We start from the raw sequence: 57,671 nt of genomic DNA, 5'->3' as shown, positions 1-57,671 counted from the left end.
TTGAGGAGTTTGTTACAATGGGCTAACTCAATATATGGATCGTACTTTTTTTCAATCTCAGCTTTTAGTTTATTGATATCTACCTGAGTTGATTTATCCTCAGGTCTGGGGGCTGGAATGCTACTTTTTACGGATTTGATGCTAGGGGAAGCTGTTGTTTGATTGTTATGTATTTCGATTTTTATATTCTTACCAATAATTACATGAGCAATCTTGGTAACTATGCTTGAAGATTTATCAACGCTGAATAATTTTCCTAAGGTGTGTTCTGATGTCATGACTTTCTTAAGTTCTTTATACAAAGAACCGTTCTTGCTGTGACCCTCTAGTAATTGTTTGATTAAGTTTGTTATTTTTTTTAGTGTGTCAGGTGTTTCTTGTATAATAACAGTGTCTTTTTCATGCATAGATTCTATCTTAATATATTGGCCTATATCTTCTTTTTTTGTGTAGCCATTCAGATAGTTTTTATGCTTACTTGAGGAATCCATATAATTTTGTAGCCAATTGGCAATATCCTCCTTTACACCTAGGATAACGCCAGGAGAGAGTTGCTTATCGATATCTTGCGTTGTTTTAATTGCAGTTTCCGCTAATTTAGATTTAGCTAATGGGTGCAAAAATGAGAGCATTCTTTGCTTAACTTTTTTGATAGGTACTGAGGATTTATTCTGTGTTGTATCTACGGGCATTATTAGCTGGGAATTAGATTTTACGGATGATGAGATGCAAATCGGCATAATAATTCTCTCCTTATCATTAGTTATTAAAATACTCTACTGAGTTATAGGCGGTGATACTTTCAAAAAAAGCATGTCTTACATTAGTTTTTAGTAAGTATTGCCGTTGGATCACCGACCAGCCAGCAGGCGCGAAGAATGGTATCAACCGGATAATGCAAGCGTTGAGCTGTTTTTCGAATTAGACTTATGATTGACTTTTGTACCAGGTTATAGCCCAGTTGGTAGCCCATCGTAAAACCGCGGGGGCACCAAAAGTACCCTTAATAACGGAGTGGAGCAGTGAGATTTCCCTATCAACGTCTGGCCTATATGTTCGATGCGCTGCAATCGGAAACGCTGCCTCAGAATGAGTTGGCGAAACGCTTTGCGGTTTCTACTCGTACAGTGCGGGCTGATATCACGGCGTTGAATGATATTCTTGAGCATTATGGTGCGCACTTCGTCCATAGCCGGGGTTTTGGTTATCGTTTAATGATCGATGATGCGGAGCGTTTTCGTGGTTTACAACAGCAAAATCGTAAAACGCACCTGACTCCCCGTACCGCCAATGAGCGGGTACACTATTTGTTAATCCGTTTTCTAACCTCTGCTTTTTCGTTGAAGCTGGAAGATTTAGCCGATGAATGGTTTGTTAGCCGTGGCACATTGCAAAATGATATGGCTGAGGTGAGAGAAAGGCTTAATCGATACCATCTGACCATCGAAACCAAACCGCGCTATGGGATGAAACTGTTTGGTAGCGAGCTGGCAATTCGCACCTGCCTGACGGATTTGTTGTTCCAATTACAGTTACAAGATGCCGATAATCCGTTATTGAAAAATGAGCTACTCAGTATGCAAACCATTCCGGAATTGAGTGGATTGCTGCATGATCTATTGGCTCAATACACCGTGCGTTTAACCGATGAGGGCGAGCAATACCTCATTTTCTACTGTGCGGTAGCCATCAAGCGTATCACCGACGGTTATCCTTTATCTGATTTCGACGCAGAAGATGTAGATGAGGCAGTCAAACTGGCGTCAGGGCGTTTGGCAAGCGAGCTTAGGTTATTGTCAGGTAAAGATATTTCGCCAGCAGAAGAGGCGTACTTACGGGTTAATATCGCTGCCCGTCGAGTGCAGGCCAGTCAGCCCGCCGATGCCAGTCGCCCCAGTGAAATCAATGCCGATGATGAAGAGACGCTGGTGGACTACATCCTTTCGTATATTAACGCCCACTATAACTATAATTTGCAGGGTGATAAGCAGTTACGAATTGATTTACTTACCCATATTAAAACCATGATAACACGGGTTAAGTATCAAATAACCATCCCTAACCCACTGTTATCTAATATTAAACAGCATTATCCGATGGCCTATGACGTGACATTGGCGGCGGTATCCAGTTGGGGTAAATATAGCCCTTATAGCTTGAGTGAAAATGAGATCGGCTATTTGGTGCTGCATATCGGGGTTGGGCTGGAACGCCATTACAATATTGGTTATGAGCGCCATCCACAGGTGATGTTGGTGTGTGATACCGGTAATTCCACCACCCGGATGATTCAGGCGCAGATTTCACGTAAGTATCCGCAAATTGTGATGACTCAGACTATTTCCCTACGCGATTACGAAAATCTCGACCATATCGACGAAGATTTCATTATTTCGAATTCGCGGTTGGTCGAAAAAAATAAGCCAGTGGTGGTGATGTCACCGTTTCCGACTGAATATCAGTTAGAGCAACTTGGTAAGCTGGTCTTGGTTGATCGTACCCGGCCCTATATGCTGGAAAAGTTTTTTGATAGTAACCACTTTATGATAATCGACCAGCCGATGACGCAAGCGCAGTTATTCAAAAAAGTGTGTAGCCAACTGGAAGAGGAAGGGTTTGTCGATGCAGACTTCTACCCCTCCGTGGTCGAACGCGAAGCGATTGTTTCCACCATGCTGGGGGAGGGGATTGCGCTGCCACACTCACTGGGCTTGTTAGCCAAGAAGACGGTCGTCGTCACTTTGCTGGCACCCAATGGCATCGTCTGGGGGGAGGGAGAGGTGGCCTATGTCATCTTCCTGTTGGCCATTAGTAAAACCGATTATGAAGAAGCAATGGCAATTTACGATTTGTTCGTCACCTTCGTGCGCGAGCGTTCGATGAGCCGTTTATTGAGCAGCCAGCATTTTGATAGTTTTAAGGCAATCGCGATTGATTGTTTGAGTCGAATTTAATTTTTTGTTATTGATTTAGTGGATTAATTCGGTTGATGTTCGTTTAGTTATCGGTTCGGTTGATATGAGATTGGTTCTCAATTCCCCTCCGATACCTCAACCGCCAAAGGGGTTACAAGCGCGTAACCCCCTTGGAACCCCTGCGCTTACGCACGTATCGCTTGTCCACTTCGTGGATACCCTCTTTCATCGTTTCGGTTGACAGACCTCCGTGATTCGCTCCTGCTCAAGCACGGCTCGCTCGGCTTCCCTGCCTCGCGTCCTACCTACTCTCCTCATTCGGCAGCTCAAATGTGCTTTTAACATCAAAACCTAAAAACAGGGTTTTGAATTAGCTTTTGATGTTGAGCGCAATCAGGAATATTGCCGACAAGGAGGGAGGGTAGAGTGAGCCGCCATGGACGGCGGCGAAAAGCGCGCTTGAGCATGAATGCGAATCGCGCTGGCTCGTCAGCCCGAAAGATGCAGGCGGTTTACCCGCAGGGCAATATTTCGCGCAAGCCGCAGGTGAAGGAGGGCCGGCTTGCCCTCCTTCTCGGTTGAGGCGATAGAGATCAGATGAGCACTAAACGAATATCAACCGAAGCCTGATCCGATCAACCGAGCCGATAACCAAATCAAATCACTGCCACCCATATCTCCGTACAAACCATCCTTTCACTAACTGCGTCGTCACCATATAGCCGGTCAGAATCACAATCAGCCACGGGAAGTAAGCGAGTGGCAGCGCCTGCAATTGCAAGAACCCGGCCAGTGGCGAGAAGGTCAGCCCGATACCGACCACAACGACTGCCAGCGTCATTAGACACAGTGGCCATGACGCACGGCTCTGAACGAACGGGATTTTGCGTGTGCGAATCATATGTACAATCAATGTCTGTGACAGCAGCCCTTCAATAAACCAGCCGGACTGGAACAGCGTCTGCATCTCCGGTGTATTGGCTTTAAATACCCACCACATCAGGCTGAATGTCAAAACGTCAAAAATTGAACTTATCGGCCCAAAGAACACCATAAATCTCCCCAGATCGCCGGCGTTCCAGCGTTGTGGCTTGGTGAGTTGTTCTTCGTCTACGTTATCGAACGGAATGGCTATTTGCGAAATGTCGTACATTAAGTTCTGGATCAACAGATGCAATGGCAACATCGGCAGGAAGGGTAAGAATGCACTGGCAATCAGTACGCTGAAGACATTACCAAAGTTAGAGCTGGCCGTCATTTTGATGTATTTCAGCATGTTAGCGAAGGTTCGGCGGCCTTCAATCACGCCCTGCTCCAGTACCATCAAGCTTTTTTCCAGCAGAATGATATCGGCGGCTTCTTTGGCGATATCTACCGCTGAATCCACCGAGATACCGATATCGGCCGCGCGCATGGCTGGTGCGTCATTGATACCATCTCCCATAAAACCAACCACATGGCCAGCATTACGCAGATTCTGCACGATGCGCTCTTTATGCATCGGGGTGAGTTTGGCGAACACCGTGGTGGTACGGGTGGCTTCCGTTAGCTCTGCATCGGTCATCGGTTCGATATCGCTGCCACGCAGAACGTGTTCAACCGATAATCCGACCTCTTTACACACTTTACGGGCGACTAACTCATTGTCACCAGTAAGAATTTTTACCGTTACGCCATTTTTCTTCAATGCCCGCAGTGCGGGCGCGGAGCTTTCTTTGGGCGGGTCAAGGAAGGCAATATACCCCTCCAAAATCAAGTCATACTCATCTGCAACGGCATAATCGCGCTGATAATCCGGCATGATGCGAGTCGCCACCGCCACCACTCGCAGCCCTTGTTGATTTTGTTCATCGGTGATGCGGCGGATGCGGGTCAGCAGCGTGTCGGTCAAAGGGATGACGTCATCGCCCTGGCGGACATGGCGGCAGATGGAGAGCATCTCCTCCAGCGCCCCTTTGCAGATAAGCTCGTGATAGCCAGATTTACCGCTGACTACCACTGACATGCGGCGACGTTCAAAATCGAATGGGATCTCATCTATCTTGTGATAACCCGCCAGCGTAGCAGCAGCTTGAGGCTCCACCTCTGTTGACTCAGCCATTGAAGATAATACAGCCACATCCAGCAGGTTTTTTAAGCCAGTTTGGTAGTAACTGTTAAGCCAGGCGTAGTGCAGTACTCGCTCACAATTAGCACCAAATACGTCGGTGTGGCTCTCCAGCACGATTTTATCTTGAGTCAGCGTGCCGGTTTTATCGGTACACAGAATATCCATCGCCCCAAAGTTTTGGATGGCATCCAATCGTTTGACGATCACTTTTTGTTTCGACAGTTTTACCGCCCCTTTCGCCAACGTCGAGGTGACGATCATTGGCAGCATTTCCGGGGTTAAGCCGACGGCAACCGATAAGGCAAATAGTGACGCTTCCCACCAGTCACCTTTAGTAAACCCGTTGATTAATAACACAATCGGGGTCATGACTAGCATAAAGCGAATCAGCAACCAGCTGACTTTACTGATACCGCTTTGGAAGGCGTTAGGTTGCTCATCCTGATGTGTCACACGTTCCGCCAACAGGCCGAAATAGGTCTGGTTACCGGTGCCGATGACGATAGCCAGTGCCGAACCGCTGACAACATTGGTGCCCATAAAGCACAACGTGTCCCGCTCTAGCGGGTTTTGTTCTTCACATTCACGGCATTGCGCCACTTTTTCAACCGGTAGCGATTCACCGGTCAGAGCGGCCTGGCTGATAAACAGGTCTTTCGCCACCAGAATGCGCAGATCTGCCGGGATCATATCACCCGCAGACAACTTGATAATATCGCCAGGTACCAACTGAGATATGGGTAACTCACGATGACCGCTTTTACCGGTATGGGCATCACTGCGCACCACTGTGGCGGTATTGCTGACCATCGCTTTTAGCGCATCTGCCGCACGGTTGGAACGGGCTTCTTGAATGAAATGCATCAGAGTGGAAATCAGCACCATTGCACCAATCACCAGTGCGGCGGTGAGGTCTTCGGTAGCATAGGAAATCAGGGCCAGCAGGGTCAGTAGCAAGTTAAACGGATTGCGATAGCAATGCCACAGGTGAACCCACCAGCGGGTTGCCTGCTGATTCTCAATCAGATTACTGCCACTTTGCAGGCGGATAGCCTCGGCTTCTGGTTCGGTTAGCCCCTCAGGGTGACTCTGAAAGCGCTGGTAAAGCTGCTGTGGCGCTTCATTAGCGCATTGCAAACGTTGTTGAGTCAGCGCGATAGGCAGATCTTTAGCCGCACTTCCTTGCGGCAGACCTTCTAACATGGTTTCCCGGCGAATCAGGCGGCGGGGCAGGTTACGGCTCAATACATTGAGCAACTGCCGGGTGAAATTTTTAACTTGCATGGTTCAAACCTTACTGTCATGCCATGAACTATCTTCATGTTGCGCCCACGGCAAACCTGCCGTAGAGATGGCAAAAAAATGTAATCAGCAGAGATCACCGCGGGGAACGTGTGCGCTATGACCGCCTACCAGATTGCTCTTCATCCGGTAAGGTTGCCACTTCAGAGGGGAATGGCCTTACCGGGTACACCAAAAGGTGCGGGATGAGGGAACGGGGTCCATTGGGTAATCCACCTCCGGTAAATTAAAAGACAGGGTAGGCGCTATGCGACATCCACCCAGAGACTAACCAGTATCGCTGTTCTTGCCGCGCCAAAAAACCACCCTGACGGTGAGATAACCTGGTCAGGGTAGCCGTATGCCGCGTGCTATGGGATATCATGCGTTGAGTCTGATTCTTTGCATGATAAACTCCCCACAACTGCGTTAAATATAAATAATCTCTTTATTATATGTTTCCAAACCTAAACATTAGGTAAACCATGCAAAACCGTTTGACCATTAAGGATATTGCCCGCATGAGTGGAGTTGGAAAATCCACGGTTTCACGGGTATTAAACAATGAAGGCAGTGTCAGCCCACAGACTCGGGAGCGAGTTGAGGCAGTGATCCGCCAGCAAGGATTTACCCCATCAAAATCAGCCCGCGCCATGCGGGGGCAGAGCGATAAAGTGGTCGGTATCATTGTTTCACGTCTCGACTCTCCCTCGGAGAATCAGGCTGTTCGCACCATGTTGCCCCTGTTCTATCAGCAAGGTTATGACCCTATTTTGATGGAGAGCCAGTTTGATCCTGAATTGGTCAGTGAGCATTTGCATGTTCTGCAACAGCGTCATGTCGATGGTGTGATCCTGTTTGGTTTCTCCGGGTTAAGCGTTGAAATGCTTTCGCCGTGGCAGGACAAAATGGTGGTACTGGCGCGTGAATATGAGGGTTTTTCTTCTGTCTGCTACGACGATGAGGGGGCGGTACGCCTGCTGATGGATAATCTGCGCCATGCCGGACATCGCCATATCAGTTACATCGGTGTACAGCCTTCCGATGCCACAACCGGGATGCGCCGTCACCAATCTTATCTCGATTATAGCCAACAGCATGGCCTGACTGCGACGGTCGCGCTGGGGGAGCTGAGTTATCAGAGTGGCTTCTTGTTAGCGCCTCAGGTAATAAAACCCGATACCTCGGCGCTGGTATGTGCCTCTGACACCATCGCGATGGGTGTGAGTAAGTATTTACAACAGCAAAGCCAGCAGCATATTCAGGTATGCGGTATCGGTAATACGCCGCTGCTGCATTTCCTGTTTCCCAATACCCTGTCCGTTGAACTGGGCTATGGCTGCGCAGGTATGAAAGCTGCGCAGCAACTGCTTGAACAGCTTAATAATAGTAATCAAATTCAACAAATTATAATTCCAGGGAAGCTTGCCTGAACCTCTGGTAGCATTATTTTTCGTCACGGCCATCCTGTTGCCTGAGGTGGGGTTATACCGTTGCTAGTTGCTGTGTAACACACCATTCCACGATGAGTTGACCACAAAAAGCAGTACCAAGCGCTGCCAAATTGTGATCGTCAACGCAAGTTGGGAACGTTCCCATTCCATTATAATTAATATCTGGATAATCTTTAATAGGAAACTATTTAATCAGCTACTAGTTTGACTTTGTCGTTAATAACGACCTTAGCGCTTTGATTAAGCACACCTTACAACTCGCACGCTATCCCACCTTTACGAAAGGTAAGATTAAATGAGCAAAGTAAAACAACAAGATATTGATCAATTGATCGTACTGGTGGGCGGCAGAGAGAATATTGCCACCGTCAGCCACTGCATTACCCGGTTGCGTTTTGTGTTAAATGATCCGTCGAAGGCCGCGCCAAAAGAGATCGAAAACCTATCGATGGTCAAGGGCTGTTTTACTAATGCCGGTCAATTTCAAGTGGTTATCGGGCCAGAAGTGGATGATTACTATCGGGCGCTAATCGCTAAGATTGGCCGGAATGAGGTAGATAAAGAACAAACCAAGCTGGCGGCACGGCAGAACATGACTTGGTTTGAGCGCGGTATTTCTCACTTTGCCGAGATTTTCTTCCCGCTGTTACCGGCGCTGATCAGCGGAGGCTTGATCCTTGGCTTCCGTAACGTGATTGGCGATATTCCGATGTCCGACGGCAAAACGCTGGCGCAGATGTATCCGGCGTGGAAAACCATTTACGACTTCCTGTGGTTACTGGGTGAAGCCATCTTCTTCTACCTACCGGTGGCTATCTGCTGGTCGACCGTGAAGAAAATGGGCGGCACCCCGGTATTGGGGATTGTACTGGGTATTACTTTGGTATCACCGCAACTGATGAACTCCTACCTGCTGGGGCAACAGGTTCCAGAGGTCTGGAACTTCGGTTGGTTCACTATTGAGAAAGTGGGTTATCAGGCGCAGGTTATTCCTTCAATTTTGGCGGGGTTGGCTCTGGGGTGGATTGAAACTAATCTGAAGAAAATTATCCCCGCATACCTCTATTTGGTGGTGGTGCCAGTGGTTTCGCTGCTGCTGGCGGTGTTCCTTGCCCATACTTTGATCGGGCCGTTTGGGCGCATGATTGGTGATGGTGTGGCATGGGGCGTGAAAGCGGTGATGACCGGCAGCTTCGCTCCGATTGGTGCGGCATTGTTTGGCTTCCTGTATGCGCCGTTGGTGATTACCGGGGTGCATCAGACTACGTTAGCCATTGATATGCAGATGATTCAGAGCATGGGCGGCACACCGGTCTGGCCGCTGATTGCGCTGTCTAACATCGCACAAGCCTCTGCGGTACTGGGCATTATTATCATCAGTCGTAAGGTCAATGAGCGCGAGATTTCAGTCCCCGCAGCGATTTCGGCTTATTTGGGGGTTACCGAGCCGGCAATGTACGGTATTAATCTTAAGTATCGCTTCCCGATGCTGTGCGCAATGGTCGGTTCTGCGTTGGCGGGCCTTATCTGTGGGCTGACCGGGGTGATGGCGAACGGTATTGGTGTTGGCGGCCTGCCGGGTATTTTGTCGATCAAACCGCAGTTTTGGGGAATTTATGCTCTTGCGATATTAGTGGCGATTGTGGTGCCGTTAGTCCTGACCATTTTGGTTTATAAACGTAAAGACCGCCGCGGCGAATTACCGGTCTGAATCACGTTCCTCCGCCAGCAGCTATTTTTTGGCGGAGCCTTTTCTCCATTTTCTATTTTTTCTATGAATAAGAGTCTGCGATGAATAATCCTATCCCTTGGTGGCAAAACGGCGTCATTTACCAGATTTACCCGAAGAGTTTTCAGGACAGCACCGGTAATGGTTATGGTGATCTGGCGGGAGTGACGCAACGGCTGGATTATCTGCAAAAGCTCGGTGTCGATGCTATTTGGCTGACGCCGGTTTATGTCTCACCGCAAATAGATAACGGCTATGACGTTGCGGATTACTGCGCCATTGACCCCGCTTATGGCACCCTCGATGACTTCAAAACGCTGGTTGCTGCCGCCCATCACCGTGGTATTCGTATCGTGATGGATATGGTATTCAATCATACGTCCACTGAACACGCCTGGTTTAAGGCCGCACAACAACGCAATAGCCCATACCGTCAGTTTTATCTCTGGCGTGACGGTGAGGGCGAGAATGCACCGAATAACTGGCGCTCAAAATTTGGTGGCAATGCCTGGCAATGGCATGCAGCAAGCGGCCAATATTATCTGCATTTATTTGCCACCGAGCAGGCTGATCTCAACTGGGAGCACCCACCGGTACGCGATGAATTGAAAAAAGTGTGCGAATTTTGGGCTGATATTGGTGTGGACGGCTTGCGTCTGGATGTGATTAATCTGGTGTCCAAGCAGCAAGATTTCCCCAGTGATTTAGAAGGAGATGGCCGCCGTTTCTATACCGATGGCCCACGTATCCACGAATTTTTGCAAGAAATGAGCCGCGATGTGTTTCAGCCGCGTGGCTTGATGACGGTGGGCGAGATGTCCTCTACTCGCCTTGAACATTGCCAGCGTTATGCCGCATTGGGAGGAGATGAGCTGTCGATGACCTTCAATTTCCATCATTTGAAAGTGGATTATCTTAATGGTGAGAAATGGTCGCTGATGCCGCCGGATCGCATTGAACTTAAAAAGATTTTTAATCAGTGGCAACAAGGGATGCACAACCGTGCGTGGAATGCATTGTTCTGGTGTAACCACGACCAGCCGCGTATTGTGTCGCGCTTTGGCGATGAGGGCGCATTGCGTCTGCCAGCGGCCAAGATGCTGGCAATGGTGCTGCATGGAATGCAGGGCACGCCGTATATCTATCAAGGTGAAGAGCTTGGCATGACCAATCCCAACTTCACCTCAATTGATCAATACCGTGATGTTGAAAGCCTGAATATGTTTGCTGAGTTGAGCGCGCAAGGGCGCGAACCGGACGAGTTATTGGCGATTTTAGCGGCTAAATCCCGTGATAATAGCCGCACTCCGATGCAATGGAATAGTCGCCACAATGCCGGATTCAGCCAAGGAACACCGTGGATTGACCCGTGCAGCAACTATGCTGAGATTAATGTTGATAGCGCACTGGCTGATGCCGATTCGGTATTTTATGCTTATCAATATCTGATAGCCCTGCGCAAGCGACATGATGTGTTCACCTTTGGCGACTATCAGGATCTCTGCCCACAACACCCTGATTTGTGGTGTTATTTACGCCACTGGCAGGGTAAGCAATTGCTGGTGGTGGCTAACTTGAGCGGCGAATCGCAACAATGGCAGCCGGAGGGGATAGAGCGGGATGGTCATTGGCAATTGCTGATGAGCAGCTATGGTGAAAGCGCCTTCCAACCACAGGCGATGGTTTTGCGGGCGTATGAGGGGATTTATTGGATTCGGGATTGATAGTGGCAAAAACGGCTGACAATAGTCAGCCGTAGACGGTTTACATCGGAATTAACGACGTACCGCGATAGCTTCGATTTCGATTTTCACATCTTTTGGCAGACGTGCAACTTCAACACATGAACGGGCAGGGAACGGCGCGTTATGTTCGTTAAAGAAGGCTTCATAGGTGGCATTAACTGTACTGAAATCATTCAGATCTTTCACGAATACTGTGGTTTTCACAATATCGGCAACATTTAAACCTGCCGCTTCGACGATGGCTTTCACGTTTTCCAGTGATTGACGAGCTTGAGCGGAAACGTCATCGGCCACCAGACCGGTTTTTGGATCAACCGGGATCTGACCTGACGTGATGATCATACTGCCCAGATCAACACCCTGAACATATGGGCCGATGGCGGCAGGGGCTAGCTCAGTGCTGATAATGCGTGACATATTGACTCCTGGTTACGTAATGCGAAAGGAACCTGTCATCTTTCACATTGCAGGAGTGTTGGCTGCGCGCTACTTGGCTCATCCTTGGGCCTTGCCTCTACGAGGCCGCTGTAATCCGTTTTCCTGCACCGTGAAATCGACTGGATTTAATTAGTTCTATTATAAAGATGGGTTGGATTACAGCAACCCAGGCACGTTAAGTTTGCGATGTTCCACGATGGAAAATATTGCCACTATTGTAAATATTACGTGCGGCAATATTCGCTTGGGCAGGGCATTACCCTTTTACAGCATTTAATCTGCCTGTAAAACCACCTGATGGTCGAACTCCTTCTCGCAATATTTGCATTTAAGGTGGATTTCACCTTTTTGTGCTTTCACTTTAAAGCTGGAATCAACCGGTTCGTTGTGGCTGATGCAGTTACTGTTGGGGCAGGTAAGTACGGCGTCAATATGCTCTGGCAGGCTGAGGGTCAGCTTCTTTACCACTTCGTAGTTATCAATGCGGTTAACAGTTGCATCGGGGGCATACATGGCCAGTTGGTTAGCTTGCTGCTCAGTCAGGAAGGTATTTTCTATTTTAATCAGATCCTTACGGCCAGAGCGTTTTGACGGCAAATTCAATCCAATAGTGATGCGTTGGTCCGTTGCCGTGAGTTTGAACAGCGATAACAATTTAAAGCCGATTTGCGCCGGAATATGGTCAATCACGGTACCGCATTTAATCGCTTCAACCTGTAGTTTGTAATCCTGAGTCATGTTCAATCCCCTTAAAGAGCCAAATCTGCGTTTAATACCAGCGCCAGCAGCGCCTGACGTGCAAAAATACCGTTACCTGCCTGTTGGAAATAGTAGGCGTAGGGGGTTTTATCAACATCGGTGGTGATCTCATCAATACGTGGTAGCGGGTGCAGCACTTTAAGGTTGTCCCGTGCGTTATTCAAATCTGCCGCACGTAAGATGAACTGCGCTTTGACGTTAGCATATTCAGAGGGGTCAAGGCGCTCTTTCTGCACGCGGGTCATATAGAGAATATCTAACTCCGGCACCACTTCTTCTATGCTTTGATGCAAGCTGTATTTAATCCCCTTTTCTTCCAGCATTTGCAAGATATAAGTAGGCATTGCCAGTGCGTCTGGGGCGATAAAGAAGAAGCGGTTACCATCGAATTTGGCCAGCGCTTGCGTTAGTGAATGTACGGTTCGGCCATATTTTAGGTCGCCAACCATCGCGATATTGATGTTATCCAGCCGCCCTTGGGTTTCCTGAATAGTAAACAAATCGAGCAGAGTTTGCGTTGGATGCTGGTTGGCACCGTCGCCCGCGTTGACCACCGGCACATTGCCTGAGAATTGGGCAGCCAGCCGTGCAGCGCCTTCCTGCGGGTGGCGCATCACAATGGCATCCACATAGGTGCTGATGACCGACATAGTATCGGCTAGTGTTTCGCCTTTCTTACCCAGCGACGTATGGCTGCTATCGGAGAAGCCAACCACTGATGCGCCCAAGCGGTGAATCGAGGTTTCAAATGACAAGCGGGTACGGGTCGAGGCTTCGAAAAAGCAACTGGCGATCACTTTGTGTTTTAACAACTCGGGTTGCGGGTGGCTTTTCAAACTGGCGGCTGTGCGCAATACCAGTTCCAGTTCCTCGCGACATAAGTCGTTAATTGAGATGATATGCTTGTGATACAACGGGTTGGCCATTTTCGCTCTCCTGTGTGACCCGTCATACTTCAAGCTGCATGTGTGTTGGCGGCTTTCGCTCACCCCAGCCGCTGACTTGTGTAAGCTCCTGGGGATTTGCTCAGTTGCCGCCTTCCTGCAACTCGAATTATTTAGGGTATATATTTTAATTAGTGATAATGCTTAATTTGGCTCCGATCAGCAGACAAAAAAAAAGCCCCTCAATGAGGGGCCTTACGAGATCGGTTTAGCAACGGGAGAATGAATGGCAATTGGCTGCCTGCTAGTAGTCTATTTTGTCGACCATCGATCGGGTCATTTTCAACAAAACGACGATGTTTAGCAAAATTCAAGCGGCTTTTCATCATTTCTCCCAGCAAATTGTGGCGAATTATACTCGCGTGGGATTTCTCTGCAAGAGGGAAAAGCCGTATTTTTTATGATTAGCAAACGATTACTAATGGGAGTTAGTTCGAATTTGCTTTCAGTGAATCATGAACTGAAACCTCAGTCCTCATCAAACCCGGAATTAAACAACTCAATCACTGCCGCCAGCGCCTGAATCTCGTCAGGGCCGGTGGCTTCAACTTCAATCTGACGACCTTTAGCAGAATCTAGCATCAGCAGTGCAATCACACTGCTGGCTTCAGCCTCTGTACCACTGTCATTGCGTAACATCACTTCTGCATCAAAACTCTGAACCAGCTCGAACAGTTTCATCGCTGGCCGGGCGTGCATCCCCAGCTTGTTTTTGATCTCAACGGTTTGTTTGACGGTCATTGTTTACGCTTTTCCAGAGTTCGGTGGCGCGATTGAACATTTTTACCGCGAGCGCGGAAATAATCTGCCAATTGCTCAGCAACATAGACCGAACGGTGCTTACCGCCGGTACAACCAATGGCAACCGTCAGATAACTGCGGTTATTGGTCTCCAGCATCGGCAGCCACTGTTCCAGATAGCTGCGGGTCTGATAAACAAAGTTATGCACTTCAGTATGGCGATCGAGGAAGGAGATTACCGGTTTATCCAAGCCTGTCATCGGACGTAATTTGGGGTCCCAGTGTGGGTTTGGCAGGAAACGAACATCGAAGACATAATCGGCATCAATAGGAATACCGTGTTTAAAGCCAAAGGACTCAAACACCATCGTTAGCTCGCGCTCACGTTTACCCAACAGGCGGGTACGCAGCATTTCGGCCAGCTCATGTACTGACATTTCCGAGGTATCAATAACCAGATCAGCCCGTGAGCGCAGAGGCTCCAGCAGGATACTTTCTTCATCGATAGCACTTTCTAATGACAGATTCTTAGCCGACAACGGATGCAAACGACGAGTATCACTGTAGCGGCGAATCAGGGTATTACGGTCAGCATCCAAAAATAGCAACTGTGGTGAGAAGCTGTCCGGCAGTTGAGTCATCGCGAGTTCAAATACCTCAGGAGATTCCGGCATATTGCGCACGTCTATGCTCACCGCAGCCGAGATATTCCTCCCGGCAAGTGTATTCGCCAATTGTGGCAGCAGAACTACGGGCAAGTTATCGACACAATAAAAGCCCATATCTTCCAAGGCACGCAAAGCAACAGACTTCCCTGAACCGGAACGGCCGCTGACAATCATCAGCACCATGTGAGTGACTCCCCTTGGTATCTCATTGGCGTTTATCGCCACAATTAGGAACCTGCATTCCGGCTATAAGAGCCGGACATAGCGAACAAAACAGACGCTATTTGCCAAGTTACGCTGTTTCTGACGGCACTTCTGTCATTATCTGATAAAGCTCTTCATCACTTTGCGCTGCACGTAAACGCCGACACACTGTTTTATCAGCTAATCTCTTGGCCACTAAAGACAAAGTGTGTAAATGAGTTTTACATTGATCTGCCGGAACCAACAAGGCAAATAATAGATCAACCGGTTGGTTATCAATAGCATCGAAGGCTATTGGTTGTTCCAGACGGATAAATACACCCACTGCACGCAGTGTATCTTCTTCCAACTTGCCGTGAGGTATCGCGATACCGTTACCAATACCGGTACTGCCCATGCGTTCGCGTGTTAGTACCGCATCGAAAACGACCTGTGATGGCAGGTTTAGCTGCCTGGCCGCTAACTCGCTGATAATTTCCAAAGCCCGTTTTTTACTGGTGCAATGTACGGCGCTTTTGGTGCACTCGATATTTAATACCGAGCTTAATTGCAATGCTGGATCGTTGATCATCTCATCTTTCACTTAAACGCTGTTTTACACCTGAAACCGGTGGTGGAGATATTTCCTACTACCGGTTCAGGCTAAGTAGCGAGTGTAAACCTTGGTTGGTGAATAATAGCCGCAAAGATTCTTAATGCTGTTTCAATTTATCTTTATGTTTGTTCAACTGGCGGGCCAGTTTATCAACCAAAATATCAATTGCGGCATACATATCTTCTTGGTCCGAGCTAGCGTGCAACTCGCCTCCATTCACATGCACCGTTGCTTCTGCAATTTGTTTTACTTTTTCGACACTTAAAACCACATACACCTGGTTAATGCGATCAAAATATTGCTCAAGTTTGGCAAATTTTGTGGTAACAAACTCGCGTAACGCTTCGGTTATTTCTACATGATGACCGGTAATGTTGAGCTGCATAGTGTCTTCCTTCTCAGTTCAGGTCAAACCAACTGTTTACGCTGATTTGACGGCGGGATGGATAACGACTCTCGGTACTTCGCAACAGTGCGCCGCGCCACCATGATGCCTTGTTCACATAACAGTGTGGTGAGCTTGCTGTCACTCAGTGGTTTGGCTGGGTTTTCTGCCGCAACCAATTTTTTCACCAGTGCACGAATAGCAGTGGAAGAGGCTTCGCCCCCGCTATCGGTATTGACGTGACTGGAGAAGAAATATTTCAGCTCGAAAATCCCCCGAGGACTGTGCAGGAATTTCTGCGTGGTCACGCGGGAGATCGTCGATTCATGCATATCTACGGCTTGGGCAATATCAGCCAGCACCATAGGTTTCATAAATTCTGCCCCATTTTCAAAGAATGCGACCTGTTGCTCAACAATGCAACGCGCCACTTTGAGCAGCGTTTCATTACGGCTTTCAAGGCTTTTTATCAGCCACTTTGCTTCTTGTAGATTGCTACGGATAAACTGCCCGTCGCTATCATTGCGCGTACTGCTGCCCATCGCCGCATACTGTTGATTAATCTTCAGACGGGGAATGCTATCGGCATTCAGCTCGACCACCCACTGGCCTTTGTCTTTGTGTACCAGCACATCGGGGATGACATATTCAGACTCCCCGGTATTGATAGATTGGCCAGGACGCGGGTCCAACGACTGGATCAAGGCGATCGCTTCTTTCAGTGTATCTTCTTTTAGCCGACTTAAACGGATCATCGTGCGGAAATCATGGTTGCCTAGCAAATCCAGATATTCACTGACGACCAGACGTGCTTCGGCCAGATAGGGGGTGTCTTTGGCATATTGCGATAACTGTACCAGCAGGCATTCACGCAGATTTCTGGCAGCAACACCAATGGGATCAAAGTGTTGGATTCGCTTGAGTACCGCTTCGACTTCATCCAGTGCGACATTTTCATCGCCCATGCTTTCTAAGATGTCTTCCAGCGGGACGGTGAGATAGCCCGTCTCATCCACGGCATCGACGATAGAGGTTGCGATGGCGGCATCGGTATCAGAGAACGGCGTCAAATCCACTTGCCACATCAGATAATCTTGCAGCGTTTGGGTAGTTTCCCCCTGATAGACCGGTAATTCGTCCTCGCTGTAATCATTGCCCATACCTGATGGCGTTCCTGCGGTGTAAATTTCATCCCAGGTGGCATCAAGCGGCAACTCTTCCGGCATATCTTTTTGTTCCAGCGCCTCGCGGGTATCAAGAGATTCACTGTCTACGATTTCTTTGGCATCAATCTCTTCGTGAAGATCAGTTTGCTCAAGCAGGGGGTTACTCTCCAACGCTAATTGAATCTCCTGCTGGAGTTCAAGCGTAGAAAGTTGCAACAAGCGAATGGCCTGTTGAAGCTGCGGAGTCATCGCCAGTTGTTGGCTGAACTTGAGTTGCAAACCTTGCTTCATAATGCGGTATTAATTTTCCTTTATGGATGACAAGCGTCTTACCCAGTTAATCGTGCGGTTAGAGGCGGAACTCCTCACCGAGATAAACACGCTTAACTTGTTCGTCAGCCAAAATTTCCTGTGGTGTACCGTGAGCGATTAAGTGCCCCTGGCTTACAATATAAGCCCGCTCACAAACGTCCAGCGTTTCACGCACGTTATGGTCGGTAATCAGAACGCCAAGACCACTGTCGCGCAGATGTTCAATAATTTTCTTGATATCGATAACAGAAATCGGGTCAACCCCAGCAAACGGCTCATCCAGTAGAATGAATTTAGGATTTGCAGCCAGTGCGCGGGCAATTTCAACCCGGCGACGTTCACCACCGGAGAGTGATTGGCCCAGGCTGTCACGTAAATGAGTAATATGGAACTCTTCCATTAATTCATCAGCGCGCTCCTGACGCTGTTCAGTTGACAGGTCTTTACGGATTTCCAGCACCGCCATCAGATTGTTAAAAACACTCAGGCGACGAAAGATAGAAGCCTCTTGTGGCAAATAGCCAATGCCACGGCGTGCACGTTCATGCAGAGGCAACAGGCTGATATCTTCGTCATCAATCACAATACGCCCGGCGTCACGCTGGACAATGCCGACGACCATATAAAAAGTGGTGGTTTTACCCGCGCCGTTCGGCCCAAGCAGGCCCACAATCTCACCGGACTTCACGTTTAGGCTGACGTCTTCGACCACTTTACGGCCTTTGTACGCCTTAGCCAGCTTTTCTGCGATTAATGTTGCCATAAATGATTACTTACTCTTCTTTGGGCCTGACGCTGCTGGCCCTTTGTCTTGTAATTGAGACGGTAACAGTACCGTTGTCACGCGATTGCCTTTATCACTGAAGGCTTCCATCTGCTGTTTTTTCACCAGATAAGTGATGCGGTCGCCTTTGATATTACTATCAAGTTGCTCCAGGTAGGCATTGCCCGTCAACACCACAAAGTCATTGGCAACCTCGTAACGCAATTTCTGCCCATGCCCCTTGACCGGCTTACCGCTGTCCTGCATCTGGTAGAAAGTCACTGGATTACCATAACCTTCGATGACCATTTTGCTCTGATCACCGCCAGGGCGGGTAACGACCACTTTATCAGCCTTAATCTCAATGGTACCTTGCCTGATAATCACGTTGTCGGTGAAGGTGACGGTATTCGCCGCCATATCTAACGCTTGTTTGACTGAGTCAACGTTAACCGGTTGATCGGTATCGCCGGTTAACGCCAGAGCAGGCAGGCTTGTGGCCAAAAGTGAGCTGGCAAGCAAAAGATGACGAATTTTATTTTTGGATTTCATAAGAGGTTTTAACCTTTTCAATCAGCTCGGCGGTTTTATCCCGCAAGTTCCCACGCATTTTCATGCCGTTAGATGTAAATCCAACACCAAAGAGGGTAACTTCATCGTCTGAGGATACATCCTGAGTGATCAAATTAACCTGGGCGTTATCGGTTTTAATTTTTTGTAACTGTGCGTCCGGGGTCAGGCTATCAACTTCAACATGACCATACAAATAGAGCATTTTATCATCGGTCAACTTGGCGCGATCAGCCCGCACTGTCCAGGTTGCAACCGCATTATCACCAAACAGAGTCATAACCGGTTTGGTAAACCAGGTTAATTCCTGAACGCTGAAGTTCTGAACGTCTTCCGCCACCAATTTGTAATTTAATTGCCCGACTGGATTAAAAACCACGGTCACAGTATGTTGGCTCTGCGAAGACGGCTCAGTATCATCCGTCACTTTTGGGATGCTCTGCTGATTAAAACCGGACATATTCCAGCCAATTAGTGCCAAAGCAACCAGTGCCAGAAATATTGTTATCCAGCGTCTTGTTGTACTCATATCGACAATCCTTTGGCACCGTCAAGCTTATCTTGAGCCAATAATATTAAATCACAGACTTCACGTACCGCACCGCGCCCGCCATTAATCTGTGTAACGTAGTGCGCTTTTGGCAGCAGCAATGGGTGAGCATCAGCTACGGCGACCGATAACCCAACACGGGCCATTACCGGCCAATCGATCAGGTCATCACCAATATAAGCCACGTGTTCAGGCTCACATCGTAATGCCGCTAATAATTCATTATAGGCGATCAGCTTATCAGATTGCCCTTGATAAAGGTGGGTAATGCCCAATGTGTTAGCGCGGTCTTCCACTAATTTGGCCTGGCGACCAGTAATAATCGCCACTTCAATACCTGAGGTTATCAGGCAGCGGATGCCATAGCCATCACGTACGTTGAATGCTTTCAGCTCTTCGCCCTGATTACCCATATAAATCAGGCCATCGGACATCACGCCATCAACATCACAAATCAGCAGGCGAATTTTCGCCGCGCGCTGCATCACGCTGCTTGCGACTGGCCCATAGCATGTGTCCAGATAAGGGGTGCTCATAATTTACCTTTTATTAAACTACACCGGCTCTCAGCATGTCGTGCATATGCACCACACCCAGCAATTGATCGCCATCGGCCACTAACAATGCGGTAATATGGCGTGACTCCATCAGGTTGAGAGCATCCACCGCCAGCATGGTTGGCCGCACCCGGATACCTCCGCCGGTCATGACATCCGCAATTTTCGCGTTATTCAGATCAATTCCCATATCAAATACTCGCCGCAAGTCGCCATCGGTAAAGATACCTTTAATCATCATCAAATCGTCACAGATTACGGTTAAACCCAGATTTTTCCGAGTAATTTCCAGTAGGGCATCTCGTAATGAAGCATCAGGGCTGATGTGAGGAATATCTGCACCGGTGTGCATAATATCGCTGATCCGTAACAGCAATTTGCGGCCCAGCGCGCCGCCGGGGTGGGAAAGGGCAAAATCTTCCTGAGTGAAACCACGCGCTTGCAGCAATGCGACCGCGAGTGCATCGCCCATCACCAGCGTCGCGGTGGTGCTGGTGGTGGGGGCTAAACCTAGCGGACAGGCTTCTTGTGGCACTTTAATGCACAAATGGATGTCAGCGGCTTTACCCATCGTACTTTCAGGGTTATTGCTCATGCAGATAAGCGGGATTCTCTGGCGCTTAAGTACCGGAATCAACGCGAGAATTTCGTTGGATTCCCCTGAATTTGAGATGGCTAACACAATATCCTGGCGTGTCACCATGCCAAGGTCACCGTGGCTGGCCTCGCCCGGATGAACAAAGAATGCAGGAGTACCTGTGCTGGCAAAAGTGGCGGCAATTTTGCAACCAATATGCCCAGATTTGCCCATCCCCATTACCACGACTTTGCCATGACAGTTAAATATCGTCTCACAGGCTTTGGCGAAATCGTCATTAATGTATTGACCGAGTTGTGCCAACCCTTCGCGCTCAATGTGTAATACCTGTTTACCCGCCTGCTGGAAATTCACTCCTCGCTGTAAATCAAGATCCGGCTGTAAATCAAAAGTAGACATATTTGGTTCCTGTATACGGCATTGTTTATGTTATGCCGCACTGAATGGAGCGAAAAACAGCACCGCAAGATAAGCGATAAACCCACATAATAACAGAGTGCCAGCCATACGGTTGATTCGATGTTTGCGCCCCAGACACAACAGCGTGAATACCACGCTGACGCCGAGCATCACCCAATAATCACGCTGGAAAGCCTCGGGATTGATTTCTCCCGGTGACAGCAGAGCGGGCACACCGAGAACAATCACGATATTAAAAATATTTGAGCCGATGATATTGCCGACAGCCATATCATCTTCCCCTTTCAGCGCCCCGGCGATAAACGTCGCCAATTCTGGCAGGCTGGTGCCGATAGCGATGACCGTCAGGCCAATAACCAACTCACTGACTCCCGCGACTCTGGCAATCACTGTGGCATTATCGATAATCATTTTGGCTGACAGGGGTAAAATAATGAAGGCCAGAACCAGCCACAATAATGCGACGGTATTGCTACTATCCTGAGGTAATTCAGCTAATTGCTCACGGGTCAGGATATCATTTCCCTGAGCGTGTGCCAGCCGCGCGATTTTTAGTATTAAAATGATAAATATCGCCGCTGCCAGCAGCAAGATAACGCCATCTCCCCGGCTCAGATGATTATCAGCCAGCAAAAAACCACACAATACCGTGACTACCAACATCAACGGCAGTTCGCGCCGCAGGATCTCTGAGCGTACCGTCAGCGGGCGGATAAGGGCCGCGCCCCCTACAATCAGCAACAGATTGGTAATATTCGACCCCAGCACATTCCCCACCGCCATATCGGTTTGGTCGTTCAGGGCCGCTGTCACTGAAACAATCAACTCCGGCAGTGACGTACCGATACCGACGATAGTCATCCCAATAATTAATGGGGGAATGCCGAAAGAACGGGATAATACCGCAGCGCCATAGACTAATCGATCAGCGCCATACACTAATAAAACCAATCCAATGATTAATAGTGTTATTGCAAGAAACATGCAGAGTCCTTTATTGGGTATACCCTGTGTCCTTGAAGTTACAGGGGATCGTTCGCTTGTCGCCTTCCTGCAACGCCAATGACTTTGGATATATAATCTTGATCCGTTGGTAGCAGTTTTCGCTGTTGGTACATGTGAGTCGTCAGGCAACAATGACTGAAAATACACTTTTTTACTTTCCCTCTAATTTTGACTGTGAGAACCAGAAAAGTAAAACTTATGGCAACTTTGGCGACAAAAAAGCGTCAATAAATTGCCAAAATACTTCCAATTGCGCTCATTGCTGCTATTTGATGTAGCATTGGTGTCAAAATGAGTCATAAATGGCCTTAAGGGACGAATAATAATGAACCAACTGGCGTCGAATTTGATAGAAATTCGCGGGATGAGTTTTACCCGTGGAGAGCGCCCTATATTCACTGATATCAATATGACGGTTCCACGCGGCAAGGTGACTGCGATTATGGGGCCTTCCGGGATTGGTAAAACCACATTGTTACGCCTAATTGGTGGACAATTGACACCTGATACCGGTGAAATCTGGTTCGATGGTGATAATATTCCAGCGCTTTCGCGTCAGCGTTTGTATGATGTGCGCAAGAAAATGAGCATGTTGTTTCAATCGGGGGCACTGTTTACTGATTTAACCGTATTTGAGAATGTGGCTTTCCCATTACGCGAACACAGTCATTTGCCGGAAGAGTTGCTACACAGCACCGTCATGATGAAGCTGGAAGCTGTCGGTTTGCGCGGTGCTGCTAACTTGATGCCAGCCGAGCTTTCCGGTGGTATGGCGCGGCGTGCTGCATTGGCGCGGGCGATTGCTCTTGATCCTGAACTGATTATGTTTGATGAGCCTTTTGTCGGGCAAGATCCGATTACGATGGGCGTACTGGTAAAATTGATTGATGAGCTGAATCATGCGCTGGGAGTCACTTGTGTGGTGGTCTCCCATGATGTGCCCGAGGTGCTTAGTATTGCTGATTATGCCTATATCGTTGCTGATCAACATGTTATCGCCGAAGGGACGCCTGAGCAGTTACAAACGAATGGTGACACGCGGGTGCGCCAGTTTCTTGATGGCATTGCCGATGGGCCGGTACCTTTCCGTTTCCCCGCCGGGGATTATAAAACTGAGCTGCTTTACACCAAGTAATTGGCGTTGCAGGACGGCCGCAAGCTAGCACGCGTGCAGGTTCAAATACGAAAGGCATAGGCTGATGGAGTATTCATGTTAGTACAGGCGTTAGCGTCTTTAGGGCGCAGAGGCATTAATGTCTGCGTATCCTTTGGTCGCGCAGGTTTAATGCTGTTCAATGCCCTTATCGGGCGGCCCGAACCGCGAAAACAGTGGCGATTGCTCGTAAAACAGCTGTATAGCGTTGGAGTGCAATCGTTACTGATTATTGTGGTTTCTGGCCTGTTTATCGGCATGGTTTTGGGGTTGCAGGGCTTTTTGATCCTCACGACCTACAGTGCTGAGGCCAGTCTTGGCATGATGGTCTCCTTATCGCTGTTGCGTGAACTGGGACCTGTGGTGACCGCACTGCTGTTTGCCGGCCGCGCCGGTTCAGCGCTGACTGCGGAAATCGGTTTGATGAAGGCTACCGAGCAGATTTCCAGCCTGGAAATGATGGCTATCGACCCCCTGCGGCGGGTGGTTGCACCCCGCTTCTGGGCGGGGCTTATCAGTATGCCACTGTTGACCGCTATTTTTGTGGCCGTCGGTATTTGGGGCGGTTCAGTGGTCGGGGTTGATTGGAAGGGAATTGATGCGGGTTTCTTCTGGTCAGCGATGCAGAATGCCGTCGAGTGGCGGACAGATTTACTGAATTGCCTGATTAAGAGTCTGGTATTTGCGATTACCGTGACCTGGATTGCGCTGTTCAATGGTTATGATGCGATCCCAACGTCTGAAGGGATTAGCCGGGCAACGACCCGTACCGTGGTGCATTCATCACTGGCGGTATTGGGATTAGATTTTGTGCTGACAGCACTGATGTTTGGGAATTGAGTCGATGCAAACGAAGAAAAGTGAAGTCTGGGTAGGGGTGTTTATACTGATCGCTATTCTGGCTGTGGTATTTCTCTGCCTGAAAGTTGCGGATATCAAGTCAGTAGGCAATCAACCGACGTACCGCATTTATGCAAATTTTGACAATATCGGCGGGTTGAAAACCAATTCACCCGTCAAAATTGGCGGCGTGGTCGTAGGCCGGGTGGCGGAAATTACGCTGGATACTAAAAACTATACGCCGCGTGTTGCGATGGATATTCAGCAACGTTACAACCATATCCCGGACACCAGCTCACTGGCTGTACGCACTTCGGGTTTATTGGGTGAACAATTTCTGGCATTGAGTGTGGGTTTTGAAGATCCTGAAATGGGGACCGGTATCGTGAAAGATGGTGGCATAATTCAAGACACCAAATCTGCGCTGGTTCTGGAAGACCTTATTGGTCAGTTCCTGTACAAGAGTGGGGGGGGCAATTCCGATACACCAACTGGCGAGGCAGCCGCTCCAACGGCTGCGGCACCCGTACCTGCTGAAAATGGCAGCTTACCTGCAACGCAACATCCTTAAGAGGGTATTTGAATGTTTAAACGTTTACTTATGGTCGCCTTGTTGGTCGTCGCACCTTTGGCTAATGCGGTCGATCAGACCAACCCATACCGCATGATGGATGAAGCAGCGCAAAGAACCTTTACGCGACTGAAGAACGAGCAGTCGCAGATTAAGCAGAATCCCGATTATTTGCGTACCATCGTGCGTGAAGAGCTGCTGCCATTTGTTCAAATCAAGTATGCCGGTGCATTGGTGTTAGGCAGCTACTATAAAGCCGCGACGCCCGCGCAACGCGAAGCCTACTTTAATGCTTTCAGCCAATATCTGGAGCAGGCATACGGTCAGGCATTGGCGATGTACCACGGCCAGACTTACGATGTTGCCCCAGACCGGCCGTTGGGTGAAGACAATATCGTTGCCATTCGTGTCACTATTCTCGATCCGAATGGCCGCCCACCGGTTCGCCTCGATTTCCAGTGGCGTAAAAACAGCCAGACCGGTCACTGGCAGGCTTATGACATGATAGCCGAAGGGGTGAGCATGATCAGCACCAAGCAAAATGAGTGGGCCTCTATCCTGCGTCAGCAAGGGATTGATGGCCTGACTCTACAGTTGTTGAGCGCTGCGAAACAGCCTATTACCTTAGATAAACCCTAATTATGGCAGACAAACTAAGCTGGCTGTCTCAGCAGGAGACCTTGATACTACAAGGTGAATTGGATCGTGAAACGTTACTCCCGCTTTGGCAGCAACGTGAGGTGTTGCTGGCGGATAAGACGCATATCGATGTCAGCCAATTACAGCGCGTCGATTCATCCGGTTTGGCATTACTGGTGCATTTTCGTGAACTGCGTGCCAGGCAAGGTGTCTCATTAACTGTCATCGGTGTCAGTGATCGGCTTTCGACCTTGATTGAGCTGTACAATCTCCAGCACATCATCCCGGTGGAAACGGCCCTCTAGAGAGTTAAGTGAGCGGTTATTTGTGCCGTCGTTTATCTAAAAGATAACGTTTTTCAGGCCCCTGTGAGTATTTATGACGCAGGGGCTTTTCTTTAGTTTCGGAGCAAGCCGTATTCCACTAATATGTTTGGCTGGCTATGCTCCTCTTAAAATAGACTGAATCTTATGGATACTAACGAAATTAAAGACGTGCTGATGAATGCGTTAGCACTGCAAGAAGTTCATGTAACGGGTGAAGGCAGCCACTTTCAAGTGATTGCGGTGGGTGAATTGTTTGCTGACATGAGCCGGGTGAAACAACAGCAGGCTGTTTATGCGCCGCTGATGGAATATATCGCTGATAACCGTATTCATGCCTTATCAATCAAGGCTTATACGCCGCAAGAGTGGCAACGGGATCGCAAGCTAAACGGTTTTTAATACTGTCGGCTGATGGGCTGTCCGGACGTGTCGTAAACAGCTTATCAGGCGGGCAGTGAATTCGAATTTGACACTAGTATTTTGACAACAACTGAGAGTGGTCATAATGGATAAATTTCGTGTAGAGGGGCGGACTTGCCTGAGCGGTGAAGTCACTATTTCTGGTGCGAAAAACGCCGCGTTACCCATATTGTTCGCCGCTTTATTGGCGGAAGAACCGGTAGAGTTGCAAAACGTCCCAAAGCTTAAAGACATTGATACCACTATCAAGCTACTGAGCCAATTGGGTACTAAAATTGAGCGTGATGCTTCCGGCTCTGTTTTTGTTGATGCCAGTGGTGTTGATGAGTTTTGCGCGCCTTATGATTTGGTAAAAACCATGCGTGCTTCTATCTGGGCACTGGGGCCGCTGGTGGCGCGTTTTGGTAAAGGGCAAGTTTCCTTACCGGGCGGCTGCGCTATCGGCGCACGTCCGGTTGACTTGCATATCACCGGTTTGGAACAACTGGGTGCAGAAATTAAGCTGGAAGAAGGCTACGTTAAAGCATCCGTTAATGGGCGCTTGAAAGGCGCACATATCGTCATGGATAAAGTCAGCGTTGGCGCGACCGTCACCATTATGAGTGCTGCGACACTGGCTGAAGGTACTACCGTAATTGAGAACGCGGCCCGTGAACCGGAAATCGTTGATACAGCGAATTTCCTAAATACGCTGGGTGCCAAAATTAGTGGCGCAGGTACTGACCGTATTACTGTCGAAGGCGTGGCTCGCTTGGGTGGCGGCGTATACCGCGTGTTACCTGATCGTATCGAAACCGGTACTTTCCTGGTTGCTGCGGCCATTTCAGGTGGCAAAGTCGTTTGTCATCAGACTCGCCCTGATACGTTGGATGCGGTATTGGCTAAGTTGCGTGAAGCTGGTGCGGATATTGAAGTTGGTGATGACTGGATTAGCCTCGATATGCACGGTAAACGCCCTAAAGCCGTTACCTTGCGCACCGCGCCGCATCCGGGGTTCCCGACTGACATGCAGGCCCAGTTTAGTTTATTGAATCTGGTGGCTGAAGGTACGGGTGTTATCACTGAAACTATCTTTGAAAACCGTTTCATGCATGTACCTGAGCTTATTCGTATGGGCGCACATGCAGAAATCGAAAGCAATACCGTGATTTGCTATGGTGTCGAGCAGCTTTCCGGAGCGCAGGTGATGGCGACCGATTTGCGAGCTTCTGCCAGCTTGGTATTAGCCGGTTGCATCGCGGAAGGGGTGACGATTGTTGACCGGATCTATCATATCGACCGTGGCTACGAGCGTATCGAAGATAAATTGCGTGCCTTGGGTGCCAAGATTGAGCGTATAAAAGGCGAATAAACCCGCTAAAACGCAAGAAAAACAGATGCCAGCCGATGATACCGAGCTGGCTATTTTTTTTAAGCCGATGAACCTTACCGCTGTGCCGTTGGCTGCTGGCCCAGCACGGCATTCTGATCTAACTCACTGATAATAATCTGCGTTGTGAGCTGCTGACCATGGCGTAATAACAGAACAGGAATTGTGGTGCCAGGGCGGATTTCTGCCACCTGATCCATAGTTTCTATAACGGATGTCGCTGGCTTATTATTAACGCTAAGAATGATATCGCCAATTTGTAGACCTGCCTCGGCCGCCGGACCGTGTTCTGATATGGCATTGACCTTAATTCCGTGTATCCGATCTGCACTATTTCCGCTGGCATTGAAAGGCGGATATTCCTCACCGGTAATCCCAATATAACCACGGATAACCCGCCCGTCACGGATGAGTTTCTCCATCACTTTAGTCGCCAACGCGGTCGGAATGGCAAAGCCAATACCTTCCGGTATCTCACCATTGCTACTTTTATCAAACGAGAGGGTATTAATCCCCATCAGCTCGCCCAATGTATTCACCAGCGCACCACCGGAATTACCCTGGTTGATCGAGGCATCGGTCTGAAGGAAATTTTGTCGCCCGGAGTCACTTAAACCAATACGCCCGGTGGCACTGATAATCCCCTGAGTCACGGTCTGTCCAAGGTTATAAGGATTACCGATTGCCAGTACCACATCACCAATGTGCGGCGTGCGGTTAATATTTATGGGAATAATTGGCAGATTGGCGGCATCAATTTTCAGAACAGCTAAATCAGTCAGGCTATCTGAGCCAACCAGTAATGCTTCGTATATGCGGCCATTTTGTAATGCCACAATGATCTGTTCTGCATTATTGATAACGTGTTTATTGGTAAGGATATAGCCCTTATCACTCATAATCACGCCAGAACCTAGCGTTCGGATGGCCAGCCCCTCCTGCGAGGAACCCAGACTGCGGTTGTACACATTCACTACCGCAGGTGCTGCGCGGCGTACTGCCTGGTTATAACTGGCAGGAACCTCGTCATCTAAACTATTGCTATCGCCAGAAAATAAGTGGCCAGGATTGCGAAGCATAGGCATTGCGACCAGCAAGATACCGGCAATAATTAGCCCCAAAATAATAGAACGCAATAGCTTAAGAAACATAAGGTTTAAGGCGTGAATGGATAGATGACAGGAGAATAGCATGAGTTTGGCGGACACAGCATTGTGCTGTGTCCGATTTTTCTGCAAATTACCGTATTAATAGGTAAATATTCTCTTCACCGCGCACGATATTCAGTGCGATGACAGCCGGTTTCGCTTCGATAGCTTTGCGTAACTGGGTAATGTCCTGAACACGCTCACGGTTTACAGCAATAATTACATCGTCTTTTTGTAAGCCAGATTGCGCAGCTGGTGAGCCTTTGATGATGCTCTCAACTTTGATACCTTTGCTGCCACCTTTGATCTCGCCATTGCTCAGGGATGCGCCCTGTAACGAGGGTGATAAGGTATCCGCGCTGGTTGAGGTCGGGCTGCTGTTTTCCAGTGTGACAGTCACCTCAAGCGGCTTACCTCCGCGCAGCAAGCCTACTTTAATGGCTTTGCCCGGCCCGGTGGTGCCGACTTTGGCGCGCAACTCAGCAAAGCTGCTGATTGGCTTGCCATCGACAGAAATCAACACATCACCTGATTTGATACCGGCTTTAGATGCCGCAGATTTTGGCAATACTTCACTGACAAAAGCGCCACGCTGCGCATCAATATTGAAGGCTTTTGCCATATCCGCAGTCATTTCAGTACCACGAATCCCCAGCAGACCGCGTTTGACTTCACCAAATTCGATCAACTGCTGGCTGAGGTTCTGTGCCATATTGCTTGGAATTGCAAAGCCGATACCGATATTACCGCCGCCTGGAGCTAAAATGGCGGTGTTAATACCAATCAAATCACCATTGAGGTTAACCAACGCACCGCCTGAGTTACCGCGGTTGATGGAGGCGTCAGTCTGGATAAAGTTTTCTAACCCTTCCAGATTCAAGCCACTGCGACCCAATGCAGAAATAATCCCTGATGTGGCCGTTTGCCCCAGACCAAATGGGTTACCTACCGCGACTGCAAAATCACCTACGCGCAAATTATCAGAGTCAGCCATTTTGATCGCGGTCAGATTTTTGGCATCAGTTAACTGCAATAACGCGATATCGGTTTGCTCATCACGGCCTAACAGTTTGGCATCATATTCGCGACCATCATTGAGCTGCACACGAATTTTATCCGCGTTATTGATAACGTGGTTATTGGTCAGCACATAGCCTTTTTCGGCATTAATAATCACACCAGAACCCAGCCCCTCGAATGGGCGGTTAGTCTCTTTCCCCGTTGGCGCATTTGGGCCAAAGAAGAACTTGAACTCTTCGGGTAAACGTTGTTGCTGAGCCTGGGTGCCAGAGACATGCACGCTGACAACTGCGGGTAACACTTTCTCCAGCATCGGTGCCAGACTAGGTACCGCCTGACCAGCAACCGCTGCGGGAAGTGCTGCTGCGTTCACCATTGGGGCAGCAGCGAAGCCTAAGGCGACGCTCATTGCCAGCGCACTAAGAAATAATGATTTCTTCTTCATTGGTTTAAACTCTCTCAATACCTAACGGTGAATGAATAGGGTGGATAGCTGCTACAGGCTATTGTAAATTCAGACTCTGAATGAGCTGAAAAATTCACTTATTTCAAAAGGCTACTGCGGCTTTAACATCAGTATATAACGTACCGCTTGATATAAGGGCCAGGATAAGGCAATTCAAGGAGAGGTAAGTATAGAAGTGTAAATGTGCTGGCCACAGTTTTGTAGCCAGCATGATGGTATGTGTTTAATCGCGGGTTTGGTGTTCCGGACGCAGTAAACCTGATGCTCCTTCCGAGTAATCACGCGGTGGCATTTTTACCGGTGCTTGATCGTTATCGGCTTCAGATTCAGTCACACGGTAGCGGAACGGATTATCCTGTAATGGTAAGTCAGGCAATAAGTTATTGGAGCTTTTCGCCATATGCTGATAGAGCTGGCGATAATCACGAGCCATGTTATCGAGCAATTCAGCACTGCGGGCGAAGTGCCCAACCAGTTCTTGACGATACTCTTCCAGATCTGTTTTGCTCTTCTCCAACTCATTTTGCAGCACTTGCTGCTGACGCAATTTGCGGTTGCCAAAGCGCATAGCTACCGCGCCAATCACAACACCAACAACCAACCCAATAAGCGCGTACTCCCAGGTCATGATGACTCCTTATTTTGACTTCATTGTTCAGCAGGACTTTTTCACTTAATAATACCCACTATAACCGTTAACCTTGTCTGAGTGGAATCCTGATGCAACATTGCCTATGGTTATCAGGCTTTTTTCACAGCAACAGAGTCGGTAAATGCTGCGATTGCCCGATAAATCAGCCAGAAAGTACCGCAAAAAGTAGCTAACTATTTTATCAGGGATTGTTGATAAACATGCAACCGAGCACACCTACAGCACTTTACCAGCAGGCACTTGATGCTGGCGACTACCAACCTGACGAGGTTCAACGGCGCACCGTGGCGCGGTTGGAGACTCTTTATCAGGAATTCATTCAGCGCCAAAATACGCCACCGGCCAGTGTGGGCTTACGCAGGCATCTGCATCGTTTGATTGGCAAGCCAACGCCGCGCACACCCGTGCGCCCGATTCAGGGCTTATACATGTGGGGCGGGGTTGGGCGGGGGAAAACCTGGCTAATGGACCTATTTTTCCACAGCTTGCCGGGTGATCGTAAGCTTCGCCTGCATTTTCATCGTTTCATGCTACGGGTTCATCAAGAGTTAACCGAGCTACAAGGCCATGAAAATCCATTGGAAATTGTTGCCGATGGCTTTAAAAGCCAAACCGACATTCTCTGCTTTGACGAGTTTTTTGTCTCAGATATTACTGATGCCATGATACTGGCAACATTATTGGAAGCCCTTTTTGCGCGAGGCATCACGCTGGTGGCCACGTCCAATATTCCGCCAGATAACTTGTACCACAATGGATTACAGCGCAGTCGCTTCTTGCCAGCCATCGCGTTGATTAAGCAATATTGTGATGTCATGAACGTGGATGCCGGTATCGACTACCGGCTGCGCACGTTGACTCAGGCAAACCTGTATCTGACACCACTGAATGCGCAAACAGAGCAGATGATGGCGCAGATTTTCGTCAAACTCGCGGGTAAAGAGGGGGAACGTGCGCCGATATTGCAGGTAAATCACCGGCCTTTGCCTGCGATCTGTGTGGCACAAGGGGTTCTGGCGGTTGATTTCCATACATTATGTGAAGAGGCTCGCAGCCAGTTGGATTACATTGCTTTATCCAAACTTTATCACACGGTATTGCTGCACAACGTCCATAGTATGGCGACGCGAGATGAGAATACGGCGCGGCGTTTTCTGGCTCTGGTGGATGAATTTTATGAGCGGCGAGTGAAGTTGGTTATTGCTGCGGAGGCACCCATGTTTGAAATTTACTGCGGCGAGCGGCTTAAATTCGAATATCAACGTTGTCTGTCGCGGTTGCAAGAGATGCAAAGTGAAGAGTATCTTTCGTTACCCCATTTGCCGTAATCGCGGTTATCTGCGCCGTTGTGGTTCACTTTCTGGCGGTAGAAATGTTATTCTACTTCGGGCGATTTTCCTTCGCCCTTACTTAACATGTTTAATTTATACTTTTCTCGTCAAAAACAGTTCGATCTTTAACGTCGACTTCTCTATAATCTTGCGACCCCACGTTACAACAAAGTTTTTTTCCCAAAAACTTTGATAGTGCCAGCATTGGCTATTCGAAGGGGTAGGTTTGCTGGACTGATGGTCGTGTGAGCCTCAACTGTTTTTGAACGTTTGGGTGTTCACCAACGTGTAACTTATTAATTGGGTAAGCTTTTAATGAAAACTTTTACAGCTAAACCAGAAACCGTAAAACGCGACTGGTATGTTGTTGATGCGGATGGTAAGACCTTAGGTCGCCTCGCAACTGAACTGGCAAGTCGTTTACGCGGCAAGCACAAAGCGGAATACACCCCGCACGTCGATACTGGTGATTACATCATCGTTCTGAACGCAGAAAAAGTTGCTGTAACCGGTAACAAGCGTACAGACAAGATCTATTACCGTCACACCGGCTATGTCGGTGGTATCAAACAGGCGACCTTTGAAGAGATGATTGCCCGCAGTCCTGAGCGTGTGATTGAAATCGCGGTTAAAGGCATGTTGCCGAAGGGGCCGCTGGGCCGTGCTATGTTCCGTAAACTGAAAGTTTACGCGGGTACTGAGCACAATCATGCGGCACAGCAACCGCAAGTTCTGGACATTTAATCGGGATTATGGCAATGGCTGAAAATCAAAACTACGGCACTGGTCGCCGCAAAAGTTCTGCTGCACGCGTCTTTATCAAGCCGGGTAGCGGTAATATCGTTATTAACCAACGTACCCTCGAACAGTACTTCGGTCGCGAGACTGGCCGCATGGTCGTTATGCAGCCTCTGGTACTGTTAGATATGGTTGGTAAGTTTGACCTGTACATCACTGTTAAAGGTGGTGGTATTTCTGGTCAAGCCGGTGCTATCCGTCACGGTATTACTCGTGCACTGATGGAATATGACGAGACTCTGCGCCCTGAACTGCGTAAAGCAGGCTTCGTAACGCGTGATGCGCGTGAAGTTGAGCGTAAGAAAGTGGGTCTGCGTAAAGCACGTCGTCGTCCGCAGTTCTCCAAACGTTAATTTTTTGCCTTTACGGTATCAGATTAATGGTAAAAACCCGGTGTCTCACCGGGTTTTTTTATGCCCGAAAAATACCTTTCTACCGTTCTATTTACTTTCTTTTCGCCGTTAACTTATTGTCAGATAGACAATTGATCATCAAATCGTGCCTCCAGCCCCACAAAACATGCAAAATCTGGTAAACTATTATCCACTTTTGTGCCTGTTCGGTGAACTGTTGGCGTCCGTATCTCTCCCTGGCTGAATTCTTATCTCACCCAAGGTTCATTTACGGTAACGGCGGTCAAGATTGCGAACCGGCGGTAAAACGACTCAGGATAGCCACCTCACCGTGGGCTATTCGCACTGTTTTCTAGATAATCTTGGAGGTTTTCATGGCTGTCGCTGCCAACAAACGTTCGGTAATGACGCTGTTTTCCGGCCCGGCCGACATCTTTAGCCATCAAGTACGTATCGTACTGGCGGAGAAAGGTGTCAGTGTTGAGATTGAGCAGGTTGAAGATGATAATCTGCCGCAGGACTTGATTGACCTCAACCCCTACCGCACCGTCCCTACTTTGGTTGATCGTGAGCTGACTCTGTATGAATCCCGCATTATCATGGAATATTTGGATGAACGTTTTCCTCATCCGCCATTGATGCCGGTTTATCCTGTCGCGCGTGGTAGCAGTCGTTTGATGATGAACCGCATTGAACAGGATTGGTATTCCCTGCTGGCGAAAATTCAGAAAGGGAATGCGCAGGAAGCTGATGCGGCCCGTAAGCAGTTACGCGAAGAGCTTCTGTCTATCGCACCGGTATTTAATGAAATGCCTTTCTTTATGAGCGAAGAGTTCAGTCTGGTCGATTGCTATCTGGCTCCGCTGCTGTGGCGTTTACCGCAGTTAGGTATCGAGTTTAGCGGTGCGGGTTCTAAAGAGCTTAAAGGCTATATGACACGCGTGTTTGAGCGTGATGCGTTCCTGGCGTCACTGACTGAAGTTGAGCGTGAAATGCGCCTGTCAACTCGGGGTTAATCATCATGGAGATGTCGGATATGTCTCCGCGCCGTCCTTACCTGTTGCGCGCATTTTACGAGTGGTTGATTGATAACCAACTGACGCCACATCTGGTCGTGGATGTTACCCGGCCAGGCGTTTCGGTGCCGATGGAGTTTGCCCGCGATGGGCAGATTGTATTGAATGTGGCACCGCGTGCCGTGGGTAATCTGGAACTGGGTAATGATTGTGTGAGTTTTAATGCCCGTTTCGGTGGTGTACCTCGTCAGGTTGTCGCCCCCATGGGGGCTGTGATGGCAATCTATGCGCGTGAAAACGGCTCCGGCACGATGTTCGAGCCAGAAGCTGCGTATGATTCTGATGCTGATGGTAATTTTGACAGTATCGAACAAGACGATAACGAGAATATGCCAGCTGATAATCTGGTGCTGGTCACCGATGACATCAGAGCGTCACAGGACGATGATAACTCACCGGATGATGAACCGCCGCAACCGCCACGCAGTAGTGGCCGTCCGGCTTTGCGGGTTGTTAAGTAACGCACCGCAGTTATTTTCCGGTCAGTATTACCTACCCAATAAGGGCGGCATTTGCCGCCCTTATCATATCAACTGAACCATTAAGATAACTTTTTCAATTCAGCCAGGCAGCTATCACGCTGACTCATCATATCGTTGTTTTTGATAGTCGATAAGGTATGAGAAGCGCGTTGTTGGAAGCTGGTTTTTGCCGCGCTATCTTTGGCATCTGCCGGTGCGGTGCAAATCTCTGATAATGGCAATGTTTTGCTGTTACTCACGGCTTTTAACACCGCGGCCGGGTTATAAATTAGCGCAGAAGAGAGAGCTGATTTGACCTCTGCGGTAAACTTCGCATTACCACCATCAGCCAGTTTGGGTGCCATTGCAATCCAGTTATCATCACCTAACTTGATATTGTTCTCGAGCGCCGGTAGTTGCCCCGATTTTGCCAGTTCCGCCACCACAGCCCGAGCACCTCGAGCCTCAATGTTATAACCAACTTCTTGATAATTAAGCGACATTGCTAATGCACTGCCGCTGATCGCCAGCAAGCCACCAGCAATAAAAAGTAAGTGAGATTTCATAACAGATAATCCTTTATTTAAAACAAGGCGTAATAATAAGACCAGCCATGAGATTCGGCCAACAGCCTAAGAAAATACAAACTTGGTCTTTACTATAGCGCTTAAAGCATAAAATGCTGCAAATAAGGCGACTGAGATTGTTACAAAATCTTGAATGAGAGTGGATATGCAGTGGAAAATAGCAATAAAAAGGGCTGGATAACCAGCCCTCGATGTCTTTGGATGTATATAACAGGACTTTTGGTATCAGACTTCCAAATAATTCATGATGCCTTCAGCGGCTTTGCGGCCTTCAGCAATGGCAGTCACCACTAAATCAGAGCCACGGACGATATCGCCACCGGCAAATATTTTTGGGTTACTGGTCTGGAAGGCATTATCAGTGCGCTCTGGTGCCACGACACGGCCTTGTTTATCCAATGTGACGTCATGAGCGGCCAACCATTCCATGCTGTGTGGGCGGAAGCCAAATGCCATGACCACAGCATCTGCTGGCAGAATATGTTCTGAACCTGGGATTTGCTCAGCCATGCGACGCCCCTGTGCATCAGGTGCGCCCAGTTGGGTACGAACCATCTTCACGCCACTGACCTTACCGTTACTGTTCACTTCAATGCTCAACGGTTGCAGGTTGAATTTAAATTCGACCCCTTCCTCGCGGGCATTCTTCACTTCCCGCTTGGAGCCCGGCATGTTGGCTTCATCACGGCGATAGGCGCAAACTACGTCCGTTGCCCCTTGGCGAATGGAGGAACGTACACAGTCCATCGCGGTATCACCACCACCCAGCACCACGACACGTTTACCTTGCATATTGATATAAGGCTCGTGAGGTGCAGCATCGTAACCCATCAGCTGCTTGGTATTGGCGATCAGGAATGGCAGCGCATCATACACACCAGATGCATCTTCGTTTTCCAGTCCACCCCGCATGGATTGGTAAGTACCCACACCGAGGAACACCGCGTCATACTCTTGCAGCAGCGCATCCATCGTGATGTCTTTGCCAACTTCAGTATTCAACTTAAATTCGATACCCATCTCGGAGAAGATTTTGCGCCGCTTAATCATCACCTCTTTTTCCAGCTTAAAGGCCGGAATACCAAAGGTCAGCAAGCCACCAATTTCTGGATGACGGTCAAACACCACCGCTTGTACACCGTTGCGTGCTAATACGTCGGCACAGGCCAGCCCGGCAGGGCCAGCCCCAATCACCGCCACACGTTTACCGGTCGGGTGAACATGAGACATATCAGGTTTCCAGCCCATCTCAATGGCTTTGTCACTGATATAGCGCTCGATGTTACCGATGGTCACCGCGCCGAACTCGTCATTCAGAGTACAAGACCCTTCACACAAGCGGTCTTGCGGGCATACGCGGCCACAAACTTCTGGCAAGCTATTGGTTTGATGGGCAAGATCCGCGGCTTCCATAATTCGCCCTTCGTTGGCCAGTTTCAGCCAGTTAGGGATGTAGTTATGCACCGGGCATTTCCATTCGCAATAAGGGTTACCGCACGACAAACAGCGGTCTGCCTGTGCTTTAGCCTGTGTTTCCGAGAATGGCTCGTAAATCTCAACAAATTCAATTTTACGGATCTTTAGCGGCTTTTTCGGCGGATCTACGCGCTGTAGGTCGATAAACTGATAAACATTCTGACTCATTTCAACCCCTTACTGCGCTTGAACCCGCAACTCAGCGGCGGTTCGGCTACGGTGGCCCAACAGTGCTTTCACATCGCTGGATTTCGGTTTAACCAAAGCAAACTTGGTCACCCATTCCGCCCAGTTAGCCAGAATTTCTTCACCACGGCTAGAACCCGTCAACTGTACATGCTCAGTGATCAGGCCGCGCAAATGTTCTTCATGGATTGCCAGTTGATCAACATCCAGAACCTCAACCAGCTCAGGATTAACACGTTTACGGAATTCACCATCTTCATCAAGGACATAAGCGAAACCACCGGTCATACCTGCACCGAAGTTAATTCCGGTACGGCCCAGTACGCAGACAATCCCACCGGTCATATATTCACAACCGTTATCGCCGATACCTTCCACGACGGTAATTGCCCCGGAGTTACGTACCGCGAAACGCTCACCGGCCCGGCCAGCAGCGAACAACTTGCCGCCAGTGGCACCATACAGGCAAGTGTTGCCGACAATGCTGGCTTCGTGGCTGCGGAAGTTAGAACCGACAGGAGGGCGCACCGCAATGCGGCCACCGGCCATGCCTTTACCGACATAGTCGTTGGCATCGCCGGTTAGGGTCAGCTCAACGCCACCGGCATTCCACACGCCAAAGCTCTGACCGGCAGTGCCGGAGAAGTAGGCTTTGATCGGGTCAGTTACCATGCCCTGATCGCCATGTTTGGTGGCAATCGCGCCGGATAACGCCGCACCCACGGAGCGGTCGGTGTTGCGGATATCAAAGTAAAACGTCTTGCTCTGTTTGGCTTCAATGTAGGGTTCAGCTTGCGCCAATAACTCTTTGTTCAATACGCCTTTATCGAACGGCGGATTATTTTCGGTGCAATACAGTGCCTTACCCGGATGCGGCGTAGCGGTTTGCAGCATTGGCGACAGATCCAGTTTATTTTGCTTGGCAGAGATACCATCAAGTTCCAGCAGCATATCGGTGCGGCCAATCAAATCAACCAGTTGGCTGACACCCAGCTCGGCCATGATTTCACGGGTTTCCCGCGCGATAAACTGGAAGTAGTTAACCACCCGTTCAGGCAAACCGTGATAATGGTCACGGCGCAGTTTTTCATCCTGAGTTGCTACACCGGTGGCGCAGTTATTCAGGTGGCAAATACGTAAGTATTTACAACCGAGTGCCACCATAGGGCCGGTACCGAAGCCGAAGCTTTCTGCACCCAGAATCGCGGCTTTAACAATATCAACACCAGTTTTCAGACCACCATCCACTTGCAGGCGGATTTTATGGCGCAGGCCGTTGGCAACCAGTGCTTGTTGTGTTTCCACCAGCCCCAGTTCCCACGGGCAACCCGCATATTTCACTGAGGACAGCGGGCTGGCACCGGTACCACCGTCGTATCCTGCAATAGTAATCAGGTCGGCATAGGCTTTTGCTACACCGGTTGCAATGGTGCCAACACCGGGTTCAGAAACCAGTTTCACCGAAATCAGTGCTTTCGGGTTGACCTGTTTCAAGTCGAAAATGAGCTGTGCCAAGTCTTCGATTGAATAAATATCATGGTGCGGTGGTGGGGAAATCAAGGTCACACCAGGCACGGAATAACGCAGTTTGGCGATATACGGCGTGACTTTATCACCCGGTAATTGGCCGCCTTCACCCGGTTTCGCCCCTTGTGCCACTTTGATCTGGATAACATCGGCGTTCACCAGATACGCCGGTGTGACACCGAAACGGCCTGATGCCACCTGCTTGATACGGGAAACCTTATTAGTGCCATAGCGCGCAGGGTCTTCACCGCCTTCACCGGAGTTAGAGAACCCGCCGAGGCTGTTCATGGCGATGGCTAATGATTCATGGGCTTCTGGGCTGAGTGCGCCGATGGACATGGCGGCAGTATCAAAGCGCTTGAACAGTGATTCGGCCGGTTCAACCTGATCTACCGGGATCGGCGTGCCTTGCGGTTTAATGGCTAACAGATCGCGCAAAGTGGCAATCGGGCGCTCATTCACCAGCTTGGCGTAAACCTGATAATCACTGTATTCGCCGCTGTGAACCGCAGTTTGTAAGGTGCTGACCACATCCGGGTTATATGCATGGTATTCGCCGTTGTGGACAAATTTCAGTAACCCGCCCTGATCCAGTGGCTTGCGTTTCAGCCAGGCACGTTTGGACAGATTCTGTAAATCCTGTTGGAAATCACTGAAACTGGCTCCGCCGATGCGGCTAACCACGCCCTGGAAACACAGGTTGGTCAGGTCACGATGCAGGCCAACGGCTTCAAACAGTTTGGCGCAACGGTATGATGCCACGGTTGAAATGCCCATTTTGGACATGATTTTGTACAGCCCTTTATTGATACCGTTACGATAGTTCAGCATCACATCGCGATACTTCTTATCAATAGCTTGGGTATCAACCAATTTAGCCAGTGATTCATAAGCTAAATAAGGGTAAATCGCAGTAGCACCAAAACCGAGCAATACCGCGAAGTGATGTGGGTCGCGGGCGCTGGCGGTTTCAACAATAATGTTGGCATCGCAACGCAGGTTTTTTTCTACCAGGCGAGTCTGGATAGCACCCACTGCCATAGGAGCCGGCACCGGCAGGCGGTTAGGCGCAATGGCACGGTCTGATAGCACCAGCATCACGGCACCATCACGCACTTTACGTTCTGCTTCTTCGCATAACGCCAGCACCGCTTGTTCTAAATCAGTCTCAGCCGGATCAAAAGTCAGATCCAGCCGATCAGCGCGGTAGTATTCCCCTTCCAGCGTGGTTAACTGCTGGAAGTCAGAGAACAGCAAGATCGGCGATTTAAAGCTCAGACGGTGCGCCTGACCTTCGGCTTCGCAGAATACGTTCATTTCACGGCCAATACTGGTGGCGAGTGACATGACGTGCGCTTCTCGCAGCGGATCAATTGGTGGGTTGGTGACTTGCGCAAATTGCTGGCGGAAGTAATCGTAAATAATACGAGGGCCGCTGGAAAGCACGGCAAACGGGGTGTCATCCCCCATTGAGCCGGTGGCTTCCTGACCAATTTCACCCAACACGCGGATGACTTGATCCAGCTCTTCGCTGCTGTAACCAAATTGCTTCTGATAAGTTTCCAGTGTCGAGTCATCTAACTCGCGGCTACCTACTTGATCTTCAGGCAGATCTTCGAATGGCACCAGACGCTTAACGTTCTTCTCCATCCACTCTTTATACGGGTGGCGGCTTTTCAGATCGTTATCGGTTTCGGCAGAATGCAGGATCTTGCCGCTGCGGGTGTCGATCACCATCAGTTCACCAGGGCCGACGCGACCTTTTTCAATCACTTCATCGGGCTGGTAATCCCAGATACCGACTTCAGAAGCGCAGGTGATGAGTTTATCTTTGGTGATGACATAGCGCGCCGGGCGCAGGCCATTACGGTCAAGGTTACAGGCAGCATAGCGGCCATCTGACATCACAATCCCGGCCGGGCCATCCCATGGCTCCATATGCATGGAGTTGAAGTCAAAGAAGGCGCGCAGGTCGGTATCCATATCCGGGTTGTTCTGCCAGGCCGGTGGCACTAACAGACGCATGGCACGGAGCAGGTCCATCCCGCCGCTGAGGAACAGTTCCAGCATGTTATCCAGTGAACTGGAGTCCGAGCCGGTCTCATTGACGAAAGGAGCCGCATCCTGCAAATCGGGGATTAATGGTGTTTTGAATTTATAAGCCCGCGCCCGTGCCCATTGGCGGTTACCGGCGATGGTATTGATTTCGCCGTTGTGGGCCAGATAACGGAATGGTTGAGCCAGCGGCCAGCGCGGTACAGTGTTGGTTGAGAAGCGCTGATGGAACAGGCAGATAGCCGACTCCATGCGCAGGTCAGCCAAATCAAGATAAAAACGGGGCAGATCCGCAGGCATACATAAGCCTTTATAGATCGTCACCAGATTAGAGAAACTACATACGTAGAAATCTTTATCTTCTGAAATACGCTTTTCGATACGGCGACGCGCCACAAACAGGCGGCGTTCCATATCACGTGGACGCCAGCCAGCAGGGGCGTTCACAAAAATCTGTTCAATCCGAGGCAGGGAGGAGAGGGCAATTTCACCGAGAACATCCGGGTTGGTCGGCACTTCACGCCAGCCGATAATCGACAGCGTTTCGTTTTGCAATTCTTCTTCTACAATGCGGCGGCTTGCCTTGGCGAGTTCTTCGTCCTGACTGAGAAACATCATGCCGACGGCATAGTTTTTGGCCAAACGCCATCCGCGTTCTTCAGCGACCATCCGGAAAAAGCGATCCGGTTTTTGTAATAACAGGCCACAACCGTCGCCGGTCTTGCCATCAGCAAGTATCGCGCCACGGTGTTGCATGCGGGCCAGTGCGTGTATTGCGGTACGCACGACCTTATGGCTAGGTTCGCCTTCTATGTGGGCGATTAGGCCGAAACCACAGTTGTCCCTCTCAAGGGATTTATCGTACAACATATCAGTGAACCTCCCCAGGCTCTGCGAGACTCTCACAAACCGACTCCAGAAGGCCATCTCGACATCAGGCGGGCTGGGCTGACAGGCGCGTATTTCGCGACAAATCTGCTTTTCCGCCCTCCGCCAATGGCCTCTTGTGACGGTTCTCACAAGTGGTATAAGACTTGTTTTAAGAGGGAGTCTTAAATTACTGCATAATTATGACTAGACGTTTGCCCGTCTAGAAAGCTTCCAGCGGACTTCCAACTTAGCGAGAAAGAATACTCAGGTCAAATATAGGCTTAAGAACTATCTTTAAGGTAATAAATGATTACATCATTATGATAAATATAATTTTATTGGTGTTTTTTCTTGATCCTGGACGGGTAGTGTTAGGTCTTAAAATGTGAGCTGTCTCACTATAGGGCAATCGTCAAATCTCTGCACCATGCTAGTGCTGGTGGTGATGTTGGAGTTATATACTGTTATTTATGTATTTATTGGAATTTAAAACTATTTTTCACTGAATTGTAATAGAAGCACTATGAGCTTGGCTGAAATAAGAAAATTTAATCATCGGTCAAGTGATTTTATTTTCGTTTATAGTGAATGATTATGCGCAGCTGCACCCAAGGGGGTGGGAGTTGATCTCTGTCATCGCGAATTGTATCGCTAGCGGGTAGCCTTAAGCTCTTTTTTGACAGGCAGTGCCAAGATTATGCAGTTGCAGAAATTAGTCAATATGTTTGGTGCGGATTTACAGCGCCGCTACGGTGAAAAAATTCATAAACTCACGCTACACGGCGGGTTTAGCTGCCCGAACCGCGATGGCACTCTTGGGCGTGGTGGCTGCACTTTTTGTAATGTGGCCTCATTTGCCGATGAGCAAATGCAGCAACAGGGCATTGCGCAGCAACTGGCAGAGCAGGCTAAAAAAGCCAATCGTGCAAACCGTTATCTGGCTTACTTTCAGGCTTATACCAGTACTTATGCAGAAGTGAATACGCTCGCGGCGATGTATGAGCTGGCGTTGGCCGAGGCGGATATTGTCGGTTTGTGTGTCGGGACGCGCCCCGATTGTGTGCCAGATGCGGTGCTGGATTTACTCAGTGGCTATCAGCAGCAGGGTTATGAAGTTTGGTTGGAACTGGGGTTACAGACCGCTAATGATAAAACCCTCAAACGTATTAATCGCGGCCATGATTTTGCCTGCTACCAACAAACAGCCCGTCGCGCCCGCGCCCGTGGGTTGAAAGTATGTTGTCATTTGATTGTCGGTTTGCCCGGTGAGAATCAGGTTCAGTGCATGGAGACTCTGGATAATGTGGTGGTCACCGGTGTTGATGGGATAAAACTGCACCCACTGCATATCGTTGAGGGCAGCACGATGGGCAAAGCGTGGCGAGCAGGGCGTTTGTCAGAACTGGCGTTGGAGGACTATGTGCTGATTGCCGGTGAAATGATCCGCCATACCCCGGCTGAGATTGTCTATCACCGGATTTCTGCCAGCGCCCGCAGACCAACGCTGCTTGCGCCATTGTGGTGCGCCAATCGCTGGACCGGGATGAATGAGCTGAATAATTATATGCTGGCTCGTGGTGGACAAGCCTCTGCTTTGTGACCGGCTACTGCGCGTCGCCATACTGAGATTGTGCAGTGCTCAAAATCCTCACGTACTGCGTGTACGCTCCGGTTTTTCCGCGCTGTACGCACTCAGTCTGGCTTAGCTCGCTACACCGTAAGTTTTGACCCCCACCTTATTTTGGCTATGCCTACCGTTTATTGGCAGATAATCAGTTTGTTCCCAATATCTCACCGTGAGTTGCAATCTTTTCCACACTTCTGAGCAAGCCATCTTATCTCGGCCCAGTTTTGCGGTATGATTTATACCCTTCGTACTTGAAGTCGCAGGGTTGTTAGCTGTGCGCACTTACCCGAATCACTTACTTGTGTAAGCTCATCGGGATTCGCTTGCTGGCTGCCTACCTGCGACTCCAATGACTTTGGGTATAGATTCCAAGGGATATCCAGAAACACAGACAGGAGCTGCTATGAAGCAAATCAGGGTATTAGCCCAGTACTACGTTGATTTAATGGTTAAGTTAGGGCTGGTTCGCTTCTCGTTGCTATTGGCATCGGTGTTGGTGTTGCTGGCGATGGTGGTTCAGATGGCCGTCACGTTAGTCTTGAGCGGTTCTGTCGGGGTTCTTGATCTGGTGCGCTCTATCTTCTTTGGCTTGCTGATAACCCCGTGGGCGGTCTACTTCTTATCGGTGGTGGTTGAGCAACTGGAGGAGTCGCGCCAGCGCCTGTCACGACTGGTCGAAAAGCTTGAAGTGATGCGGTATCGTGATCTGGAGCTGAATAAGCAATTGACGGAAAATATTGCACAACTTAATCAGGAAATCGTCGAACGGGAAAAAGCCGAAAAAGCGCATCTGCAAGTGGTCGACAAACTGAAAGAAGAAATGGGCCACCGTGAACAGGCTCAGGTTGAGCTAGGGCAGCAGTCAGCCTTATTGCGCTCCTTTTTGGATGCCTCACCGGATTTGGTCTATTACCGTAACGAAGACAATGAATTCTCCGGCTGCAACCGGGCGATGGAACTGCTAATCGGTAAAAGTGAGAAGCAGCTAGTCGGATTGACGCCAAAAGATGTTTACGCCCCCGATATCGCTGAAAAAGTGATGGAAACCGATGAAAAAGTCTTCCGCCACAATGTTTCCCTGACCTACGAACAGTGGTTGGTGTATCCCGATGGCCGTAAAGCCTGCTTTGAGCTGCGAAAAGTGCCGTTTTATGATCGTGTAGGCAAACGGCATGGGTTGATGGGCTTCGGGCGCGATATAACCGAGCGTAAGCGCTATCAGGACGCGCTGGAGAACGCCAGTAGGGATAAAACCACCTTCATCTCAACTATCAGCCATGAGTTGCGGACCCCCCTTAATGGCATTGTTGGCCTGAGTCGCATTCTGCTGGATACTGAATTAGACGCAGAACAACTGAAATACCTCAAAACCATTCACGTCAGTGCTATCACGCTTGGGAATATTTTCAACGATATCATTGAGATGGATAAACTTGAGCGACGGAAAGTTCAGCTTGATAATCAACCAATTGATTTTACTGGTTTTATGGCGGATCTGGAAAACCTCTCTGGCCTGTTGGTTCAACCGAAAGGGCTGAAATTCATTATGGAACCGCAACTGCCATTGCCGGAAAAGGTGATTACCGATGGCACTCGCTTGCGCCAAATCCTATGGAATCTAATTGGTAATGCGGTGAAGTTTACCCAGCAAGGCAAAATTGTGGTACGGGTACACCGTGAGGACACCGACCGCCTGACTTTTGAAGTAGAAGACTCTGGCATGGGTATCCCTGAAGAAGAACAAGATAAGATTTTCGCCATGTACTATCAGGTGAAAGACCACAATGGCGGTCAGCCTGCTACCGGTACGGGTATCGGCCTGGCGGTTTCTAAACGTCTGGCACAAAGCATGGGAGGCGATATTACCGTGCAAAGTCGGCAAGGGGCCGGTTCTTGCTTTACGCTGACTATCCAGGCTCCCGCAGTGCCGGAGGCTTTCAGTGTGCCGTCAAGCGAGGAGATACCACTACCTGCTCTGCACATATTGCTGGTGGAAGATATCGAGCTGAACGTCATCGTAGCGCGTTCTGTATTAGAAAAATTAGGTAACAGTGTTGAAGTGGCGATGAACGGCCACGATGCCTTGGCGATGTTCAAGCCTGATGATTTTGATTTGGTGCTGCTGGATATTCAATTGCCAGATATGAGTGGGCTGGATATTGCGCGGAAAATTCGTGCGGACTATGGCCAGCAATCGTTACCACCGCTGGTAGCGTTAACCGCTAACGTTCTAAAAGATAAAAAAGAATATTTAGATGCCGGAATGGATGATGTGCTGAGTAAGCCGTTGTCCGTTCCCGCTCTTACGGCGATGATCAAGCAATTCTGGGATCAGAAGCCCTTAAACGCGGCAAAAAAACAGGAGCATAAAGTGATGCAAACCCACGAATCGTTACTTGATACAGCCATGCTGGAACAATACATCGACCTGGTTGGCCCACAATTGATCTATCAAAGCCTGGAAATGTTTGAACAAATGATGCCGAGTTATTTGGCGGTGCTGGATTCGAACATGACGGCGCGGGATCAAAAGGGCATTACCGAAGAAGCACATAAAATTAAGGGTGCGGCGGGGTCGGTAGGTTTACGCCACATACAGCAGCTTGCACAACAAATTCAAACCCCGACACTGCCAGCATGGTGGGATAACGTGCAAGATTGGGTTGATGAATTAAAATTAGAATGGCGCAATGATGTGCAGGTGTTACGTGAGTGGGCGGCGAAAGCTGAAAAAAAATAACCTCGACCGAGGCCGGGGTGCGCGAATACTGCGCCAACACCAGGGAAATCGTTAACCTGCGACACTCGTCATACTCCAGGTTACATGTGCGTTGGCTGCTTTCATTCGCCCAATCGTTTACCGATTGGGGATTCGCTCAGTTGCCGCCATCCTGTAACTCGAATTATTGAGAGTATATTATTTCGATTTCGAGTGAATTCGCAGATTGTAAGGATTCGTCCATACATCATACAAGCAACAACATAGCAAATGTAAGCGCTCTTGTTACAAGATTCATTAAAATTTGTGATAGAGACACATCTTTGTTACTCGAACGTATTAAGCGATTGACATAGTGAGAAAAGGAGAGGTGAGATGAAAACAGTCGGTGTGGTACTCAGTGGATGTGGTGTTTACGACGGTGCCGAGATACATGAGTCTGTCTTAACCATTCTGGCATTGGATCGTGCGGGTGCACGCGTATTGTTCTTCGCGCCAAACAAACCACAACTTCATGTTATTAATCACTTTAATGGTGAGGTGGTTGCGCAGGAGCGGAATGTTTTAGTGGAGTCTGCGCGGATTGCCCGTGGACAGATTGCTCCGCTCTGCGATGCGGACTCAAACCGACTAGATGCCCTGATTGTCCCTGGGGGTTTTGGTTCGGCAAAGAACTTGAGCGATTTTGCAATACAAGGTCCTGAATGTGTTATTGATCCGGATTTAGTTAAGTTGACGCAATCAATGCATAAGTCAGGTAAACCAATTGGGTTTATGTGTATTTCTCCGGTAATGCTGCCCAAACTGCTGGGTAAGCCAGTACGCCTGACTATTGGTAACGATCCCGACACGATTGAGGCAATTGAAATTATGGGCGGAGAGCATATTATTTGCCCTGCTGATGATGTGGTGGTTGATGCTGAAAATAAAGTGGTGACAACACCGGCTTACATGTTGGCAGGGTCAATTTCTGAAGCAGCAAAAGGCATTGATAAATTGGTGACTAAGGTGCTGGATTTAACTCAATGACGTCAGTCAGGCGCAAATTGAATTGGCTGTGGTATTGGGGGAAACGGGGGATTATCGGCATCGTCGCGCTGTGGTTGGCGGGCATTTTGATTTTCGCCTTTTTGCCGGTTCCTTTTTCTATGGTGATGATCGAAAGGCAACTGGGAGCCTGGCTTACCGGTGATTTTTCTTATGTTGCGCACTCCGACTGGGTGCCGATGGATGAGATCTCACCTTATATGGCGCTGGCGGTTATGGCGGCTGAGGATCAAAAGTTCCCCGGGCATTGGGGCTTTGATGTTGGTGCTATCGAGTCGGCGTTATCCCATAACCAGCGTAATCAAAATCGTATCCGTGGTGCATCCACCCTGTCACAACAAACCGCCAAAAACCTGTTTCTCTGGGATGGCCGTAGCTGGGTGCGTAAAGGTCTGGAAGTGGGATTGACCGCAGGTATTGAGTTGGTGTGGACCAAGCGTCGTATCCTGACAGTTTATCTAAATATTGCGGAGTTTGGCGACGGTATTTTTGGCGTAGAAGCGGCGGCTCGCCATTTCTTCAATAAACCGGCCAGTAAATTGAGCGCATCAGAAGCCGCTCTATTAGCGGCAGTTCTACCCAATCCACTGCGTTTTAAGGTGAATGCGCCATCGGGTTATGTCATTTCACGCCAACAGTGGATATTGCGCCAGATGCGGCAGTTGGGTGGGAAAGAGTTCATTCAGGCGAATGATTTAGACTAATGGTTTGATGTTTTGGATAGTTAAAAATGGGCCTGGATTTCTCCCGGCCCATAATAGGATTGCTCTTTCTAACTAACGGATTATTTCACGAGAGTAAACGCTGTAGTGACATGCTTAACGCCACTAACCTGGCTGGCAATCTGTGCCGCTGATTGCCCTTCTTGCTGAGTTACCAGGCCCAGCAGGAACACTTCGCCGTTTTCAGTGGTCACCTTCACATTGGAGGATTTAACCGAGTCGGCGGTCAGTAGCTGTGACCGGACTTTAGTGGTGATCCAGGTGTCCATTGATGCGGTGGTCAGATCAACCGGTTTACCCAAGCGCATCTCGTTGTACACTTCTGTTGCACCGTCGACACCCGCTGCAATCTGTTTAGCGCGGCTAGACAGCTCTGCGTTTGGTGTTTGGCCCGTGAGCAGGACTTTCCCTTGATAAGCGGTAACCACAAATCGCGTCTGACTTTTTATCTGCTGATCTTTACTTAACGCGTTAACGACTCGGGCTTCCAATGTACCGTCATCGACCTGAGTACCGACCGAACGTGGGTCCGTGACGGATTTGGTTGCAACTGCTGCGGTGCCAACCACCACTGCGCCGACACAACCTTGCAACAGCAGGGCGCTGAATAGCAGGGCAAATATGTAACCAACCTTCATTCGTGCTCCTTTAATCGTCCTGATGAGGAAATAGGGTGTTATCAATTAAGTCACACAGACAATTCACTGTGAGCATATGTACTTCTTGAACTCTGGCGCTGCGGTGTGAAGGAATGCGGATTTCGACATCCTGCTGACCCAACAAACCGGCCAGTTCACCACCATCGTAACCGGTAAGTGCGACGATGGTCATATCACGGGTGACTGCCGCTTCGACAGCTTTCACAATATCACGGCTATTGCCGCGAGTGGAAATGGCGAGCAAAACATCACCGGCATGGCCGAGCGCCCGCACCTGTTTGGCGTAGACTTCATCGTGCAAACGGTCGTTAGTAATGGCGGTCAGCACAACATTATCAACATTTAAAGCGATGGCAGGCAGACTTGGCCGCTCCGTTTCAAAACGGTTTATCATACTGGCCGCAAAATGTTGCGCGTTAGCCCCAGAGGTGCCGTTACCACAGCAAAGAATTTTATTGCCGTTGAGCAGTGACTGAACCAACGTCATCGCTGCACGAGATATGGCGTCAGGCAGTGCCTCTGCCGCGGCAATCTGGGTTTGAATACTTTCAGTAAAGCAGACTTTGATTCTATCCAGCACGTTGATTTAACTCACTCAGTAAGATATCGCCCGGCATCAGGCCGGAGAAAATTGTCAATCCGCATTGAAGGCATTAGGCAGCCACTCTGTCTGGCTACCCGTGATGGCAAATACATCAAAACGGCACGGTGTGGTGGCAAAACTGGCGCCCCGCTGTGCCAGCCAAACGGCGGCGGCACGGAGTAGCCGTTGTTGCTTGCTAAAGGTGATACTGGCCGCAGCACCACCAAACAGGGCATTGCGTCGAAAGCGAACTTCCACAAATACCCAAGTTGCCCCGTCACGCATAATGAGGTCAATTTCACCACCACGGCAGGTCACATTGGCTGCCTGAAATGCTAAACCAGCCCGCTCCAGATGGTGGCGGGCCTGTATTTCATACTGTTTGCCAATACTCCGTTGGCTCATTTTTCTTCGTCCTTGAGGTTGCAGGGTTGTTAGTTACGCTCGTTACTCGGCCCGTCCATGGGCCTCGCCTCTGCGAGGCCGCTGCAAGCCGCGTTCAAATCTGTTCCAGACAGATTTGTCGCCCGAATCACTTTATGCTGCTGGCACCACCATCCCCTGACGGTATTGCAGCCAAGGCAGTTTACGGGTGATCACGCAATCTTCTGATGCGGTCAAATCACCGGTAGTACCGCTGACCTGGAAACCAGGAATTTGGCGCATTTGGGCAAAGTGATTCGACAATGCCCATGCATCAATACCCATAGCGTACAATCGCACCAGCGAATAGTCGTTGGCATATTTAGCCGATGCCTGTTGCATCAGTGCTGGATTAGACCCTGCCATCAATGGAATGTCGCTAAACTGCACGCCTTCCATTTCCAGGCGGTAATCCGGGCCAGCACCGGCCTGATAGCTGCGTGAGCTGGCAAACAGCGATGGTTTGCTGCGGGTGGTGGTCGCCATATCAATCATCGGTTTAATCAGTGTCAGTTCGGCTGGTGTGGCAATGATATAAACCGCATCAATGTTACCACCGACAGACGTTGAAACCACAGGTGCATCGACCGGCGGTGCAGGAATAGTCAGGCCCGCAATGGTAACAGATGCTGGTGTTGTGGCAGGTGCGCTTGAAACACTCACCGGTTGACCGGTCAGGCGGATGCCCGCACCACTGTTGATGGCTTGTTTCAACTCAGCCGTTGAGCCAAAGTTTTGCTGCAATACCGTCTGCCCACCTTGCTTTTGCCACTCTTCTGCAAAGGCTTTGGCGACGCGATCACCAAAGGCACCACGCGGTGTCAGCAGCAACGGCATTCTCTTTTCCTGGCTCCATAAATGATGAGCCGCATCGCGCGCTTCATCTTCTGGAGACAGGGCGAAGTAACAGATATTCGGATTGTTTTTGCTTACTTCCGGCTGATTCAATGCCAGAATATTAAGCGTACTGGTCGTTGCACTCAGTTGTTCTACATCCGGTTTCAATAACGGGCCGACCACCAGCGTCGCGCCATCTTGTTGAGCTTGCGCCAGCAATGCTGCGATCGGTTGAGTCGTCGTGTCGTAGACTTTTACCTGTGCATGGCTGGTGGCAACAGGGGTTGCCACTGGCGCTGGCGTGGCAATATCAGTCACCGGTGTTGCAGTGGCATCAGTTGGTGTCGTGGCCGTTGCATCTGGTGTCACCGGAGCCGGGGCATTCACTGGCAAGCCATTTTGCGCGGCAGTAAAACCTTGTTGGATGGCATCGGCAAACACCTGTGCTGGGCCACTTAATGGCAGCAGTAGGGCAATTTTTGCAGTGGATGCCTGGCTAAAATTACTGATTTGCGTTAACGCTGTCGGCAGGTTTTTCGCTGCCGGATTTTGTGGATAACGGTTTTGCCAATCTTTAATGCCAGCTTTCAGCATATCGGGGTCTTGTTTGTTATCCTGATAGACGTGCAGTAAATCCAACCAGCCTTGCAGCACGTTTTCGTCCGCGTTAATCACAATGTTATTTAATTCTTGTGGCGTGAGCTGCGCCAGCGCTTGCCAGGTGCCATCGATATTGTCCTGATGGGCCTTATCTTTCAGCAGCGGCTCCTGAGCGATAAACGCACGAATCAGCGGCAGAGTCGCTTTACCCTGATTGGCGGCGATTTGCGCCTGATAGAAGCGAACTTGCTGATTTGCTGAGAGCTTGCTGGCATCCAGCTTGCTAAGAACATCGGCTGCGGCAGGGGTGTTTTTCTGCGCAATCAGCAATTCTGCGGTCAGCAATTGTTGTTCCTGACGCTGAGTATCACTCAGGTCCGCTGGCAAAGTACCGAGCTGTTCCGCCGCTTGAGGGATTTTCCCTTCGCGTAACAGGGCACGAAGGGCGAGTAATTGCCAGTCAGCCTTGTTATCATCACTGCTCTGTTGCAACTGTTGCAGATAATAATCAGAGTTAGCGCTTGCTTCGTCCTGTATATTTGCAGGTGGCAGCGTTTGTGGCGCTCTGCCTGAACAGGCTGCCAGAATCAGTGCAGCCAGAACAACAGGGACAAGCCCTGCTTTGGAACGAACGAATGTTGAGGAAAGCATACTGTATCCAGTGATGTTTTTTTCAAGATGCTCAATATTAAATCGGTAATTCGGATGAAACAATGAATCAACACGATCGAGCTGTGATTTCTGCATCTACGCTTTATGTGGTACCTACCCCAATCGGTAATCCAGGGGACATTACCCACCGGGCGCTAGAGGTACTGAAAGGCGTTGATTTGATTGCGGCAGAAGATACACGCCATACGGGGCTGCTGTTACAGCACTTTGCGATTAGCGCCCGCCTGTTTGCACTTCATGACCATAACGAACAACAAAAAGCTGATGTATTGCTGGCAAAACTGCAAGAAGGCCAGAGTATTGCACTGGTTTCAGATGCAGGCACGCCGCTGATTAACGATCCTGGTTACCATTTAGTACGCCGTTGCCGTGAAGCGGGCATCCGCGTTGTGCCATTACCGGGCGCTTGCGCGGCGATTACAGCACTTTCTGCCGCAGGTATTGCTTCTGATCGTTTTTGTTACGAAGGCTTCCTGCCTGCGAAAACCAAAGGCCGTAAGGATACTCTGCAAGCGCTGATTGAGGAACCTCGAACACTGATCTTCTATGAATCAACCCATCGCTTATTGGAAAGTTTACAGGACATGGTAACCGTACTTGGCCCACAACGCTATGTGGTACTTGCCAGAGAGTTAACCAAAACCTATGAGTCTATTCACGGCGCGCCGGTTGGTGAGCTACTGGCCTGGGTTCAGGAAGAAGAAACCCGCCGTCGGGGTGAGATGGTCTTGATTGTTGAAGGGCATAAAGTGCAGGCTGATGATGCTTTACCGGCCGCTGCATTACGTACTTTAGCATTATTGCAAAAAGAGTTACCACTGAAGAAAGCGGCAGCATTGGTTGCTGAAATCCACGGCGTGAAAAAGAATGCGCTCTATAAGTATGCACTTGAACAGCAAGATAGTGCTCAAGAGCAAGCGGAAGATGACATTCAACAGTAATGTGATTATAATCCGCCGCGGAGTTGACTAGACAGTCGCCGCTTCGCTGCCGTCCCTTTCGGGGGAGACAGGTGAAGGGGAGGAAAGTCCGGGCTCCATAGGGCAGGGTGCCAGGTAACGCCTGGGAGGCGCAAGCCTACGACAAGTGCAACAGAGAGCAAACCGCCGATGGCCCGCGTAAGTGGGATCAGGTAAGGGTGAAAGGGTGCGGTAAGGGCGCACCGCGCGGCTGGCAACAGTTCGTGGCAGGGTAAACTCCACCCGGAGCAAGGCCAAATAGGGGTTCACATGGTACGGCCCGTACTGAACCCGGGTAGGCTGCTTGAGCCAGTGAGCGATTGCTGGCCTAGAGGAATGACTGTCCACGACAGAACCCGGCTTACCGGTCAACTCCACTCATTCCGCAAAACCCCGCTTCGGCGGGGTTTTTGTTTATGTGATATATGTTTGAGAGGAATGACTGTCCACGACGCTTTTCACCAAAAGAAAGCGGCTTACCGGTCAACTCCACTCATTCCGCAAAACCCCGCTTCGGCGGGGTTTTTGTTTATGTGATGTATGTTTGAGAGGAATGACTGTCCACGACGCTTTTCACCAAAAGAAAGCGGCTTACCGGTCAACTCCACTCATTCCATAAAACCCCGCTTCGGCGGGGTTTTTGTTTGGATTAACACTGATAACGTAAGGCGTCGACAAACAACGAAAATGTGGTGGTGTGTTGTCTGCGGCTTGGATAATAGAGGTAATAACCGGGGAACGGTTCACACCACTCCTCCAGTACTCTGATTAAACTGCCGTCGGCAATCTCTGTTTTTACCGTGTCTGCTGGCACCATTGTTAGGCCAAAACCGATGGTTGCTGCGTCAATACGTTGTCGTAAACTATTAAACGTCAGTTGCCCGTCGACTCGCACTTTTAGCTCTCTGCCCGCTTTTTCAAATTCCCATGCATACAGGCCATCCATCGTTGGCAGGCGCATATTGATGCAACGGTGATTCTGCAAATCAGCCGGTGTGACAGGGATGTCGTATTTAGCCAGATATGATGGTGAGCCGACGACGGCCATACTCATATCCGCGCCAATTCGCACCGCAATCATATCTTTTGCGACTTGTTCTCCAAGGCGGATACCTGCGTCAAAGCGGCCAGTCACAATGTCGGTTAAGGTGTTATCCACCGTGATTTCCACATTAATATCAGAATATTCCACCAGGAATGATTTCAGCACTGGCCAGAGAATTGAATCGACAGCATGTTCTCCGGCGGTGATGCGGATGTTACCTGCGGGCCGGGCGCGCATTTCACTTAACGCATTCAGTTCACTTTCAATTTCGGCAAAACGTGGCCCAAGGCTGTTTGCCAGCCTTTCCCCTGCTTCGGTTGGCGCGACACTGCGGGTAGTTCGGGTTAGTAAGCGAAGTTCAAGGCGATCTTCCAGCCCGCGAATAGAGTGGCTTAACGCTGATTGCGAAACGCCTAATTTAGCCGCCGCTTTGGTGAAGCTACGTTCTCTGACCACCATGAGAAATGAAATTAAGTCGTTAAAATTCTATTTTAACATCAGGAATGCCTGACCGATTAGCGAATGGTATTTTCGAGTATAGCTATATTTATGAATTAAATTCATATACCCATGCACATTTATCCCTCTAATACTCAGCCCAGGCATTTGCTACCTTTTCTGCAACCGATATTCATTTGGTGAATGCCTTGTGATGGTAAATAACAACCGATAGGGGTAAAGAAAATGCAAAAGCGCAGACTAGGTCGCAGTAATCTGGAAGTATCAGCAATGGGTTTAGGCTGCATGGGGATGAGTTTCGGTTATGGCCCGGCTGCGGATAAGCAGGAGATGATGTCCTTACTGCATAAAGCGGTAGATCTGGGGGTAACATTCTTTGATACCGCCGAGGTCTACGGGCCTTACACCAATGAAGAATTATTGGGTGAGGCGTTGGCCCCATTGCGTGACAAAGTGGTGATTGCCACCAAATTTGGCTTTCAGGCCGATCCTAACGGCGGGCCGAAATGGATCGGTTTGAATAGCCGACCAGAACATATCAAAAGAGTGGCAGAAGCGTCACTTAAGCGCTTGAAAACCGATGTTATTGACTTGTTCTATCAACATCGCGTCGATCCGAACGTGACGATTGAAGATGTGGCAGGCGCGGTTCAGGATTTAATCAAAGAGGGCAAAGTAAAACACTTTGGCCTATCTGAGGCTGGAGTGGCAACAATTCGCCGTGCCCATGCTGTTCAGCCGGTGAGTGCATTGCAAAGTGAATATTCGTTATGGTGGAGAAAGCCGGAGCAGGAAATCATTCCTATGTTGGAGGAGCTTGGGATTGGTTTGGTGCCTTATAGTCCACTGGGTAAAGGCTATCTGACCGGTAAGATCAGTGAGTCAACGCAGCTTGCCAGTGATGATTTTCGTAACACGCTGCCACGCTTCACACCGCAGGCATTAAAAGCGAATCAGGTATTGATTAGCTTGATTCAGGAAGTGGCTCAGCAAAAGGGCGCGACACCGGCACAAATCGCGTTGGCATGGTTATTGGCACAAAAACCGTGGATTGTTCCGATCCCCGGTACGCGTAATTTGCATCGGTTGGAAGAGAATCTGGGGGCGATAAATGTAGAATTGAGCGCTGCTGACTTGCAAGAGATTGATAGTGCAGCAGCAAAAGTGACCTTAACCGGTGAGCGCTATCCTGAAGCTCTGGAAAAACTCACTGGATTGTAATCTGCCCGCTGGGTTAACTCGGGTGGAACCTCGTGTTCCTCCCATTAAGTATTGACCGGATTTACCGCCCTCATTCACTCAGGCAAATCAATCAGCAGCGCCCGCAGTGGGGTTTCAGCTTTAATCACCAGATGCTGCTCTTCTCGCACAAACGCGCCGTCACCGCAGGTCAGTCGCTGTGGCTCATTGCTTTGAGGGCCTGCCACGGCGACGGTTCCATGAATGGATTGCAGATAAGCTCTGGTACCGTGCAAATCAATCGTATGTTGTTCGCCGGCGGCTAAATCCAGATGATGTACCCATACTTGCTGGCGCAGTGTCAGGCTGCCGTGCTCACCATCAGGCGAGGCCAAAAGCCGTAATGATTGTGTACATAATGACAGCCGCTGAGCTGGGTTATTTTCCTGTTTAGGACAAGCATTCAGCCATAATTGCATTCGGGTCAATGGCTTATCACTGTTTAGATTATGTTCGCTATAGCTGACGCCGGGCTGGGTGGAGAACAGCAGTACATCACCAGTTTTAGCGCTCACATGGTTACCCAAGCTGTCCCGATACTCTGCATCACCTTGTAAAATCAGGTTCAGAATATCGACAGGTGGGTAGGTTTTTGGTTGGAAGGCCGCACCCGGTGCCAGCACTTCCTGATTCAAAACGCGCAGTGAAGCGTAACCTAATAATTTAGGATCAAAATAGTGGCCAAAAGAGAAGGTATAACGCGCCTGAAACCAACCATAGTCAGCTTGCCCGCACTGTTTTGCTGTTCTGCATGTGATCATGATTGTTCTATCCCAATATTAATCGATAAACAGATGGTAATCGTCTGGACGCCGGATTGTTAGCCAGTTAATCTGGTCGCAATATTCAAATTTCCTGATTGAGAAGAATAATGGCTAAAGATCGGGCGCTAACGTTAGAAGCATTAAGAGTGATGGATGCCATTGATCGCCGTGGCAGTTTTGCGGCAGCGGCCGATGAGCTGGGTCGTGTGCCTTCTGCGTTGAGCTATACCATGCAGAAGTTGGAAGATGAACTGGATGTGGTGTTATTTGACCGGTCAGGGCATCGTACAAAATTTACCAACGTCGGGCGCATGTTATTGGATCGCGGCAGGGTGCTGCTGGAGGCGGCTGATAAGCTGACCACCGATGCCGAGGCATTGGCACGCGGTTGGGAAACTCACATCACTCTCGTCAGCGAGGCGTTATCACCGGCGTGGAAGTTGTTCCCCCTTATCGACAAATTGGCACTTAAAGCCAATACCCAAATGTCTATTTTTACTGAAGTATTAGCCGGTGCATGGGAGCGATTAGAGCAGGGGCGTGCCGATATCGTGATTGCACCAGATATGCACTTTCGCGCATCTTCGGAGATTAACAGCCGTAAACTGTATAAAGTGACCAGTATTTATGTTGCCAGTCCGGATCACCCCATTCATCTGGAACCAGAGCCGCTCTCTGAGCTTACGCGGGTAAAATATCGCGCCGTTGCTGTGGCAGATACGGCCCGTGAGCGCCCCGTTATTTCGGTACAACTGCTGGATAAACAGCAACGGCTCACTGTCAGTACCATTGAAGATAAGCGGCGGGCATTATTAGCGGGTCTGGGGGTTGCAACCATGCCGTATGAGATGGTAGAGAAAGACATTGAAGCGGGGCGCTTAAAGGTTGTCGGGCCGGAATATAGCCGTGAGGCCGATATTATTATGGCATGGCGGCGTGACAGTATGGGTGAGGCCAAGTCGTGGTGTCTGCGCGAGATCCCCAAACTGTTTGCGAATAAGTGAGCGGCGACAGTGTGTTAACCTGTTACTAAGCAAAACGGGTATCTCGGCCATGCGGCTCCAGCAGGTCTTGCTGTGGGCCGATGGAAATAATACCGTAAGGGTTGATGGTGCCGTGGCTGCGATAGTAATGATGACGAATATGGGCAAAGTCTACCGTTGCGGCGATTCCAGCTATCTGGTAAATATCGCGTAAAAAGCCATATAAGTTGTGATAATCGCTGATACGGTGCTTATCACACTTGAAATGCGTGACATACACTGAATCAAAACGCACCAGCGTAGTCCATAAACGCAAATCGGTCTCAGTTAACTGCTCGCCGGTCAGATAACGTTGTTTTGCCAGAATCTGCTCTACTTTGTCCAATGCATCGAACAACATATTTACCGCTTCGTCGTAGGCGCTCTGCGTGGTGGCAAAACCCGTTTTATAAACACCATTATTGACTTGATCGTAAATCCAACCATTGATGTCATCAATACATCCACGTAATTCAAGCGGATAGTAATCACCCGCTTTTGCCCCTACGCTATCGAAAGCACTATTGAACATGCGAATAATATCGGCGGATTCATTACTGACAATAGTTTGCTGCTGTTTATCCCATAACACCGGCACCGTCACGCGCCCACTATAATGGGGGTCTGCGCGCAGATAGAGTTGATACAGATAATCAAGCTGATACAGCTCATCGCCAGTGGCTGCGGGGAAGTCGCTGTCGAATGTCCAGCCATTCTCCTGCATCAGTGGATGCACCACTGATACTGAAATCAGTGATTCAAGCCCTTTCAAGCTGCGCATTAATAAGGTGCGGTGCGCCCACGGGCAGGCGAGAGAAACATATAAATGGTAACGATGTGCCTCGGCTTTAAAACCGGCGTTACCTTGCGGGCCTGCTTGACCATCAGCGCTAACCCAATTGCGGAACTGTGATGTGGAACGTTTGAAGTGGCCGCCGGTAGATTGGGTGTCATACCAGATGTCTTTCCACATGCCGTCTATGAGCTGCCCCATTCTATCCCCCGCGTTCTTGAAATTGTAGCGTTGTTAGCTGCTCTTATTCATCCGAATCACTTACCTG

At 49.4% G+C, this 57,671-nt stretch carries 52 protein-coding genes and 1 other RNA gene (1 of these 53 running past the window's edge); 24 read left to right on the top strand and 29 right to left on the bottom strand.

The features are described 5' to 3' along the window. On the bottom strand, window positions 1-740 hold the 5' portion of the coding sequence (locus YALDO0001_RS07175) for a hypothetical protein (RefSeq protein ID WP_004701409.1). It extends 583 nt beyond the left edge of the window; the window shows 740 of its 1,323 coding nt (coding positions 1-740); the start codon lies at window positions 738-740; the stop codon falls past the left edge of the window. A gap of 282 nt (window positions 741-1,022) precedes the next feature. On the opposite strand from YALDO0001_RS07175, the gene YALDO0001_RS07170 reads away from it, so the two are divergent. Then, window positions 1,023-2,954 (top strand): BglG family transcription antiterminator, encoded by a 1,932-nt coding sequence (locus YALDO0001_RS07170; RefSeq protein ID WP_082168155.1) that lies wholly within the window; start codon window positions 1,023-1,025, stop codon window positions 2,952-2,954. A 622-nt stretch (window positions 2,955-3,576) separates the two neighbouring features. Here YALDO0001_RS07170 and mgtA read toward each other — a convergent pair. Then, a complete protein-coding gene (gene mgtA / locus YALDO0001_RS07165; RefSeq protein ID WP_004701404.1) occupies window positions 3,577-6,309 on the bottom strand; it encodes a magnesium-translocating P-type ATPase in 2,733 nt (910 codons plus the stop codon). A gap of 482 nt (window positions 6,310-6,791) precedes the next feature. Here mgtA and treR point away from each other — a divergent pair, with 482 nt between their 5' ends. The 3 genes from treR to treC all read left to right on the top strand — a co-directional run bounded on the left by treR (window position 6,792) and on the right by treC (window position 11,213). Continuing rightward, the gene (gene treR, locus YALDO0001_RS07160; protein ID WP_004701401.1) at window positions 6,792-7,739 is read left to right on the top strand and encodes a trehalose operon repressor TreR; all 948 of its coding nucleotides are present in this window, start codon (window positions 6,792-6,794) and stop codon (window positions 7,737-7,739) included. 316 nt (window positions 7,740-8,055) lie between these two features. Then, window positions 8,056-9,471 carry a PTS trehalose transporter subunit IIBC gene (gene treB, locus YALDO0001_RS07155; protein ID WP_004701400.1) on the top strand — a complete coding sequence of 472 codons (1,416 nt, stop codon included), beginning with the start codon at window positions 8,056-8,058 and terminating at the stop codon, window positions 9,469-9,471. An 80-nt stretch (window positions 9,472-9,551) separates the two neighbouring features. Continuing rightward, window positions 9,552-11,213, top strand: a complete 1,662-nt coding sequence (gene treC / locus YALDO0001_RS07150) for an alpha,alpha-phosphotrehalase (RefSeq protein WP_004701399.1) — start codon at window positions 9,552-9,554, stop codon at window positions 11,211-11,213. A gap of 51 nt (window positions 11,214-11,264) precedes the next feature. Here treC and ridA read toward each other — a convergent pair whose 3' ends face one another. The 14 genes from ridA to YALDO0001_RS07080 form a co-directional block, all read right to left on the bottom strand. Next, a complete protein-coding gene (ridA, locus tag YALDO0001_RS07145) occupies window positions 11,265-11,651 on the bottom strand; it encodes a 2-iminobutanoate/2-iminopropanoate deaminase (protein WP_004701397.1) in 387 nt (128 codons plus the stop codon). Window positions 11,652-11,945: 294 nt separating this feature from the next. Further along, a complete protein-coding gene (pyrI, locus tag YALDO0001_RS07140; RefSeq protein WP_004701394.1) occupies window positions 11,946-12,410 on the bottom strand; it encodes an aspartate carbamoyltransferase regulatory subunit in 465 nt (154 codons plus the stop codon). Between the two features lie 11 nt (window positions 12,411-12,421). Then, window positions 12,422-13,357: an aspartate carbamoyltransferase gene (pyrB, locus tag YALDO0001_RS07135; RefSeq protein WP_004701393.1), complete on the bottom strand. Its 936-nt coding sequence runs from the start codon at window positions 13,355-13,357 to the stop codon at window positions 12,422-12,424. A 486-nt stretch (window positions 13,358-13,843) separates the two neighbouring features. Continuing rightward, a complete protein-coding gene (npr, locus tag YALDO0001_RS07130; protein ID WP_005162489.1) occupies window positions 13,844-14,116 on the bottom strand; it encodes a PTS phosphocarrier protein NPr in 273 nt (90 codons plus the stop codon). After that, complete coding sequence (gene rapZ, locus YALDO0001_RS07125; RefSeq protein WP_004701387.1) at window positions 14,113-14,967, bottom strand: RNase adapter RapZ; 855 nt, start codon at window positions 14,965-14,967, stop codon at window positions 14,113-14,115. The genes npr and rapZ overlap by 4 nt, the downstream gene beginning before the upstream one ends. 109 nt (window positions 14,968-15,076) lie before the next feature. Next, complete coding sequence (ptsN, locus tag YALDO0001_RS07120; RefSeq protein WP_042548585.1) at window positions 15,077-15,559, bottom strand: PTS IIA-like nitrogen regulatory protein PtsN; 483 nt, start codon at window positions 15,557-15,559, stop codon at window positions 15,077-15,079. Between the two features lie 121 nt (window positions 15,560-15,680). Continuing rightward, window positions 15,681-15,968 (bottom strand): ribosome hibernation promoting factor, encoded by a 288-nt coding sequence (gene hpf / locus YALDO0001_RS07115; RefSeq protein ID WP_004701384.1) that lies wholly within the window; start codon window positions 15,966-15,968, stop codon window positions 15,681-15,683. A 23-nt stretch (window positions 15,969-15,991) separates the two neighbouring features. Then, window positions 15,992-17,425, bottom strand: a complete 1,434-nt coding sequence (gene rpoN, locus YALDO0001_RS07110) for an RNA polymerase factor sigma-54 (RefSeq protein ID WP_004701382.1) — start codon at window positions 17,423-17,425, stop codon at window positions 15,992-15,994. A gap of 58 nt (window positions 17,426-17,483) precedes the next feature. Next, the gene (gene lptB, locus YALDO0001_RS07105; protein WP_004701380.1) at window positions 17,484-18,209 is read right to left on the bottom strand and encodes an LPS export ABC transporter ATP-binding protein; all 726 of its coding nucleotides are present in this window, start codon (window positions 18,207-18,209) and stop codon (window positions 17,484-17,486) included. Between the two features lie 6 nt (window positions 18,210-18,215). Then, window positions 18,216-18,761: a lipopolysaccharide ABC transporter substrate-binding protein LptA gene (gene lptA / locus YALDO0001_RS07100; protein ID WP_042839539.1), complete on the bottom strand. Its 546-nt coding sequence runs from the start codon at window positions 18,759-18,761 to the stop codon at window positions 18,216-18,218. Continuing rightward, the gene (lptC, locus tag YALDO0001_RS07095; protein ID WP_042547053.1) at window positions 18,745-19,308 is read right to left on the bottom strand and encodes an LPS export ABC transporter periplasmic protein LptC; all 564 of its coding nucleotides are present in this window, start codon (window positions 19,306-19,308) and stop codon (window positions 18,745-18,747) included. Before lptC ends, lptA begins: the two co-directional genes overlap by 17 nt. Next, window positions 19,305-19,865, bottom strand: a complete 561-nt coding sequence (kdsC, locus tag YALDO0001_RS07090) for a 3-deoxy-manno-octulosonate-8-phosphatase KdsC (RefSeq protein WP_004701373.1) — start codon at window positions 19,863-19,865, stop codon at window positions 19,305-19,307. Before kdsC ends, lptC begins: the two co-directional genes overlap by 4 nt. A gap of 13 nt (window positions 19,866-19,878) precedes the next feature. After that, window positions 19,879-20,883 carry an arabinose-5-phosphate isomerase KdsD gene (gene kdsD, locus YALDO0001_RS07085; RefSeq protein WP_004701372.1) on the bottom strand — a complete coding sequence of 335 codons (1,005 nt, stop codon included), beginning with the start codon at window positions 20,881-20,883 and terminating at the stop codon, window positions 19,879-19,881. Between the two features lie 30 nt (window positions 20,884-20,913). Next, window positions 20,914-21,888, bottom strand: coding sequence for a calcium/sodium antiporter (locus YALDO0001_RS07080; protein WP_004701370.1), 975 nt, complete (start codon window positions 21,886-21,888; stop codon window positions 20,914-20,916). A 346-nt stretch (window positions 21,889-22,234) separates the two neighbouring features. Between YALDO0001_RS07080 and mlaF the strand changes: the two genes are divergently transcribed. The 7 genes from mlaF (at window position 22,235) to murA (ending at window position 27,209) form a co-directional block, all read left to right on the top strand. Further along, complete coding sequence (gene mlaF, locus YALDO0001_RS07075) at window positions 22,235-23,044, top strand: phospholipid ABC transporter ATP-binding protein MlaF (protein WP_004701368.1); 810 nt, start codon at window positions 22,235-22,237, stop codon at window positions 23,042-23,044. 75 nt (window positions 23,045-23,119) lie between these two features. Continuing rightward, entirely contained in the window at window positions 23,120-23,902 is a 783-nt protein-coding gene (gene mlaE / locus YALDO0001_RS07070) for a lipid asymmetry maintenance ABC transporter permease subunit MlaE (protein ID WP_042839537.1), read from the top strand. 4 nt (window positions 23,903-23,906) lie between these two features. After that, window positions 23,907-24,473: an outer membrane lipid asymmetry maintenance protein MlaD gene (mlaD, locus tag YALDO0001_RS07065; protein ID WP_004701364.1), complete on the top strand. Its 567-nt coding sequence runs from the start codon at window positions 23,907-23,909 to the stop codon at window positions 24,471-24,473. A 12-nt stretch (window positions 24,474-24,485) separates the two neighbouring features. Then, window positions 24,486-25,112 (top strand): phospholipid-binding protein MlaC, encoded by a 627-nt coding sequence (mlaC, locus tag YALDO0001_RS07060; protein ID WP_004701362.1) that lies wholly within the window; start codon window positions 24,486-24,488, stop codon window positions 25,110-25,112. A 2-nt stretch (window positions 25,113-25,114) separates the two neighbouring features. Then, window positions 25,115-25,417, top strand: a complete 303-nt coding sequence (mlaB, locus tag YALDO0001_RS07055) for a lipid asymmetry maintenance protein MlaB (RefSeq protein ID WP_004701360.1) — start codon at window positions 25,115-25,117, stop codon at window positions 25,415-25,417. 165 nt (window positions 25,418-25,582) lie between these two features. Beyond that, window positions 25,583-25,837, top strand: coding sequence for a BolA family iron metabolism protein IbaG (gene ibaG / locus YALDO0001_RS07050; protein WP_004701358.1), 255 nt, complete (start codon window positions 25,583-25,585; stop codon window positions 25,835-25,837). A 106-nt stretch (window positions 25,838-25,943) separates the two neighbouring features. Further along, on the top strand, window positions 25,944-27,209 hold the full coding sequence (murA, locus tag YALDO0001_RS07045; RefSeq protein WP_004701357.1) for a UDP-N-acetylglucosamine 1-carboxyvinyltransferase: 1,266 nt from the start codon (window positions 25,944-25,946) through the stop codon (window positions 27,207-27,209). A gap of 74 nt (window positions 27,210-27,283) precedes the next feature. Here murA and degS read toward each other — a convergent pair whose 3' ends face one another. The 3 genes from degS to zapG form a co-directional block, all read right to left on the bottom strand. Further along, on the bottom strand, window positions 27,284-28,378 hold the full coding sequence (gene degS, locus YALDO0001_RS07040) for an outer membrane-stress sensor serine endopeptidase DegS (protein WP_004701355.1): 1,095 nt from the start codon (window positions 28,376-28,378) through the stop codon (window positions 27,284-27,286). An 88-nt stretch (window positions 28,379-28,466) separates the two neighbouring features. Continuing rightward, entirely contained in the window at window positions 28,467-29,840 is a 1,374-nt protein-coding gene (gene degQ, locus YALDO0001_RS07035; protein WP_004701353.1) for a serine endoprotease DegQ, read from the bottom strand. Window positions 29,841-30,084: 244 nt separating this feature from the next. Then, entirely contained in the window at window positions 30,085-30,489 is a 405-nt protein-coding gene (gene zapG / locus YALDO0001_RS07030) for a Z-ring associated protein ZapG (RefSeq protein ID WP_004701352.1), read from the bottom strand. 224 nt (window positions 30,490-30,713) lie between these two features. Here zapG and zapE point away from each other — a divergent pair, with 224 nt between their 5' ends. The 5 genes from zapE (at window position 30,714) to sspB (ending at window position 34,532) form a co-directional block, all read left to right on the top strand. Then, complete coding sequence (gene zapE, locus YALDO0001_RS07025; protein WP_004701349.1) at window positions 30,714-31,841, top strand: cell division protein ZapE; 1,128 nt, start codon at window positions 30,714-30,716, stop codon at window positions 31,839-31,841. Between the two features lie 318 nt (window positions 31,842-32,159). Further along, a complete protein-coding gene (gene rplM, locus YALDO0001_RS07020) occupies window positions 32,160-32,588 on the top strand; it encodes a 50S ribosomal protein L13 (RefSeq protein WP_004701348.1) in 429 nt (142 codons plus the stop codon). A gap of 14 nt (window positions 32,589-32,602) precedes the next feature. Continuing rightward, a complete protein-coding gene (rpsI, locus tag YALDO0001_RS07015) occupies window positions 32,603-32,995 on the top strand; it encodes a 30S ribosomal protein S9 (RefSeq protein WP_042547043.1) in 393 nt (130 codons plus the stop codon). Between the two features lie 374 nt (window positions 32,996-33,369). Beyond that, on the top strand, window positions 33,370-34,011 hold the full coding sequence (gene sspA / locus YALDO0001_RS07010) for a stringent starvation protein SspA (RefSeq protein ID WP_004701343.1): 642 nt from the start codon (window positions 33,370-33,372) through the stop codon (window positions 34,009-34,011). Window positions 34,012-34,016: 5 nt separating this feature from the next. After that, entirely contained in the window at window positions 34,017-34,532 is a 516-nt protein-coding gene (sspB, locus tag YALDO0001_RS07005) for a ClpXP protease specificity-enhancing factor (protein ID WP_004701342.1), read from the top strand. 80 nt (window positions 34,533-34,612) lie between these two features. Here the strand turns inward: sspB and YALDO0001_RS07000 are convergent, their stop codons facing one another. From YALDO0001_RS07000 to gltB, 3 genes are all read right to left on the bottom strand, one after another. Further along, a complete protein-coding gene (locus YALDO0001_RS07000) occupies window positions 34,613-35,098 on the bottom strand; it encodes a hypothetical protein (protein ID WP_004701340.1) in 486 nt (161 codons plus the stop codon). 246 nt (window positions 35,099-35,344) lie between these two features. Continuing rightward, window positions 35,345-36,763, bottom strand: coding sequence for a glutamate synthase small subunit (locus YALDO0001_RS06995; protein ID WP_004701338.1), 1,419 nt, complete (start codon window positions 36,761-36,763; stop codon window positions 35,345-35,347). A 9-nt stretch (window positions 36,764-36,772) separates the two neighbouring features. Next, window positions 36,773-41,233 (bottom strand): glutamate synthase large subunit, encoded by a 4,461-nt coding sequence (gene gltB / locus YALDO0001_RS06990; protein ID WP_042839536.1) that lies wholly within the window; start codon window positions 41,231-41,233, stop codon window positions 36,773-36,775. Window positions 41,234-41,930: 697 nt separating this feature from the next. Between gltB and mnmL the strand changes: the two genes are divergently transcribed. The 4 genes from mnmL to mtgA all read left to right on the top strand — a co-directional run bounded on the left by mnmL (window position 41,931) and on the right by mtgA (window position 47,330). Continuing rightward, window positions 41,931-42,833: a tRNA modification radical SAM protein MnmL/YtqA gene (gene mnmL / locus YALDO0001_RS06985; RefSeq protein WP_004701334.1), complete on the top strand. Its 903-nt coding sequence runs from the start codon at window positions 41,931-41,933 to the stop codon at window positions 42,831-42,833. Window positions 42,834-43,263: 430 nt separating this feature from the next. Continuing rightward, window positions 43,264-45,600, top strand: a complete 2,337-nt coding sequence (arcB, locus tag YALDO0001_RS06980; protein WP_004701332.1) for an aerobic respiration two-component sensor histidine kinase ArcB — start codon at window positions 43,264-43,266, stop codon at window positions 45,598-45,600. Between the two features lie 354 nt (window positions 45,601-45,954). After that, window positions 45,955-46,608 carry an isoprenoid biosynthesis glyoxalase ElbB gene (elbB, locus tag YALDO0001_RS06975; RefSeq protein WP_004701330.1) on the top strand — a complete coding sequence of 218 codons (654 nt, stop codon included), beginning with the start codon at window positions 45,955-45,957 and terminating at the stop codon, window positions 46,606-46,608. Further along, window positions 46,605-47,330, top strand: a complete 726-nt coding sequence (mtgA, locus tag YALDO0001_RS06970; RefSeq protein ID WP_042547036.1) for a monofunctional biosynthetic peptidoglycan transglycosylase — start codon at window positions 46,605-46,607, stop codon at window positions 47,328-47,330. The genes elbB and mtgA overlap by 4 nt, the downstream gene beginning before the upstream one ends. Window positions 47,331-47,410: 80 nt before the next feature. Here the strand turns inward: mtgA and dolP are convergent, their stop codons facing one another. The 4 genes from dolP to YALDO0001_RS06950 all read right to left on the bottom strand — a co-directional run bounded on the left by dolP (window position 47,411) and on the right by YALDO0001_RS06950 (window position 51,101). After that, entirely contained in the window at window positions 47,411-47,986 is a 576-nt protein-coding gene (dolP, locus tag YALDO0001_RS06965) for a division/outer membrane stress-associated lipid-binding lipoprotein (protein WP_004701326.1), read from the bottom strand. Between the two features lie 10 nt (window positions 47,987-47,996). Continuing rightward, window positions 47,997-48,587 carry a DnaA initiator-associating protein DiaA gene (diaA, locus tag YALDO0001_RS06960; RefSeq protein ID WP_004701325.1) on the bottom strand — a complete coding sequence of 197 codons (591 nt, stop codon included), beginning with the start codon at window positions 48,585-48,587 and terminating at the stop codon, window positions 47,997-47,999. Window positions 48,588-48,641: 54 nt separating this feature from the next. Next, window positions 48,642-48,995, bottom strand: coding sequence for a YraN family protein (locus YALDO0001_RS06955; protein ID WP_004701322.1), 354 nt, complete (start codon window positions 48,993-48,995; stop codon window positions 48,642-48,644). 132 nt (window positions 48,996-49,127) lie between these two features. Next, window positions 49,128-51,101 carry a penicillin-binding protein activator gene (locus YALDO0001_RS06950; RefSeq protein ID WP_042839551.1) on the bottom strand — a complete coding sequence of 658 codons (1,974 nt, stop codon included), beginning with the start codon at window positions 51,099-51,101 and terminating at the stop codon, window positions 49,128-49,130. A 62-nt stretch (window positions 51,102-51,163) separates the two neighbouring features. On the opposite strand from YALDO0001_RS06950, the gene rsmI reads away from it, so the two are divergent. Together rsmI and rnpB are read left to right on the top strand one after the other, a co-directional pair. Next, window positions 51,164-52,063 carry a 16S rRNA (cytidine(1402)-2'-O)-methyltransferase gene (rsmI, locus tag YALDO0001_RS06945; RefSeq protein ID WP_042839535.1) on the top strand — a complete coding sequence of 300 codons (900 nt, stop codon included), beginning with the start codon at window positions 51,164-51,166 and terminating at the stop codon, window positions 52,061-52,063. Window positions 52,064-52,082: 19 nt separating this feature from the next. Next, an RNA gene (gene rnpB / locus YALDO0001_RS19680) (RNase P RNA component class A) lies at window positions 52,083-52,461 on the top strand. Window positions 52,462-52,730: 269 nt separating this feature from the next. Here the strand turns inward: rnpB and YALDO0001_RS06940 are convergent. After that, complete coding sequence (locus tag YALDO0001_RS06940; protein ID WP_261372390.1) at window positions 52,731-53,597, bottom strand: LysR family transcriptional regulator; 867 nt, start codon at window positions 53,595-53,597, stop codon at window positions 52,731-52,733. A 213-nt stretch (window positions 53,598-53,810) separates the two neighbouring features. On the opposite strand from YALDO0001_RS06940, the gene YALDO0001_RS06935 reads away from it, so the two are divergent. Next, window positions 53,811-54,806 (top strand): aldo/keto reductase, encoded by a 996-nt coding sequence (locus tag YALDO0001_RS06935; protein WP_004701311.1) that lies wholly within the window; start codon window positions 53,811-53,813, stop codon window positions 54,804-54,806. Between the two features lie 74 nt (window positions 54,807-54,880). Here YALDO0001_RS06935 and YALDO0001_RS06930 read toward each other — a convergent pair whose 3' ends face one another. After that, window positions 54,881-55,585, bottom strand: coding sequence for a pirin family protein (locus YALDO0001_RS06930; RefSeq protein WP_004701309.1), 705 nt, complete (start codon window positions 55,583-55,585; stop codon window positions 54,881-54,883). 110 nt (window positions 55,586-55,695) lie between these two features. Here YALDO0001_RS06930 and YALDO0001_RS06925 point away from each other — a divergent pair, with 110 nt between their 5' ends. After that, window positions 55,696-56,592, top strand: a complete 897-nt coding sequence (locus tag YALDO0001_RS06925) for a LysR family transcriptional regulator (RefSeq protein ID WP_004701308.1) — start codon at window positions 55,696-55,698, stop codon at window positions 56,590-56,592. Between the two features lie 25 nt (window positions 56,593-56,617). Here YALDO0001_RS06925 and YALDO0001_RS06920 read toward each other — a convergent pair whose 3' ends face one another. After that, on the bottom strand, window positions 56,618-57,604 hold the full coding sequence (locus YALDO0001_RS06920; protein ID WP_042839534.1) for a glutathione S-transferase family protein: 987 nt from the start codon (window positions 57,602-57,604) through the stop codon (window positions 56,618-56,620). Between the last annotated feature and the right edge of the window lie 67 nt (window positions 57,605-57,671).

Source organism: Yersinia aldovae ATCC 35236, from assembly GCF_000173735.1.
GTDB lineage: Bacteria > Pseudomonadota > Gammaproteobacteria > Enterobacterales > Enterobacteriaceae > Yersinia > Yersinia aldovae.
Note: the sequence above shows the minus strand (reverse complement) of the source record. Positions and strands in the feature narration are given on the sequence as shown.

Coding starts and splice junctions, on each gene's coding strand:
- mgtA (WP_004701404.1), bottom strand. CDS start 6,309: ATGCAAGTTAAAAATTTCACCCGGCAGTTGCTCAATGTATTGAGCCGT.
- treR (WP_004701401.1), top strand. CDS start 6,792: ATGCAAAACCGTTTGACCATTAAGGATATTGCCCGCATGAGTGGAGTT.
- treB (WP_004701400.1), top strand. CDS start 8,056: ATGAGCAAAGTAAAACAACAAGATATTGATCAATTGATCGTACTGGTG.
- treC (WP_004701399.1), top strand. CDS start 9,552: ATGAATAATCCTATCCCTTGGTGGCAAAACGGCGTCATTTACCAGATT.
- ridA (WP_004701397.1), bottom strand. CDS start 11,651: ATGTCACGCATTATCAGCACTGAGCTAGCCCCTGCCGCCATCGGCCCA.
- pyrI (WP_004701394.1), bottom strand. CDS start 12,410: ATGACTCAGGATTACAAACTACAGGTTGAAGCGATTAAATGCGGTACC.
- pyrB (WP_004701393.1), bottom strand. CDS start 13,357: ATGGCCAACCCGTTGTATCACAAGCATATCATCTCAATTAACGACTTA.
- npr (WP_005162489.1), bottom strand. CDS start 14,116: ATGACCGTCAAACAAACCGTTGAGATCAAAAACAAGCTGGGGATGCAC.
- rapZ (WP_004701387.1), bottom strand. CDS start 14,967: ATGGTGCTGATGATTGTCAGCGGCCGTTCCGGTTCAGGGAAGTCTGTT.
- ptsN (WP_042548585.1), bottom strand. CDS start 15,559: ATGATCAACGATCCAGCATTGCAATTAAGCTCGGTATTAAATATCGAG.
- hpf (WP_004701384.1), bottom strand. CDS start 15,968: ATGCAGCTCAACATTACCGGTCATCATGTAGAAATAACCGAAGCGTTA.
- rpoN (WP_004701382.1), bottom strand. CDS start 17,425: ATGAAGCAAGGTTTGCAACTCAAGTTCAGCCAACAACTGGCGATGACT.
- lptB (WP_004701380.1), bottom strand. CDS start 18,209: ATGGCAACATTAATCGCAGAAAAGCTGGCTAAGGCGTACAAAGGCCGT.
- lptA (WP_042839539.1), bottom strand. CDS start 18,761: ATGAAATCCAAAAATAAAATTCGTCATCTTTTGCTTGCCAGCTCACTT.
- lptC (WP_042547053.1), bottom strand. CDS start 19,308: ATGAGTACAACAAGACGCTGGATAACAATATTTCTGGCACTGGTTGCT.
- kdsC (WP_004701373.1), bottom strand. CDS start 19,865: ATGAGCACCCCTTATCTGGACACATGCTATGGGCCAGTCGCAAGCAGC.
- kdsD (WP_004701372.1), bottom strand. CDS start 20,883: ATGTCTACTTTTGATTTACAGCCGGATCTTGATTTACAGCGAGGAGTG.
- YALDO0001_RS07080 (WP_004701370.1), bottom strand. CDS start 21,888: ATGTTTCTTGCAATAACACTATTAATCATTGGATTGGTTTTATTAGTG.
- mlaF (WP_004701368.1), top strand. CDS start 22,235: ATGAACCAACTGGCGTCGAATTTGATAGAAATTCGCGGGATGAGTTTT.
- mlaE (WP_042839537.1), top strand. CDS start 23,120: ATGTTAGTACAGGCGTTAGCGTCTTTAGGGCGCAGAGGCATTAATGTC.
- mlaD (WP_004701364.1), top strand. CDS start 23,907: ATGCAAACGAAGAAAAGTGAAGTCTGGGTAGGGGTGTTTATACTGATC.
- mlaC (WP_004701362.1), top strand. CDS start 24,486: ATGTTTAAACGTTTACTTATGGTCGCCTTGTTGGTCGTCGCACCTTTG.
- mlaB (WP_004701360.1), top strand. CDS start 25,115: ATGGCAGACAAACTAAGCTGGCTGTCTCAGCAGGAGACCTTGATACTA.
- ibaG (WP_004701358.1), top strand. CDS start 25,583: ATGGATACTAACGAAATTAAAGACGTGCTGATGAATGCGTTAGCACTG.
- murA (WP_004701357.1), top strand. CDS start 25,944: ATGGATAAATTTCGTGTAGAGGGGCGGACTTGCCTGAGCGGTGAAGTC.
- degS (WP_004701355.1), bottom strand. CDS start 28,378: ATGTTTCTTAAGCTATTGCGTTCTATTATTTTGGGGCTAATTATTGCC.
- degQ (WP_004701353.1), bottom strand. CDS start 29,840: ATGAAGAAGAAATCATTATTTCTTAGTGCGCTGGCAATGAGCGTCGCC.
- zapG (WP_004701352.1), bottom strand. CDS start 30,489: ATGACCTGGGAGTACGCGCTTATTGGGTTGGTTGTTGGTGTTGTGATT.
- zapE (WP_004701349.1), top strand. CDS start 30,714: ATGCAACCGAGCACACCTACAGCACTTTACCAGCAGGCACTTGATGCT.
- rplM (WP_004701348.1), top strand. CDS start 32,160: ATGAAAACTTTTACAGCTAAACCAGAAACCGTAAAACGCGACTGGTAT.
- rpsI (WP_042547043.1), top strand. CDS start 32,603: ATGGCTGAAAATCAAAACTACGGCACTGGTCGCCGCAAAAGTTCTGCT.
- sspA (WP_004701343.1), top strand. CDS start 33,370: ATGGCTGTCGCTGCCAACAAACGTTCGGTAATGACGCTGTTTTCCGGC.
- sspB (WP_004701342.1), top strand. CDS start 34,017: ATGGAGATGTCGGATATGTCTCCGCGCCGTCCTTACCTGTTGCGCGCA.
- YALDO0001_RS07000 (WP_004701340.1), bottom strand. CDS start 35,098: ATGAAATCTCACTTACTTTTTATTGCTGGTGGCTTGCTGGCGATCAGC.
- YALDO0001_RS06995 (WP_004701338.1), bottom strand. CDS start 36,763: ATGAGTCAGAATGTTTATCAGTTTATCGACCTACAGCGCGTAGATCCG.
- gltB (WP_042839536.1), bottom strand. CDS start 41,233: ATGTTGTACGATAAATCCCTTGAGAGGGACAACTGTGGTTTCGGCCTA.
- mnmL (WP_004701334.1), top strand. CDS start 41,931: ATGCAGTTGCAGAAATTAGTCAATATGTTTGGTGCGGATTTACAGCGC.
- arcB (WP_004701332.1), top strand. CDS start 43,264: ATGAAGCAAATCAGGGTATTAGCCCAGTACTACGTTGATTTAATGGTT.
- elbB (WP_004701330.1), top strand. CDS start 45,955: ATGAAAACAGTCGGTGTGGTACTCAGTGGATGTGGTGTTTACGACGGT.
- mtgA (WP_042547036.1), top strand. CDS start 46,605: ATGACGTCAGTCAGGCGCAAATTGAATTGGCTGTGGTATTGGGGGAAA.
- dolP (WP_004701326.1), bottom strand. CDS start 47,986: ATGAAGGTTGGTTACATATTTGCCCTGCTATTCAGCGCCCTGCTGTTG.
- YALDO0001_RS06955 (WP_004701322.1), bottom strand. CDS start 48,995: ATGAGCCAACGGAGTATTGGCAAACAGTATGAAATACAGGCCCGCCAC.
- YALDO0001_RS06950 (WP_042839551.1), bottom strand. CDS start 51,101: ATGCTTTCCTCAACATTCGTTCGTTCCAAAGCAGGGCTTGTCCCTGTT.
- rsmI (WP_042839535.1), top strand. CDS start 51,164: ATGAATCAACACGATCGAGCTGTGATTTCTGCATCTACGCTTTATGTG.
- YALDO0001_RS06935 (WP_004701311.1), top strand. CDS start 53,811: ATGCAAAAGCGCAGACTAGGTCGCAGTAATCTGGAAGTATCAGCAATG.
- YALDO0001_RS06930 (WP_004701309.1), bottom strand. CDS start 55,585: ATGATCACATGCAGAACAGCAAAACAGTGCGGGCAAGCTGACTATGGT.
- YALDO0001_RS06925 (WP_004701308.1), top strand. CDS start 55,696: ATGGCTAAAGATCGGGCGCTAACGTTAGAAGCATTAAGAGTGATGGAT.
- YALDO0001_RS06920 (WP_042839534.1), bottom strand. CDS start 57,604: ATGGGGCAGCTCATAGACGGCATGTGGAAAGACATCTGGTATGACACC.